This window comes from Desulfobacula sp., assembly GCF_014237455.1.
Classification (GTDB): Bacteria; Desulfobacterota; Desulfobacteria; order Desulfobacterales; family Desulfobacteraceae; genus Desulfobacula.
Genome location: NZ_JABZFL010000051.1, coordinates 57,672 through 115,342, shown reverse-complemented (window position 1 = coordinate 115,342; position 57,671 = coordinate 57,672). Strand labels below are relative to the sequence as shown.

The 57,671-nt window shown below is 39.0% G+C and carries 51 protein-coding genes (1 of these 51 only partly in view); 16 read left to right on the top strand and 35 right to left on the bottom strand.

Going from position 1 to position 57,671, the window contains the following annotated elements:
* Window positions 1–711, top strand: the 3' portion of a protein-coding gene (locus HGJ91_RS07645) for an energy-coupling factor ABC transporter ATP-binding protein (protein ID WP_291347121.1). The gene continues 21 nt to the left of window position 1, outside the view; only the last 711 of its 732 coding nucleotides appear in the window; the start codon falls outside the window, past its left edge; its stop codon occupies window positions 709–711.
* 56 nt (window positions 712–767) lie between these two features.
* Here the strand turns inward: HGJ91_RS07645 and HGJ91_RS07640 are convergent, their stop codons facing one another.
* From HGJ91_RS07640 to recJ, 5 genes are all read right to left on the bottom strand, one after another.
* A complete protein-coding gene (locus HGJ91_RS07640; RefSeq protein WP_291347120.1) occupies window positions 768–1,262 on the bottom strand; it encodes an SCP2 sterol-binding domain-containing protein in 495 nt (164 codons plus the stop codon).
* Window positions 1,263–1,289: 27 nt separating this feature from the next.
* Window positions 1,290–2,975, bottom strand: a complete 1,686-nt coding sequence (locus HGJ91_RS07635) for an AMP-binding protein (RefSeq protein ID WP_291347119.1) — start codon at window positions 2,973–2,975, stop codon at window positions 1,290–1,292.
* 74 nt (window positions 2,976–3,049) lie between these two features.
* Window positions 3,050–4,915, bottom strand: a complete 1,866-nt coding sequence (locus tag HGJ91_RS07630) for an aldehyde ferredoxin oxidoreductase family protein (protein ID WP_291347118.1) — start codon at window positions 4,913–4,915, stop codon at window positions 3,050–3,052.
* A gap of 125 nt (window positions 4,916–5,040) precedes the next feature.
* The gene (locus HGJ91_RS07625) at window positions 5,041–5,466 is read right to left on the bottom strand and encodes a hypothetical protein (RefSeq protein WP_291347117.1); all 426 of its coding nucleotides are present in this window, start codon (window positions 5,464–5,466) and stop codon (window positions 5,041–5,043) included.
* 81 nt (window positions 5,467–5,547) lie between these two features.
* Window positions 5,548–7,257, bottom strand: coding sequence for a single-stranded-DNA-specific exonuclease RecJ (gene recJ / locus HGJ91_RS07620; RefSeq protein WP_291347116.1), 1,710 nt, complete (start codon window positions 7,255–7,257; stop codon window positions 5,548–5,550).
* A 224-nt stretch (window positions 7,258–7,481) separates the two neighbouring features.
* On the opposite strand from recJ, the gene HGJ91_RS07615 reads away from it, so the two are divergent.
* From HGJ91_RS07615 to glmM, 5 genes are all read left to right on the top strand, one after another.
* Window positions 7,482–8,384, top strand: a complete 903-nt coding sequence (locus HGJ91_RS07615) for a nicotianamine synthase family protein (RefSeq protein ID WP_291347115.1) — start codon at window positions 7,482–7,484, stop codon at window positions 8,382–8,384.
* The gene (locus HGJ91_RS07610; RefSeq protein WP_291347114.1) at window positions 8,381–9,181 is read left to right on the top strand and encodes a nicotianamine synthase family protein; all 801 of its coding nucleotides are present in this window, start codon (window positions 8,381–8,383) and stop codon (window positions 9,179–9,181) included. Before HGJ91_RS07615 ends, HGJ91_RS07610 begins: the two co-directional genes overlap by 4 nt.
* Before the next feature lie 30 nt (window positions 9,182–9,211).
* Window positions 9,212–10,324 carry an alanine racemase gene (locus tag HGJ91_RS07605; protein WP_291347113.1) on the top strand — a complete coding sequence of 371 codons (1,113 nt, stop codon included), beginning with the start codon at window positions 9,212–9,214 and terminating at the stop codon, window positions 10,322–10,324.
* A gap of 78 nt (window positions 10,325–10,402) precedes the next feature.
* Window positions 10,403–11,557 (top strand): protein GlmU, encoded by a 1,155-nt coding sequence (locus tag HGJ91_RS07600; RefSeq protein WP_291347112.1) that lies wholly within the window; start codon window positions 10,403–10,405, stop codon window positions 11,555–11,557.
* Between the two features lie 25 nt (window positions 11,558–11,582).
* Window positions 11,583–12,920, top strand: a complete 1,338-nt coding sequence (gene glmM, locus HGJ91_RS07595; RefSeq protein ID WP_291347111.1) for a phosphoglucosamine mutase — start codon at window positions 11,583–11,585, stop codon at window positions 12,918–12,920.
* 88 nt (window positions 12,921–13,008) lie between these two features.
* Here the strand turns inward: glmM and HGJ91_RS07590 are convergent, their stop codons facing one another.
* The 5 genes from HGJ91_RS07590 to HGJ91_RS07570 form a co-directional block, all read right to left on the bottom strand.
* The gene (locus HGJ91_RS07590; protein ID WP_291347110.1) at window positions 13,009–13,716 is read right to left on the bottom strand and encodes a Bax inhibitor-1/YccA family protein; all 708 of its coding nucleotides are present in this window, start codon (window positions 13,714–13,716) and stop codon (window positions 13,009–13,011) included.
* A 288-nt stretch (window positions 13,717–14,004) separates the two neighbouring features.
* A complete protein-coding gene (gene prxU, locus HGJ91_RS07585; RefSeq protein WP_291347109.1) occupies window positions 14,005–14,727 on the bottom strand; it encodes a thioredoxin-dependent peroxiredoxin in 723 nt (240 codons plus the stop codon).
* 134 nt (window positions 14,728–14,861) lie between these two features.
* Window positions 14,862–15,116 (bottom strand): cupin domain-containing protein, encoded by a 255-nt coding sequence (locus HGJ91_RS07580; RefSeq protein ID WP_291347108.1) that lies wholly within the window; start codon window positions 15,114–15,116, stop codon window positions 14,862–14,864.
* Entirely contained in the window at window positions 15,100–16,053 is a 954-nt protein-coding gene (locus HGJ91_RS07575) for a hypothetical protein (RefSeq protein WP_291347107.1), read from the bottom strand. The genes HGJ91_RS07580 and HGJ91_RS07575 overlap by 17 nt, the downstream gene beginning before the upstream one ends.
* A 351-nt stretch (window positions 16,054–16,404) precedes the next feature.
* Window positions 16,405–17,253 (bottom strand): hypothetical protein, encoded by an 849-nt coding sequence (locus HGJ91_RS07570; protein ID WP_291347106.1) that lies wholly within the window; start codon window positions 17,251–17,253, stop codon window positions 16,405–16,407.
* A 364-nt stretch (window positions 17,254–17,617) separates the two neighbouring features.
* Between HGJ91_RS07570 and xseA the strand changes: the two genes are divergently transcribed.
* The 6 genes from xseA (at window position 17,618) to fusA (ending at window position 24,755) form a co-directional block, all read left to right on the top strand.
* The gene (gene xseA / locus HGJ91_RS07565; protein ID WP_291347105.1) at window positions 17,618–18,823 is read left to right on the top strand and encodes an exodeoxyribonuclease VII large subunit; all 1,206 of its coding nucleotides are present in this window, start codon (window positions 17,618–17,620) and stop codon (window positions 18,821–18,823) included.
* The gene (gene xseB, locus HGJ91_RS07560) at window positions 18,816–19,043 is read left to right on the top strand and encodes an exodeoxyribonuclease VII small subunit (protein ID WP_291347104.1); all 228 of its coding nucleotides are present in this window, start codon (window positions 18,816–18,818) and stop codon (window positions 19,041–19,043) included. Before xseA ends, xseB begins: the two co-directional genes overlap by 8 nt.
* Before the next feature lies 1 nt (window position 19,044).
* Window positions 19,045–19,950, top strand: a complete 906-nt coding sequence (locus HGJ91_RS07555) for a polyprenyl synthetase family protein (protein WP_291347103.1) — start codon at window positions 19,045–19,047, stop codon at window positions 19,948–19,950.
* Window positions 19,951–19,972: 22 nt separating this feature from the next.
* The gene (gene dxs / locus HGJ91_RS07550) at window positions 19,973–21,856 is read left to right on the top strand and encodes a 1-deoxy-D-xylulose-5-phosphate synthase (protein WP_291347102.1); all 1,884 of its coding nucleotides are present in this window, start codon (window positions 19,973–19,975) and stop codon (window positions 21,854–21,856) included.
* Window positions 21,837–22,610 carry a TlyA family RNA methyltransferase gene (locus HGJ91_RS07545; protein WP_291347101.1) on the top strand — a complete coding sequence of 258 codons (774 nt, stop codon included), beginning with the start codon at window positions 21,837–21,839 and terminating at the stop codon, window positions 22,608–22,610. Before dxs ends, HGJ91_RS07545 begins: the two co-directional genes overlap by 20 nt.
* Window positions 22,611–22,679: 69 nt before the next feature.
* Window positions 22,680–24,755: an elongation factor G gene (gene fusA / locus HGJ91_RS07540; RefSeq protein WP_291347100.1), complete on the top strand. Its 2,076-nt coding sequence runs from the start codon at window positions 22,680–22,682 to the stop codon at window positions 24,753–24,755.
* 67 nt (window positions 24,756–24,822) lie between these two features.
* Here fusA and HGJ91_RS07535 read toward each other — a convergent pair whose 3' ends face one another.
* The 5 genes from HGJ91_RS07535 to HGJ91_RS07515 form a co-directional block, all read right to left on the bottom strand.
* Window positions 24,823–25,377: a 1-acyl-sn-glycerol-3-phosphate acyltransferase gene (locus HGJ91_RS07535; RefSeq protein ID WP_291347099.1), complete on the bottom strand. Its 555-nt coding sequence runs from the start codon at window positions 25,375–25,377 to the stop codon at window positions 24,823–24,825.
* Between the two features lie 150 nt (window positions 25,378–25,527).
* Window positions 25,528–26,412 carry a diacylglycerol kinase family protein gene (locus HGJ91_RS07530; RefSeq protein WP_291347098.1) on the bottom strand — a complete coding sequence of 295 codons (885 nt, stop codon included), beginning with the start codon at window positions 26,410–26,412 and terminating at the stop codon, window positions 25,528–25,530.
* A 13-nt stretch (window positions 26,413–26,425) separates the two neighbouring features.
* Window positions 26,426–27,532 carry a spore photoproduct lyase family protein gene (locus HGJ91_RS07525; protein ID WP_291347097.1) on the bottom strand — a complete coding sequence of 369 codons (1,107 nt, stop codon included), beginning with the start codon at window positions 27,530–27,532 and terminating at the stop codon, window positions 26,426–26,428.
* Window positions 27,529–28,503, bottom strand: a complete 975-nt coding sequence (locus HGJ91_RS07520) for a ParB N-terminal domain-containing protein (RefSeq protein ID WP_291347096.1) — start codon at window positions 28,501–28,503, stop codon at window positions 27,529–27,531. Before HGJ91_RS07520 ends, HGJ91_RS07525 begins: the two co-directional genes overlap by 4 nt.
* Entirely contained in the window at window positions 28,496–29,383 is an 888-nt protein-coding gene (locus tag HGJ91_RS07515; RefSeq protein ID WP_291347095.1) for a phosphoribosylaminoimidazolesuccinocarboxamide synthase, read from the bottom strand. The genes HGJ91_RS07520 and HGJ91_RS07515 overlap by 8 nt, the downstream gene beginning before the upstream one ends.
* A gap of 233 nt (window positions 29,384–29,616) precedes the next feature.
* Between HGJ91_RS07515 and HGJ91_RS07510 the strand changes: the two genes are divergently transcribed.
* Together HGJ91_RS07510 and HGJ91_RS07505 are read left to right on the top strand one after the other, a co-directional pair.
* Window positions 29,617–30,906 carry a TolC family protein gene (locus tag HGJ91_RS07510; protein WP_291347094.1) on the top strand — a complete coding sequence of 430 codons (1,290 nt, stop codon included), beginning with the start codon at window positions 29,617–29,619 and terminating at the stop codon, window positions 30,904–30,906.
* A 110-nt stretch (window positions 30,907–31,016) separates the two neighbouring features.
* Entirely contained in the window at window positions 31,017–31,331 is a 315-nt protein-coding gene (locus HGJ91_RS07505) for a hypothetical protein (RefSeq protein ID WP_291347093.1), read from the top strand.
* 6 nt (window positions 31,332–31,337) lie between these two features.
* Here HGJ91_RS07505 and aroC read toward each other — a convergent pair whose 3' ends face one another.
* From aroC to HGJ91_RS07425, 16 genes are all read right to left on the bottom strand, one after another.
* Window positions 31,338–32,393 (bottom strand): chorismate synthase, encoded by a 1,056-nt coding sequence (gene aroC / locus HGJ91_RS07500; RefSeq protein WP_291347092.1) that lies wholly within the window; start codon window positions 32,391–32,393, stop codon window positions 31,338–31,340.
* A gap of 80 nt (window positions 32,394–32,473) precedes the next feature.
* The gene (gene aroA / locus HGJ91_RS07495) at window positions 32,474–33,730 is read right to left on the bottom strand and encodes a 3-phosphoshikimate 1-carboxyvinyltransferase (protein WP_291347091.1); all 1,257 of its coding nucleotides are present in this window, start codon (window positions 33,728–33,730) and stop codon (window positions 32,474–32,476) included.
* On the bottom strand, window positions 33,731–34,546 hold the full coding sequence (locus HGJ91_RS07490; protein WP_291347090.1) for a shikimate dehydrogenase: 816 nt from the start codon (window positions 34,544–34,546) through the stop codon (window positions 33,731–33,733). It lies immediately after the preceding gene.
* On the bottom strand, window positions 34,543–35,640 hold the full coding sequence (gene pheA, locus HGJ91_RS07485) for a prephenate dehydratase (protein ID WP_291347089.1): 1,098 nt from the start codon (window positions 35,638–35,640) through the stop codon (window positions 34,543–34,545). The genes HGJ91_RS07490 and pheA overlap by 4 nt, the downstream gene beginning before the upstream one ends.
* A 536-nt stretch (window positions 35,641–36,176) precedes the next feature.
* The gene (locus HGJ91_RS07480) at window positions 36,177–37,412 is read right to left on the bottom strand and encodes a hemolysin family protein (protein ID WP_291347219.1); all 1,236 of its coding nucleotides are present in this window, start codon (window positions 37,410–37,412) and stop codon (window positions 36,177–36,179) included.
* Between the two features lie 79 nt (window positions 37,413–37,491).
* The gene (lpxB, locus tag HGJ91_RS07475) at window positions 37,492–38,661 is read right to left on the bottom strand and encodes a lipid-A-disaccharide synthase (protein ID WP_291347088.1); all 1,170 of its coding nucleotides are present in this window, start codon (window positions 38,659–38,661) and stop codon (window positions 37,492–37,494) included.
* A gap of 14 nt (window positions 38,662–38,675) precedes the next feature.
* Window positions 38,676–39,494 (bottom strand): LpxI family protein, encoded by an 819-nt coding sequence (locus HGJ91_RS07470; protein ID WP_291347087.1) that lies wholly within the window; start codon window positions 39,492–39,494, stop codon window positions 38,676–38,678.
* Between the two features lie 22 nt (window positions 39,495–39,516).
* Window positions 39,517–40,293, bottom strand: coding sequence for an acyl-ACP--UDP-N-acetylglucosamine O-acyltransferase (gene lpxA, locus HGJ91_RS07465; protein WP_291347086.1), 777 nt, complete (start codon window positions 40,291–40,293; stop codon window positions 39,517–39,519).
* An 11-nt stretch (window positions 40,294–40,304) separates the two neighbouring features.
* Complete coding sequence (lpxD, locus tag HGJ91_RS07460; protein ID WP_291347085.1) at window positions 40,305–41,348, bottom strand: UDP-3-O-(3-hydroxymyristoyl)glucosamine N-acyltransferase; 1,044 nt, start codon at window positions 41,346–41,348, stop codon at window positions 40,305–40,307.
* 9 nt (window positions 41,349–41,357) lie between these two features.
* Window positions 41,358–41,891, bottom strand: a complete 534-nt coding sequence (locus HGJ91_RS07455; protein WP_291347084.1) for an OmpH family outer membrane protein — start codon at window positions 41,889–41,891, stop codon at window positions 41,358–41,360.
* A 25-nt stretch (window positions 41,892–41,916) separates the two neighbouring features.
* Window positions 41,917–44,571, bottom strand: a complete 2,655-nt coding sequence (gene bamA, locus HGJ91_RS07450) for an outer membrane protein assembly factor BamA (RefSeq protein WP_291347083.1) — start codon at window positions 44,569–44,571, stop codon at window positions 41,917–41,919.
* A gap of 28 nt (window positions 44,572–44,599) precedes the next feature.
* Window positions 44,600–45,289: an ABC transporter ATP-binding protein gene (locus HGJ91_RS07445; RefSeq protein ID WP_291347082.1), complete on the bottom strand. Its 690-nt coding sequence runs from the start codon at window positions 45,287–45,289 to the stop codon at window positions 44,600–44,602.
* The gene (locus HGJ91_RS07440; protein ID WP_367142585.1) at window positions 45,282–46,517 is read right to left on the bottom strand and encodes a lipoprotein-releasing ABC transporter permease subunit; all 1,236 of its coding nucleotides are present in this window, start codon (window positions 46,515–46,517) and stop codon (window positions 45,282–45,284) included. Before HGJ91_RS07440 ends, HGJ91_RS07445 begins: the two co-directional genes overlap by 8 nt.
* Window positions 46,507–47,988 (bottom strand): lysine--tRNA ligase, encoded by a 1,482-nt coding sequence (gene lysS / locus HGJ91_RS07435; protein WP_291347081.1) that lies wholly within the window; start codon window positions 47,986–47,988, stop codon window positions 46,507–46,509. The genes HGJ91_RS07440 and lysS overlap by 11 nt, the downstream gene beginning before the upstream one ends.
* A gap of 95 nt (window positions 47,989–48,083) precedes the next feature.
* Complete coding sequence (locus HGJ91_RS07430; RefSeq protein WP_291347080.1) at window positions 48,084–49,397, bottom strand: ATP-binding protein; 1,314 nt, start codon at window positions 49,395–49,397, stop codon at window positions 48,084–48,086.
* A gap of 4 nt (window positions 49,398–49,401) precedes the next feature.
* A complete protein-coding gene (locus HGJ91_RS07425) occupies window positions 49,402–50,613 on the bottom strand; it encodes a type II secretion system F family protein (RefSeq protein ID WP_291347079.1) in 1,212 nt (403 codons plus the stop codon).
* Window positions 50,614–50,748: 135 nt separating this feature from the next.
* On the opposite strand from HGJ91_RS07425, the gene HGJ91_RS07420 reads away from it, so the two are divergent.
* Together HGJ91_RS07420 and HGJ91_RS07415 are read left to right on the top strand one after the other, a co-directional pair.
* Window positions 50,749–53,424, top strand: a complete 2,676-nt coding sequence (locus HGJ91_RS07420) for a CBS domain-containing protein (RefSeq protein WP_291347078.1) — start codon at window positions 50,749–50,751, stop codon at window positions 53,422–53,424.
* Window positions 53,425–53,491: 67 nt separating this feature from the next.
* Entirely contained in the window at window positions 53,492–54,502 is a 1,011-nt protein-coding gene (locus HGJ91_RS07415) for a tryptophan--tRNA ligase (protein ID WP_291347077.1), read from the top strand.
* On the opposite strand, the gene HGJ91_RS07410 is transcribed toward HGJ91_RS07415, so the two are convergent.
* The 4 genes from HGJ91_RS07410 to HGJ91_RS07400 form a co-directional block, all read right to left on the bottom strand.
* Window positions 54,491–55,183: a pseudouridine synthase gene (locus HGJ91_RS07410; protein ID WP_291347076.1), complete on the bottom strand. Its 693-nt coding sequence runs from the start codon at window positions 55,181–55,183 to the stop codon at window positions 54,491–54,493. The genes HGJ91_RS07415 and HGJ91_RS07410 overlap by 12 nt on opposite strands.
* 2 nt (window positions 55,184–55,185) lie before the next feature.
* On the bottom strand, window positions 55,186–56,355 hold the full coding sequence (argJ, locus tag HGJ91_RS07405) for a bifunctional glutamate N-acetyltransferase/amino-acid acetyltransferase ArgJ (protein WP_291347075.1): 1,170 nt from the start codon (window positions 56,353–56,355) through the stop codon (window positions 55,186–55,188).
* A gap of 120 nt (window positions 56,356–56,475) precedes the next feature.
* Window positions 56,476–56,658 carry a carboxymuconolactone decarboxylase family protein gene (locus HGJ91_RS16515; RefSeq protein ID WP_367142586.1) on the bottom strand — a complete coding sequence of 61 codons (183 nt, stop codon included), beginning with the start codon at window positions 56,656–56,658 and terminating at the stop codon, window positions 56,476–56,478.
* Between the two features lie 30 nt (window positions 56,659–56,688).
* Entirely contained in the window at window positions 56,689–57,600 is a 912-nt protein-coding gene (locus HGJ91_RS07400; RefSeq protein WP_291347074.1) for a HEPN domain-containing protein, read from the bottom strand.
* Between the last annotated feature and the right edge of the window lie 71 nt (window positions 57,601–57,671).

The following is a 57,671-nucleotide window of genomic DNA, read 5'->3' as shown; positions in this document are numbered from 1 at the left end:
ATCAAATTAAAAGATATTTCTTATTCTTATCCGGGATCAAATACAAGGGTTTTGGATCACCTGAATCTTGAGGTCAACAAAGGAGACAGGATTGGAATGATGGCTCCCAACGGGTCCGGCAAAACCACGTTGCTGCATACGATAATGGGACTTTGCAAGCCTGAATCCGGCACCATAGAAGTGTTTGGGAAGCAGTTAAAACATGAAAAAGACTTTTTGCCGGTTCGTTCCAAAATCGGGTTATTATTTCAGGATTCTGATGATCAGTTATTCTGTCCAACCGTACTGGATGATGTGGCATTTGGACCGTTGAATCTTGGATTTTCTCCGCAGGATGCCATTGATACGGCAAGAAATACCCTTGAAAGGCTTGGAATACAAATTTTAGAACAGAGTGTGACCCACAGGTTGTCCGGCGGACAGAAACGGTTGGTCGCACTGGCTGCGGTGCTTGCCATGGAGCCCGAAGTTCTTTTGCTTGATGAGCCGACAGCAGGGCTGGATCACAAGGTTAAGGAAAAATTGATTCATATTCTCAATAGCCTTGATATTTCTTACTTTGTCATTTCACACGAATTTGATTTTGCCAAAGCTGTAACAGATAAAATATATTCCATGGAAAACGGTAAAATCTTAACCGACGATGAAATCCATATTCATCGCCATGAGCATGTTCACAAACATGGAAAACATCCCCACAATCATAAATAACGCTCAGCTATATTTCTGAATGTCAGATAATTTTAACACAGATGCCCATTTTTTTATCAGACACCCAGTTCTTTTCGAAATGATGTCATATTGGCTTTGTATTGTTCAAATTCATCTATTGAGAGTTCATCAGGAAAAACAAGCTCCACAGAGGTTAGTAAGTCAACCACATTATTGGCATGGGGCGCCACAGCAAGCACACCAATTTTGCTTCCCTTTTCAAGCTTGATTTTGCCCAACATAAAGTCTGTGATAAATTTACTTTCCTTTCTCAAGATCTTTTTCCAGGTCTGGGGAGTGCCTCCCATAAGGAATTCAGCCTCTCTTTCGCCCTCTTCTTTTGATACCAGTTCAAGCCTGATGAGTTCTCCTTGTTCAAAAAACAGGCAGAAAAACATGTCTTTTTCAATCCCCCATGCGGGCTCTGCCTTGACTCGATAAACCATTTTCCCGGAAAGTTTTTTCAGTTTTTCTTTGGCCTGGGGATTAGACCGGTAAATCCTGGCGCTTTCTTCCAGCCATTCCGGTGTGCAGTAATAAAAGGTTGTCATGATTTCTCCTTTAGCAAATAATATGGTTTATTTGATTTTCCCCTGTGATATTTTGTAGACAACCTCATCCCGCAACTTTTTTTTAAAAAGTTTTTCTGTAACTGTCATAGGAAGTTCATCCCTGAATTCTACAAATTTCGGCACGGCATAGGGGGTCAGGTGTTCACGGCAAAAATTGCGGATATCATCTTCAGTTACAGTTTCAGGATAGTCTTCATGCAGTTTGATTACCGCTGCAACTTTTTCACTTCCCGGGATGTTAGGATCAGGAACTCCAAAAGACGCTGCCATGAGCACGGCAGGGTGCTTAAATATCACTTCATCCACCTGGGTGGAATAGACCTTGTTGCCGGATACATTGATCATGTCCTTGGACCGGTCCGTCATGTGAAAATATCCATCTTTATCCATATAGGCAATGTCCCCGGTTTTCAGCCACCCGTCCTCGGTAAGACCGGACCCTGTTTCAGGCCAGTACCCTTTCATAACCTGGGGCCCTCTCACCAGAATCTCCCCGGGCTCTCCAAAGGGCATTTGCTCTCCGGTGTCCTGGTCTATGATTTTGCATTCCGTATCAGGGGCAGGTACGCCAAGCCCTGTTTTCTCCTTGAGCATGAATCCCGTAATCTTAGAAAAACCAGAAATATTAAAATGTGTTAAAGGTGCGGTTTCGGTAAGGCCATAGCCCTCAGAAACCGGGTTTCCAAGTTCAGCTTTGATAGAATCTGCCACATCTTTTGGCAGAGGAGCTGCCCCGCTCATGGGGATGGAATTGATTCTACCGACTTTTTTCTGTGCAATGCGCATGAATTGCGTGGGCACGGCACAAATCATGAATGGCCTGTATTCTTTTATGGTTTCCACAATAAGGTCAATGTCCCTGGGATCAGGTATCAAAATCAGGCGCAGTCCAAGATGTGCAGCAGACTGTGACATATACCGGCCGTAGGAGTGAAACAAAGGCACCGGTAGAAGAATTGAGGATTTACCTTTAATGCCTTTTATCAAGGGTTTCATTATCCAGGGAAGCCCCATGCGGATACAGCAAGCCCGGTTGAAATGGGTGATCATGACCCCTTTTGGCACTCCTGTGGCACCTCCGGTAAAGGCCAGTTCACACAAATTATTTTTAGGGTCTATTGTTATGTCAGGCGGTATAGCCTCACTGTCCTCAAGAAGCTGTCTGAATTCATAAACACCGTCAGGCATGTCTTCTTCTACCGGTTTCAGGTCAAACCCTTCCTTTGAAGTCACAATGACAGAGGAAAACCCGCATTTTCCCTTGAGGTTTAAAACCCTTTTTAACTGGTCTTCACGGCAGATCAGTACTTTGGCTTTCCCGCTGCCTGCTTCATGGATCAGTCCGTTATCCGTGCGCAGGATACTGGTTGGGATAACGGCCGCACCTGTTTTTAAAATCCCCCAGTCTGCAATAACTGCTTCAGGGCAGTTGGGCAGGAAAACACAGACGCCGTCTCCTTTTTTTACACCGAGACCTGCCAGGGCATTGGCAAATTTGTCTGCATAAATCTTGAGATTCTTATAGGTAATGGTGCGCCCAAGAAAAAGAATTGCTGTCTTGCCCGGATATTGTTTGGCAGCATTGTCCAAAATATTGAAAAGAGGTTCTTCAGGATAGGGGGCCAGGCTGTGGTCCAGTTTATATGGACCCAGCTTATAACTTTTTAACCAGGGTTTGTCTAAATAATTCAAAATTTCTACTCCAGTGATAGTTTTTTTAAATTAATGAAGAACAAGAGAATTCCTTCTTATACTTCTTTGCGGATCTACTTGGCAATATTTTCTTGAATGCCAAGCGTTAAAAGCTTATCAGGTCCGGGATTGCCTGTTGTCTTGTCCCAGCCCCTGAACTCATAATAGGCATCTTTCATCATTTCCAGGGTTTCCTCGTCTATGATCATGCCTTTGGCTGGTCCCTCGGGCAAGGGGTCTTTCATTAAACGACCCGGAAGGCTGTCATGGGTTCTGTCCATACCTGTTTTTGCATTGTAAAGCCTTGCCAGATTGTAAATACGCTCGCCGCAGCGGCGGAAGTCATCCACATCCATATCCCAGCCCAGGGCAGTGTTGATCAGCTCCGTATAGTCTGATGCAGGCAGCAGCATACCCATAAATTTACAGGCCCCGATTGCGTCAAATGCGGTCAAGGCATTTTCCAGATCTACAACAACCTTTGTCTCTTTGGGGTCTGCTACAAAAGGATCTTTGATCTTGCTGTCATCCACTAAAACAAAGGGAGAATCAATAAAAGTAGGGCCTTCTATAAAAGCTGTGATATGATCCCCACCTCTGTTGGCTGTCACATATCCCAGTCCGCATATCTTTGCGGCACGCGGATCATAGGCCGGCAGTTCCATGCCTTTGACGTTCATGGCAAAATGGCTTGAATTTTTTCCAAGTTTTTGAGCTGCAATGCGGGACCCTTCTGCCAGAAGGTCACCAATACCTTCTCTTTTGGCAATTTTTTTCACCAGATCAATGACAAGATCTGCATTACCAAACTCAAGTTCCAGGCCATGGGTCATTTCTTTGGTCAAAATACCCTTTTCATAGCACTCCAAAGCAAAGGCAATGGTGGAACCGGTAGAGATGGTATCAAGTCCGTTTTCATTGCAAAGATAGTTGGCCATGGTGATGGCATTCATGTCAGATACACCGCACAGGGCACCTAAAGTGTTGGCAGATTCGTATTCAGGACCTTCACCGGTTTTTCCGGCATATTTTCCTTCTTTAATCGTTGTGCCACGGCCACAGGCGATGGGGCAGGCGAAGCAGGATACGCCTTGATCCAGAACCTTGTCGGTTAATGCCTCGCTGTTGACTTTTTCAATGTCATCAAATACACCCGTCTGCCAGTTACGAGTTGGATAGCCGCCCCGTGCGTTTACCATGTCCGACACCATGTTGGTGCCAAAAGCTTCAAACCCGACCTTGAGCATGGATTCATCTAGAAAATCAATCTGGCGTCTGGCAGTTATTTTAAACCCGTCAGGATCTGCAATATCAAATTTGGTTTTTCCTGCACAAACAATAGCCTTAAGCTTTTTTGACCCCATGACGGCGCCCATACCTGTCCGGCCGACCGCACGGTGCTTGTTGTTCATAATGGCGGCATATCGTACAAGATTTTCTCCGCCAGGACCAATGGACGCAATCGTAACTTTGTGGTCACTCATCTCTTCGAGGATGTCTTCGGTTTCCGGAACGGTTTTGCCCCATAAGTTTTTGGCGGGCAACAATTTAACGTCTCCGTCCAGAATTTCAAGGTATACCGGAACGGCAGAGCTTCCTTCAATGATAAATCCGTCAAAACCGGCTCGTTTCATGGCAGGTCCAAAACTTCCCCCTGAGTTACCATGGCCCCATAGGCCTGTGAGAGGGGATTTTGCAACAACCGAGTATCGGCTGGCACTTGCTGATGATGTGCCTGTCAAAGGTCCTGTCATAAAAATCAGCTTATTATCCGGCCCGAGGGGATCTGTATCAGCAGGTACTTCTTCAAATAAATATTTTGTTGCCAGCCCGGCACCACCCAAATAATCTTTGGCCCATTGTTCTGGAATTTTTTCAATAGCTGTTGTGCGGCTGGTGAGATTAACCCTTAAGATTTTATCCATAAATCCGTATTTCATATTTTCCCCCCATTTAAATTAATCAGCCTCAATTTTATTTCTTTGAAAGATTTTTCAAGATGCTTCAGGTACGACTGAGCAATCACATTAAACTTTTCGACAAAGGAAGGATGGAATATCTTGTATCAGGATTTCGGCAGCAGATCTGAAAGTTCTTTCTGAATACAATAATAAATGTCTTCGTCACTGCCGTAAACATCAATGACGTCTCTGTGATTGATCAGTTTTTCCACAATAAATGTCATCAGGTACAGGCTTGCAATATTGGGATTTGAAATAAGCGTCCTAAAAGGGGCGACCGCAAAATCAATATCAAAATCGTCTGCTTTACAAAGCGTATCCAGGCATCTTGCAATCTGATTTTCAATACTGGATTTGGAAACAGTTTCAATTAAACCCGTTTCAATGAGTTTCATGGAGATTTTATTGCTAAAGGCATCTATGTTGTCCCGGATCGTGCCGATGATTTTGATTCTTTCCCGTTCTTTGGACGATTCGATTTTTGAAAGAAGTTTTGCTTCCCTGTTCCCGGTATAAAAAAGTTTAGCCATAAAATTATCCTTACTTATCAAAACCATAAAATATTAATCTGTATTTATATAATAAAAACAGGGTATTTTTCAAGCTAAAAATTAAAAATCTTCAATAATAATCTGTGCCGCATTTGTTTTAAATTTATTAATTTTAAGCTTAAATGCAATTTTAGAATAATAATCAGGCAGATTATCCAGATCATTTATATTAAAATGAAACGCCTCAACCTGATGCCGGGAAATGGAGGAGGCTTTTTCAAGAACCATTTTCCTGTGGTTATTTCCAATAATATAAGAAGAGATTACCCGGATGTCTTCACAGATAAATACCGGTTCAGGGTTTGCCACACCAAAAGGCCTTAGCCGGTCCAGTTCTTTGGCCAGGGTGTAATTGATATCTTCTAAGTCAAGAATAGCATCAATGGCCAGGGTTTTTTGAAAATCTTTTTCAGAATAAGCGTCTTCCATATGCCGGTTCAAATTTTGACAAAGCGCCGGCAAATTACCTTTTTTCACCGTCATCCCCGCCGCCCTGGCATGGCCCCCGAATCTTTCAAGCAGTGTCTCGCTTTCCATGAGTGCCTGATAGATATTAATATGATTAATACTTCGACCGGAACCAATGGCATGCTCACCGCTGCTTCCCAGTAAAATAACAGGGCAAAAATATTTTTTTGACAGCTTTGATGCCACAATCCCTAAAACACTCGGGTTCCATTGATCATCCCATAAGAACAGGAGTTTTCTGTCTAACAGGGTGGGGTTTTTGACCAGGCGGTGTTCAATATCAACTACAATTTCCCGCTCAATTTTTTGTCGCTTTGTGTTTAACTGGTCCAGAAGAGATGCTGTTTTTTCGGCATTGACAATATCCGGGCTGGTCAGTTGTGTAACACAGATTCTGGCATGGGAAATCCTGCCGGCAGCATTGATCTTTGGGACAATTTTAAATGAAATGTCATCTGAATCAATTTTTCGGGAATCAATTCTTGATGTTTCGGCAAGCGTTTTTATTCCAAGCCTTGTCCCCTGTCTGATTTTTTTAAGTCCTGCAATACAAAGCACACGATTCTCATTGATCAACGGAACCATATCTCCGATGGTTCCAATGGTAAAAAGATCCAGATAGTCCACGAGATTGGGTTCAATGATGTCGCCCCAAAAAATTTTTTCTCTGAAAAATTTTCTTAAGCCCATAACAAGAAAAAAGGCAACGCCCACACCGGCAAGAAAGTTTAAACCGGATGGACAGTCTTCTCTTTTGGGGTCAACCACAGCCACAGCAGAGGGCAGGGTGGCAGAAGGCTCATGATGATCGGTGATGATAACATCGATATCTTCAAGATTGGCGTCCCTGACGGCTTCATGACTGCTCACACCGCAGTCAACCGTAATAATTAAATCAATATCCTGGTCCACTGCCATTTGAATATGATCCGGCTGGAGGCTGTAGCCCTCTTTGATCCGATGGGGAATATACCATGAAACATTTGCGCCTGAATATTCAAGAAAATCACTGAGAAGTGCTGTGGAAGTGACACCATCTGCGTCAAAATCTCCAAAAATAAGTATTTTTTCCTGGTGTTTAACCGCGGTAAAAATCCGATCCACAGCCTTGTCCATATTCTTTAAAAGGAAAGGATCGGTCAGATTTTGAAAGTTTGGATTTAAGAAAAAAATGGCATCCTCTACCGTGGAAATGCCTCTGGCTGAAAGCAGCACAGCCAAAAGAGGATGGCAGTCCAGTCCTTTGGTTAACAGGTCGACGGTTGCCCGGTCCGGGTCAAAATATTTCAGTATTGTATCCATTAATTCAGAAAGAATTTATATAAGCAAACCTTCAGAAAGTCAATTTGCAATTGACCTGAGATTAATAAATCCCTATGGAGAAAACAACCGGTCAGCTTTTATAGCTTATGCCAATAAGTGAATGGAGCATGGTAATTCACAGTTAATTGTTATATTCTCTTTAAACGGGGTCATTCTTTTGCTTTTTATTTGGTTTACTCATTAAACAGGAGCAAAAATTTGTCATGCATGACATTAATTTTACACATGAGCATGAAATTGAGAAACATGATTTTTTAGGATGCTGCCTGAATTGCAGACAAAGCCTGGAAATTGTAAAACCCCTGATTCTGGGCTTTTCCAAAGATATCAAAATCTATTCGATAGACGCCCTTACAGCACTTGATCCAGAGGAGTTGTACCAAAAATTTCAGATCATTGATGACCTGGCTCACCTGAATGTAGGTGACGGCCTGGCCGGGATGATTCTGGATGATCCGACAATCCGACACGAACTTCCCGTGATCAGATCCTGCTATACAACATTTTTCGATATTCATGAAAGGCACCTGGCAAAGCAATTGCTGAATGCAAAAAATCCCTGGGTGGTATTTGAATCATTTCCCCTGTACCCGAGATATAAAACGCTGATAAAAAATCAGATGGCAAAGATGAATTTTTCTGATGACAGTGTTCTGGCATTTATAGGATGCGGCCCGGTACCCATGACTCTAATCCTGCTGAGCAGGCTGTATAAGGTCAGGACCATTGGAATTGATATCATGCCTGACAGCGTATCACTTGCCAGGAGGGTGGTTGCCTGCCTGGGCCTTGAGGATTATATTACCATTATTCAGGGAGATGAGACCCGGCTCAGGGAACTGGAGTGGGATTCTATTCTTGTTGCCGCACTGGCAGAGCCAAAGATTCGGATTTTTAAAAACCTGCGCACCATTATAAAAAAGGCGGGGCTCCGGCAAGAAGGGAATAACAGTATACCCCTTATCTACCGGACATACACGGGAATGCGCGCTGTCCTCTATAAACCTGTTCAGCCGGATGATATTAACGGGTTTAAAATAATCACGGAGATCCCCCCAACCCAGCGGGTCAACAATACAACTATTATTGCACGGCTTATTGAATGAAGCGTTCATTTAAAAACGAATTCATGAATATTTATTCAGCCATCCGCCATCTGCCGGATGATGAAATATTCAACACACCCGAACCTGTTTTGCGTCCCCATCTTGAGAAACTTAATCGTCTTGGAGCTATGGACATTGACGATAATGAAGCCCAGGATCTGCTGTGTTCTCCAGATTTCAAGCCGGTTATAAAAAAAATTTCCCACATGAAAAGAACCTATGGTTTGAGAATGGAGATCAAGAGCGCGCATTCGATTGTTTCGAGCCCTGATCCCTGGAAAGCAATAAAGGACTTTGCCTTCTTTCCAAACTATGTTGAACTGGCCCACATGGAATATAAGGGCGGAAACCTTAAATCAGAAAATCGTGTTGTATTTCTTGGAAGCGGACCTCTGCCTTTAAGTCTTATCTGTCTTTGCTCACAATACGGTGTTAAAGGGATCGGCATTGAACGTATACCGGAATATGCAAAACTTTCAACAAGACTCATTAAAACCCTTGAATTAACCGAACATATTCGTATTATTCAGGGAAACCATTTTTTGCTGCCTCTTGACCCAAAGTGCCACCTTGTCATGATCGGAGCTGATGCACATCCCAAGAATGAAATCTTCACTCATCTTGCAGGATCACTTCCAGAGGGGACAAGGGTTTCCTATCGAATTTATGAAAAGGGACTGCGAAGACTTATGGATGACAGGTCTGTTTTTGATCTTCCCCATAAATTCAGGGAATACATGCGCATACGCCCGAAGCCTCCGGTAAATAATACGTCTGTTTTTCTGGTAAAGGAGTAATTTTTTAAACTTCAGGCTAAGGGAGCTGTCATGGAAAAAAATATACTTAATATCACAAGCCGGATTCCAACCCCATTTCTTGTCGTGGAAAAAAATATTATAAAAGAAAATATAGCCCGCATCCACGACTATGCAAACCGTTACGGATTCGCTGTCAGACCACACATCAAAACCCACAAGTCCCTTTATATAGCCCGTATGCAGCTTGACTCAGGTGCAAAGGGCATTGCCTGTGCAAAAGCAGGTGAAGCCGAAATCATGGCAGAAATCAATGATGTGGATATTACTGTTGCCTATCCTGTTGTAGGAAACGCCCGGGCAGAATCCCTTGCAAAACTCTCCCTGAAACATAATGTGAGAGTTGCTGTGGATTCTCAATATATAATGGATCAGCTTGCTTTTGCAGCAGCTGATTATAATACTGTTATAGGCATTCTGGTCATGTTTGATGCCGGACTTCACCGCTGCGGCTTTGTCGGGCCCGAACAGATTATAAAACTTGCACAATATGCAAAAAACCTTGAAACATTGCGATACGACGGCATTCAGATGTATCTTGGGCATCTCTACGGAGAGAGCGCCCGTAATGTGCAAAATTTTGAACAGATCAACCAGATGTGGGTTCCTGTATATGATGCACTCTGCTCTGCCGGCCTTAAGCCTGAAATCGTATCATCAGGCTCAACACCCTCCCTGGAAAACACACACCTTATCCCCCATATTAATGAAATCAGGGTGGGAACAGCTGTTTATAATGATTACTTTATTCAAAAGTTTGACCACTGCACTTTGGAAGAGTGTGCAGCACGCGTGGTTGCAACCGTTGTCTCCAACACAACGCCGGGCCGGGTTATTATTGACGCCGGATCCAAGGCTCTTTCCGCTAAGCAGCTGTTACGCTTTAAAAACCTTGAGATGGGATATGTGGTTGAACATCCTCATGCCGTGATAACCCGACTGCATGAAGAACACGGATGGATTGATGTCAGCGCCTGCAGTTCTCCGCCAAAGGTGGGACAACGCCTGAGCATTGTCCCGGTAAATGTGAGCCTCTGCGTTAATCTGTATGATCACTTCTATCTGATCTCTTCCGGCGGGACTCTGCATAAAGAGCGGATTGATGCGCGAGGATGCCTTGTCTGAATTTTCATGTTTGGTTAAATCACACTTCCGGAGAAAATACCTTGACAATTCAACCCATTGACAATTATTTATAATTTCATGAAAAACAATATTGTTAAGACACTCATAAAAAAAGGGATAAAAATTCCCAATCCCGAATCCGTCTATATCTCAGAGGATGTCAATCCGGACAGAATCTCAAGTGAAAATGTTATTATTTATGGCGGTTGTAAGATCATCGGAGAAAACTGCCTGATTATGAGAAATTCTCAAATCGGATATGAAGCACCGGTGACACTTGAGAACACATTTGTCGGCGAAAATACAAAATTAAAAGGGGGCTTTTTTAAGGGCGCTGTTTTTGCCGGTGACAATTCGGTTGGCTCCGGAGCACACGTAAGAGAAGGCACTATATTTGAAGAAGAAGCAAATGCAGCCCATACGGTGGGTCTCAAGCAGACCATTCTGTTTCCATTTGTAACCCTGGGCAGCCTGGTTAATTTTTGCGATTGTTTTATGGCAGGCGGAACAAGCCGTAAAAATCACTCTGAAGTCGGGTCTTCTTTTGTCCATTTTAATTATACGCCCAATCAGGACAAGGCCACGCCTTCCATGCTGGGGGATGTCCATCAGGGTGTCATGCTGAATTCAGATCCGATCTTTTTAGGAGGGCAGGGTGGGCTTGTCGGGCCCGTCAGGATAGGATATGGCTGTATCACAGCAGCCGGTTCCATTATCAGAAAAAATGAATTAAAAAACAACCAGCTTATACTTGGCGGCAGTTTTAAGGATGGTTCCGTTCCAAAACGCTTTTACGTTATTAAAAATGGGACCCATATTTTTAATAACAATATCTATTACATTGCAGGGCTTATTGCCTTAAGATTCTGGTATAAGCACATCCGTTCGCTTTTTGTTTATGATAATTTTTCCAGAGGCCTGATCAAGGGCATGCAGGATAATTTAGATCGCTGTATTGAAGAAAGAATTCAGCGGTTAAAGTTTTTTTGTGAAAAATCAAATCTATCAATGGACAAGTTCAAGCTGGCTGATGAAATTTTTAAAACCAAATGTGAAAACAATCAGTTAAATAAAGAGGGCGAAACATTTATTCAAATTATTAAAAAAAAAATAGATCGGGTAGAAAAAAAATATATAAAGGTCGTTCAGAGCCTGGAACCGGATGAGTGTGAAAAAGGCAGTCAGTGGTTGTTTCATATTGAACAGGGAATGATTGAAAAATTAATCATCTGAATTAATAATCTGGCAGGACTAAAAAATGGGAAAACTTTTTGGGACAGATGGGATCAGGGGAGTTGCCAACCAATACCCCATAACCTGTGAAATTGCGTTGAAAACAGGACAGGCGGTTGGCGTTTTCACCAAAGAGAACGGTTATCAAACGGTGATTATTGGAAAAGATACGCGGATTTCAGGAGATATGCTGGAGTCTGCCCTTGCGGCAGGTGTTTCATCAACAGGTATAGATGTCCTGCTGGCCGGTGTCATACCAACACCGGGTGTGGCATATCTGTGTTCTACTGTTAAAGGTGCGGGCGCGGGAATTGTCATATCCGCCTCCCATAACCCATATCAGGATAACGGAATTAAGATTTTTAAGCATGGGGGAGAAAAACTATCAGACGAACAGGAAAATAAAATTGAGGATTATATCCTTAACAGCAATATTGTTCCACGGGGAAATGTTGGAAAAATGGCTGTAATTTCAGATAGTTTGGAAAGGTACTCCGGTTTTTTGTTAGCGAAGTTTCCTTTTAAGAAACTTGATAAAAAATTAAAACTGATGATTGACAGCTCAAACGGGGCTGCGTCAAAAATCGCCCATATGGTTTTTAATGATAAATTGTTTGATGCCCGATTTATATATGATTCTCCTGATGGAAAGAATATTAATGATGATTGCGGGTCTCAGCACACACAGGAACTGCAACGGCTGGTGGTCAAAGAAAAGGCAGACATTGGGCTTGCATTTGATGGAGATGCTGACAGATTCATCGCTGTGGATGAAAACGGTACCGAAATTACAGGGGACAGGGTGCTTGCAGTTTGCGCAAAGTTTGCAAAAGAGCGGGGAATTCTGAATAAAAACATAGTTGTAAGCACAATCATGAGCAATATTGGTTTGGGTAAGACGCTTGACAGTCTTGGGATTGGCCATATTAAATCTAATGTCGGGGATCGCAAGGTCCTTGAGGAGATGAAGCGATCCGGTGCTGTCATTGGTGGCGAGGATTCTGGTCATATGATTTTTTTAAACGACCATACAACCGGGGACGGGATGCTTTCAGCATTAAAACTGCTTGAGGTAATGATGGAAACAGGCCGATCATTATCCAGTCTTGCTTCCGTCATGACGGTCTATCCCCAGGTACTCATGAATGTGAAAATGGATAAATCCCGCCCGGATTTCATGAAAATCAAGCCAATTGCAGATACAATTAAAACCGTTGAAAAAAAGCTGGGAGATGCGGGCAGGGTATTGATCCGCTATTCAGGCACCCAGCCCTTGCTTCGGGTAATGGTGGAAGGACCGGATCAGAGTCAGGTTGAAAAATACTGCCAGGATATATGCAAAAGCATTAAAGAAAATATTTAAATAATCGTGGTGCCGCCGCCACGCCATAAACAAAACGGGTATCTATAAAAGATACCCGTTTGCATTCTCAGTTATTGGTGAGGGGAAATTAATCTCTGCTGCCGCCAAAAATATAAAGCATCATGATAAACAGATTAATAAAGTCAAGATACAGGGTAAGCGCTCCCATTAATGCGCCTTTTCGAATCATTGCCCCTGATGCACTATTAGGGATTGTGGCTGACATGGTTTTCAATTTTTGGGTGTCGTAGGCGGTAAGGCCGATAAACACAACCACACCAATATAAGAAATGATCATTTGCATGGCTGAGCTTTGCATAAATATGTTGACAACAGAGGCTATAACAATTCCGATTAAGCCCATAAACATAAATCCGCCAAGAGATGTCAGATCTTTTTTGGTGACCATTCCATAAACACTGCAGGCAAGAAACGTTACAGCGCAAATCATAAATGTAGAGACAATAGACGTGGCAGTGTAACGAAGAAAAATAAAAGATAAGGTTATGCCATTTAAAATGGAGTAGATGGTAAACAGGGCAGTCGCAGTCGCAGCTTTAATTTTTTGTATTCTCGCACTTAGAAAAAAGACAAACCCAAGCTCTGCAAAAATCAATATCATGATTAAGCCGGGAGTTCCGTATAGGATTTGAAGCGCGGTTTCATTATGAGATACGTAATATGCCGTAAAGCCTGTAAGGGACAGCGCAATGAACATCCAATTGTATACGCTTCTAATAAAAGAATTTGTTTTTACCAGGACAGCGCTTTGTGAAACTGAAGAGTATGGATCCATTTTTGTTCCTCCAAAAAATTATTATTTGAGCTGTAATATAACACGGAAGGGGGAGATTTCAAGATTATAATTTGGTTAAGTGCCGAAATAAGGCCTGTTTTGGTTAATTTTATAAAAGTTTACATAATATATATTATCAGACCTTATGGAAATGTCACAAATCTCAAACAAAAATTTTATTCTTACTTAAGCAATGTTCACTGGCGGCGGGTATTTTTTTATGCTGACACAAAAAACCATAAATCGCATCGGCTTTTTGTGTCAGCTGAATTCTGTTATTATTTTTATTTAGTCAAATGCCATTTTGGTTTTCCATTCTTTCCAAACATTACCGACCAGTTCCGGTCCGGGGTTAAGCGTCATCTTGCCCGGTCTCCAGCCCGATGGTGTGGCTTGTGTTCCTTTTGACTCTCTTACAAGCTGAAAAGCCTGAACCTGCCGGAAGCTTTCATTAACATTTCTTCCGACCGGTGGTGTTAAGACTTCGTACCCTTGAATAACTCCATCCGGATCAATAATAAATCTTCCGCGGGTCTCAACACCTGCATCTTCATCATAAACACCATAGGCCTTTCCCACTCTGCCGCCGGCGTCAGACAGCATGGCAAAAGGAACGCCCCCGTCTACCATTTTGGACAGCTCATGATCATTCCACATTTTGTGTACAAACATGCTGTCAATACTCATGGATAAAATTTCTACTCCAAGTTTCTGAAATTCAGGATATTTTTCAGCAACTGCTGAAATTTCCGTTGCTCAGACAAATGTAAAATCACCCGGGTAAAAACACAGGAGAACCCATTTCCCAAGGTTTTCTGATAACTTTACATTAATGAAGCTGCCGTTCTGATAGCCTGGCGCAGTAAAATCCGGCGCTTTTTTGCCAACTTGTATCATATTCATGATCTCCTTTTTTTCATTGTCTTTTTCAGGTGTTTGTTCAGGAACTGTTTCTTCTCCTACCGGACCACCGGTGGGTCGAGCACACCCCGCCTTTAATTCTTCTGCCATACGCCCTCCTTATTCTTTGCCGGTTAATTCATTCTTAAATTGTTAAAATCTCAGTGACAGGCAGCTGAGCCCCCCATCAATTTTACGAAACTCTGATGTATCAATAATAATTGTTTCATATCCGGCAGATTCAATTATATTCTTTCGAGAGTACTAATGGTTTTATCTGAATCAGCGCTTCCAGTATTGACCGTGCTTTGCGGCTCAAACAGTAGTACATGAACCTCATTTTCAGCAACAGGCATGTGCTCCACCCCTTTTGGAATGATGTAAAACTCACCCTCATTTAACTCAATATTCTCGTTTCGCAGCTTGATTGTGAGATGGCCTTTTATTACCATAAAAAATTCATTTTCATTTTTGTGCTGTTTTTTATAATTTTCGTTCAAGTTTTTCTATTAAATGTTTATCATTTGCCCAAGAGAAAGCTCTTTTATATTCAGTTTCATCAAATTCATCATCCTTGCTATATCCACGACCATAAATACCAAATCCTTTTCCATATTGCATTTCTTCATAGGATTTTAAAATTAACCGAATCTTTTCGTTTAGAATTAAATAGTCATATGCAATTTTAACAATGTCACGTGTTTTTATAAAAGAAATAATATAGCGATGGATAACACGATTTCTTAAATCATATAAATTATTAAGTTCCTTGAAGGTTTCATCATCAAGGATTTTCATTTTCTGAGCCTTTTTGTAAATTTTTCTTTCATTAATTCCCCATTCATCATCTCCCTGGAAAATATATTTTACTTCAATGTTGTTGGTTTTTTTTTCTAATTGTTTTTTTAAAATTATCGAAGACCTTAAAAATGCATCAATTTGATTTGCTAAAATTACAATTACTTCGATATATGATTCTGATTCCAATGCATTATTTAATAAATCATATGAGGCAGTTAATGAAGATAAAAAATTATCATGTTTATCAAGTTGCCTTGCCAACTCCCTATCAGTTTGTGGTATAACTCGAAAACTATCTAGTGCTAATTTTACTTTTTCTATCTGCTCTTGAATTTTTTTGTCATCTCTAAGCTTTGCAGAGTAGATGTATTTTGCCATGCAAAGCAAATCGTCAACCTGTGCATGAAATAGTAATACATCAAATTCCTTATCATCCATTCTTGATGCTAACCATTTTACTTTTGAGTTATTTTTTTGAATCGGAAAATTTGGGTTAGGCCCCTTTTCTGACAATGGATAACAGCTTAATTGAAAACAACCTAAAGAGTCTTCATATGGCTCAAAACTATACGGTGATTTTTCTTCTATATCTTCATAAACAACATTTTTATACTGCCATTCAATCGGAATATTCACGATAAAGTTTCCATTTGGTTCAGTCCAATGTTTCATAGTATCAGAGTCTGTGTCGGTCTTGTCCTAAATAGCATACAACGTTTGTGTATATTCATTGTTCTTATACCGCTAAATTGGTGGAATAAACACAATTGTTTATATTTTTTTCATTTACCATTTTATTTTGCTTTTCTACACATAACAGCCGCCGATAATCTGGCCGCGGAGCGGTCAGATTATCGTAAAGCTGAGTGGCTGGGCAACGATAAGCGAAAAACTATGATAAAGGTAAAAACTACCGGTCAAATGCTGCCTTGCAAAAGCGGCACGGCTTTGCCCAGTCCATCTCAAGCGCCTGGTTGGACAATATTTTTATTCAGCTATATTCTTATTTTCACCTTTTTTTAACTGAACCAGTTGGTTACTCAAAAGTTGGTTTTCATCTTCCAATACCTTAGCCCTGCTTTTTAATTCCTGATTCGTTTTGATTAAGTTAAAGGGATCATTCGCAGAAAGAAAAAATGCAGATAAAACAATTGCAAGAAAAATAGCAAGGATTTGAATGAAAAGAATTAATCTATTATTTCTTAGAGTGGTTTTATTACTAAGAAAATTTAAAAACTGAGATTTCATATTCATGGTTTGTCTATGCCATTCATGAACCGTTTCTGAGGTGGCTTTGCAAACAGATGAGATATTTTGAATGCTGATCTGAAAGGGCTCGGTGGTCAAATAGAATTGATGGGGAATGTCTGCTATAGTTTGGCCGGTCCTTTTGTCAAGAATGTGTGGATATGCCTCAATCTTGAACAGAAACAGTTTATTTTTAACCTCTAATAACGACGAGCACAAAAGGTTCACTTCATTAAGAAAAAGGCCCAATCTTCTAACATCTTCAATGTTTTCATATTTTTTAAGAATTCTATTTATATCGTCAATATTTTCAATTTGCGCTTGATTTTTTACTGTATCGAAAAACCTTTCGGACAAACATTGAGCATCAACTTCTGATGATGAAGACAGCCCCTTTGGATTAATTATTGAATTGAGATTTTCTTTGAATAATCTTGAGTCTCTCTGGTTTTCACAAATTCTAATAATGTCAGAGAAATATTGATTTAATACGCCTAATCTTGATTTCAATTCAGGGATCAATTGACCTCTTTCATAGTCTGTAAGATGCATTCTGTCCTGAAGAATCGCTTTATAACGTTTCTTCATATGATACTTTTTTAATTTGGATATCAAATTTCTCATTTTCTGTTTGTCCAACTATCGTATTAAGCAGAAAAAATTCTGCATATTAACCTTATATATTTTCTTTATAATATGATATTAAGTCACCTAATACAGTTTTTAAAACGATTTGTTAAAAATAAAGCACTGTTGAATTTTTCAAAATTTACAAACTATAGTGAACTAGAGTGAATCCCAATGTCAAGACAAATCCTGTCCATTTTTAAACGATAGTTTTGGATAAGTTATCCCGGTATATTTTTTACAAGAATTTTATTGTGAAAACAGCGCCGTTGTTTTATATTAAATGTTTTGGTTATATTAAAATTGGCTTTACAGATAAATGAGAATGGCAGAAAAAAACACAGGACATATTTATACAGTTTCTAAACTAACAAGAGAAATTAAATCTCTTTTGGAAGACACCTTTCCTTTTATATGGGTGACCGGAGAAATTTCCAACTACTCTGTTCCTAGTTCCGGCCATTCTTATTTTACATTAAAAGATCAGCAGGCCGCCATCAGTGCCGTCATGTTCAAAAACCAAAAGCGCAACCTGAAATTTGAACCTGAAAACGGTATGAGTATTATGGGTCTGGCACGACTTTCCCTGTATGAACCCAGGGGATCTTATCAGATCATTTTCGAACACCTGGAACCAAAAGGCACAGGGTCCATGCAGATTGCCTTTGAACAGCTTAAAAAAAAATTGTCCGGCCAGGGGTTTTTTGACGAGAAATACAAAAAGCCGATTCCGTTTTTACCGTCTCACATCAGCATTATTACGTCTGGTACCGGTGCTGCTGTCAGAGATATTATTATTGTTGCCCAGAGACGGTTTTCAAACTGTCCGCTTGAAATTATTCCGGTTAAAGTCCAGGGAATAAGATCGGAAAATGAAATCTGTGACGCCATAAACCTTGTCAATCAATCTCAAAAATCTGACGTGATCATACTGGCACGCGGCGGCGGGTCTCTGGAAGACCTGGCCGCATTTAATTCAGAAATTGTTGCCACTGCGATTTTTGACTCTCACATACCGATTATCACGGGTGTGGGCCATGAAACCGATTATACCATTGCAGATTTTGTTGCTGATTTAAGAGCCCCTACCCCTTCTGCTGCCGCAGAACTGGCACTTCCGGATAAAAAAAATCTGGTTCAAGGGATTTTAAATCTACAGAAAAATCTGAATACATCATTGAACAAAAAAGTGGTTCTGCTCAACCAGGCCGTTTCTTATTTGATTTCAAGATTAAAAAGCCCCGGGGCAATGGTTCATGATTACAGATTCAGGCTTGAAGATGATGAAACAAGATTAACCAACATGATGAAGCATTATTTGCAATTGATAAAAATTAATCATTCAAAACTTGATGCTAAGCTTCAGGCGTTAAATCCAGAATCGATTTTAAAAAGAGGATACAGTATTTCAAGATTTGTTTTAGATAAAAAAGTGATTATAGATTCAAGTGATGTAAAAAAGAATGATCAAATAGAAGTGATTCTTTCTAAAGGACGACTGGTTACAAGGGTGGAAAAAACAAATGGCTAAGAAAAAAACGTTTGAAGCAGCTTTAAAAGAGCTTGAGAAAATCGTAACGGAAATGGAATCAGGAGAACTTTGTCTTGAAGATGCCGTCAAAAAATATGAATCCGGCATGAAGCAGTCAAAATATTGTCTTGATCTTTTAGATAAAACCGAAAAAAAAATAACGATGCTGACAAAAGACCGTGATGGTAATCTAAAAGAAGAACCCTTTAAAGATCAATAATATGGATTTTAATCTGAAGCAATACCTGACGGAAAAACAGGAACTGGTTAACCGGTTTTTGAACCTTATTCTTCAGCAGTTTAATCAAAAGCATGAACTGGTTATGGCGATGGACCATTCTCTTATGGCCGGGGGAAAAAGACTGCGCCCTGTTCTGTCAATGGCTGCGGCCCAGGCCTGCGGGAAGGATTTTTTAATCGCCCTGCCCGCCTGCTGTGCCATTGAAATGATCCATACCTATTCTTTGATTCATGATGATTTGCCTGCCATGGATAATGATGACTTAAGACGCGGACTGCCGACCTGCCACAAAAAATTTTGTGAGGCTACTGCCATTCTGGCCGGAGATGCCTTATTAACCCACGCGTTTAATATTATGTCTCAGCCGGAACAAGTCTTTAAACTATACCCGGATAGTCAGACAAGGATTAAATTGATTTCGAAAATTTCACAGGCTGCGGGTATTCAGGGCATGGTTGAGGGACAGATGCTTGATATGCAGTCTTTTCAACCAAAACAAAAAAATGACTTAGACCATTTAAATAAGATACATGCACTTAAAACCGGCAAAATGATCACCGTCAGTGTTGAAGCAGGAGCCTTAAGTGCGGGGGCTGATCCGGAAACGATTGAAAAATTAATTGTTTATGCCGATAAAATCGGCCTGGCATTTCAGGTTGTGGATGATATCTTGAATATTGAAGGTGATCCGGAAATAATGGGAAAGGCTGCAGGATCTGATGCATTAAATGAGAAAATGACGTTTCCGGCAGTTATCGGTCTTGACGAATCAAAAAAATATGCAGAAAAACTCATTGATGATGCCATTGAGGCAATTTCGAATTTTGATGAAGCCGCAACTCCTTTAAGAGCAATTGCCGGCTATATTATTAACAGAAACCACTAACAGAGATTGAGATTAAAAAATTTTGAGCCTTCTTGAACACATAAAAACATCTAAAGATATTAAACAGCTTTCCAGACCCGAATTAAAGCTTCTGGCTGGTGAAATCCGTAAAAGAATTATTGATGTGGTATCAAAAAACGGCGGACATCTCGCCTCAAGCCTGGGGGCTGTGGAGTTGACACTGGCAATCCACACTGTCTTTGATCTGCCAAAGGATACATTGATATGGGATGTCGGGCATCAATCTTATGCCCATAAGTTGATTACCGGAAGAAATGACACTTTTGACAGCCTTCGTCAGTATAAAGGGTTATCCGGATTTTCAAAAATTAAAGAGAGCCCCTATGACGGATTTACAGTGGGACATTCCTCGACCTCTATTTCTGCCGGGCTTGGGATCTGTTATGCCAAATATTTAAATAAAGATGTGTCTGATGTTATTTCAGTTATCGGAGATGGTTCTTTAACAGCCGGCCTGGCCTATGAAGGATTGAATCAGACTGGGGATTCAAAACGCAACCTTATTGTTATTTTAAATGATAATGACATGTCCATCTCGCCGAATGTGGGCGCCCTGTCTTCGTTTTTAAGCCGGACCTTTTCAGCCAGATCTCTTCAATCCATGAGAAGTCAGTTTGGTGCATTTTTAAAATCTTTGCCCAAAATCGGTGATGATATGTACAATATTGCCAAACGGTCTGAAGAGTCCTTTAAAACCTTTGTTACACCGGGCATGTTGTTTGAAGCCTTTAATTTTGATTACTTCGGGCCCATTGACGGACATAATTTAGACCATTTAATCGATATTCTCAAAAATATCAAAAACCCTAAAGATCCGGTTCTTTTACATGTTACAACCGTAAAAGGAAAAGGATATGAACCGGCTGAAAAGAATCCAATCTATTTTCATGGTGTGGATTCGTTTGCAGTTGAGACAGGCAAAAGCAAAAAAATATCCAACGGGATTCCAAGCTATACCCAGGTGTTTGGTTCTCAAATGGTCAAACTTGCCAAAACCAATAAAAAAATAGTTGCCGTGACGGCTGCCATGCCCGAGGGCACCGGCCTGGTCGAATTTTCCCAACACTATCCGGACAGGTTTTTCGATGTGGGCATTGCAGAACAGCACGCAGTTACATTTTCAGCAGGACTTGCATCCAAAGGCTTAAAACCGGTTGTTGCCATTTATTCCACTTTTCTGCAGAGAGCCTTTGATCAGATTCTTCATGATGTCTGTATTGATGCGCATCCGGTTGTATTTGCCATTGACCGGGGGGGTATTGTTGGCAAAGACGGTCCCACCCATCACGGTCTTTTTGATTATTCATACCTTCGCTGCATGCCAAACATGACAATTATGGCACCCAGTAATGAGAATGAACTGGCAAGAATGCTTTCAACAGCCGTTAAACATGATGGTCCTGTTGCCATAAGATATCCAAGGGGTATAGGACTTGGTGTTCAAATTGAGGCGCATCCGCGATCATTGAAAATGGGGAAAGGCGAAGTGATATGTGATGGTCATGATCTGTTAATTATTGCCATTGGCAAATCAGTTTGTGAAGCTTTAAAAGCCTGCGAACAACTGAAAGACCATGATATCAGTGTAACTATAATTAATGCCAGGTTTGTTAAACCCCTTGATGCTGAACTGATCTGTGAATATGTATTGAAAATCAGGAAAACCATTATCGTTGAAGACCATGTTCTTGATGGAGGATTTGGCTCTGCTGTTCTGGAAATGCTGTCAGACAAAGGAATGACAGGCTTTCCGATAAAAAGGATCGGCATTAAAAATGAATTTGTCGAGCATGGACCACAGGATGTTTTAAGACGAGACTATGGAATAGACCATACCGCTATTGTAACTACAGCATTAAAATTACATGACAAGACTATTGAATAAAGGGTTAAAAAATAAAATCAGACTGGATCACTTTGTTGTTGACAAGGGCCTGGTTAAATCCAGGAGTCGGGTAAAAGCTCTCATCATGGCAGGCAAAGTACTTGTGAATGATATTCCTGTGGACAAACCCGGAACCTTGATTGCGAATGATGCAAAGATCATTGTAAAACAGGACGACAATCCATTTGTCAGCCGGGGGGGCTTAAAGCTTGAAAAGGCGTTAAAAACGATACCTGTATCAGTGAAAGGGTTGATCTGCCTTGATATTGGTGCTTCAACCGGTGGTTTTACCGATTGCCTGCTTCAGTACGGGGCAGGCAAAGTATATGCAGTGGATGTGGGATATGGGCAGTTTGACTGGTCTTTAAGACAAGACTCACGGGTAACGGTTATTGAAAGGACCAATATCCGGCATATGCCCTATGAAGTAATCAATGAAAAAGTGGATGTGGTTGTAGCAGATACCTCTTTTATCTCTTTAAAGACAGTTATCCCTTCTGCTGAAAAATTCATGAGAGATGATACACAGGTTTTAGCATTAATCAAACCTCAATTTGAGGCAGGAAAAAAGAACATTGGCAAGGGGGGTGTTGTAAAGGATCCTGAAATTAGAAAAATGGTGATAGAAGAGTTAAAAAAATTTTTTAAGGAGAAAGGATACCGGATAAACCAGGTGGTCCCCTCCCCTATTTGCGGCCCGAAAGGAAATATTGAGTATATTATATCCTTAACTTTTAAAGAAAATTTAAAATAACACTATTAATTTTATTTAAATTTGATTATTTAAATATAACTTTTTATTAATTGTTTATGAGGAGCAGTAATGAGCGAAGAAATTAAAACCATGAGAAATGTGGCTCTGGCTGGCCATGGAGGTGCGGGCAAGACAACTCTTGCTGAGGCTATGCTTTTTAAGGCTGGAGTTACCAACCGTCTTGGAAGGGTCGAAGAAGGCAATACCGTCATGGATTTTCAGCCTGAAGAAACCAGGAAACAGCAGAGTATTAATACATCCTTTATTAAGTATACGCATAATAAACATACAATTACTTTGATGGACACTCCTGGCGATCAGAATTTTTTCTCTGCTTCTAAAACATGCTTTCCTGTTGCAGACTGCCTGGCATTTGTAATTGACGGGGTTGGCGGACCTTCTGCCATGACCGAAGAAGCTGCAGCCAGTGCATTGGAATATAATTTGCCCGGTTTTGTTATTGTGAATAAGCTGGATCGGGAAAGATCGGATTTCTCAACCTGTATCGAGGCTTGCAAAACAGCACTTAAAAAAAAGATCGTTCCCATTTTTTATCCCATTGGTTCTGAAAATGATTTTACAGGGTTTGTGGATATTATTTCAGGTCAGGCCTATGAATATGATGCAGAAGGAACATCAACCCAGGTTGATGTTCCTTCTGACATGTCAGATGATATTGAAATGGCAAAAGAAGAATTTATCGAGGATGTAGCTGAACTTGATGATGAGCTTCTTGAAAAATATCTGGAAGGTGAAGAAATCACCGAAGATGAACTCAAGGCAACATTCAGACAAGGGATCCAAGATGCCCAGTTTTATCCTGCCATTTGTTGTTCCGCCACAAAAATGATCGGCATTGATACGGTTTCTGATATTATCAATGATTATATGCCGTCTCCCCTTGACAGAGGAGACTGGACAGCAAAAGATGCTAAGGGTGAGGATGTTATTATTTCTCCCGATCCTGATGCCCAATTCTGCGGCTTTGTTTTCAACACCATTGTTGATCCCTATGCAGGAAGACTTTCTCTGTTTAGAGTCATTTCAGGAAGTCTTGGAAAAGAAGGCAATGTTGTTAATACAACAAAGGACACAAAAGAAAGATTTTCACAACTTCTTGAAATTGCGGGTAAGGAACAAAACACCATAACCAGTGCGCTTCCGGGATCTATTGTTGCCGTGGCAAAACTCAAGAGCACTTTGACCGGTGATACCCTGACAGGCGGAAAAGATATTCAGATTTCCGCACCCCAGCCCTTGCCGCCTGTTATCTCCTTTGCTATTTCACCCAAGTCAAAAAATGATGAAGATAAAATCCACGAAGCCGTCAGAAAAATTCTTGAAGAAGACACAGGACTTCAGCTTCAAAGGAATGAAGAAACCAAACAGACCATCCTTTCCGGCAGAGGTCTTGTTCATATAGAAGTGACGGCTGAAAAAATTCAGAGAAAATTTAATGTGGGCATGAGCATTGAAACACCAAAGGTGGCCTATCGGGAAACCTTTAAGAAAAAAATTCGTGTTCAGGGCAAGCATAAAAAACAGTCTGGCGGGCATGGTCAGTATGGTGACTGCTGGATTGTTCTCGAACCCCTTCCCAACGGCAGAGGATTTGAGTTTGTAGATAAAATTGTCGGCGGGGTTATCCCTAAAAATTATATTCCGGCGGTTGAAGCTGGTATCAGAGAAACGTCTAAAACAGGTATACTTGCAGGGTTTCCCTGTGTTGATTTCAGAACAACCCTTGATTTTGGATCCTATCATTCTGTTGATTCTTCTGAAATGGCGTTTAAAATGGCGGGAACCCTTGCCTTTAAGAATGCGGCAAAAGATGCAAAAGCGACCCTGCTTGAACCGATTATGAAGATTTCCGTGAAAGTTCCGGATGATAGTACGGGTGATATTATGGGTGACCTTAATTCCAGACGCGGCAGGGTTCTTGGAATGGATTCCGAAGACGATAAACAGATCATCAATGCCCTGGTTCCCATGGCTGAAATCCTTAGATATGCGCCGGATTTAAGTTCTATGACAGCTGGCAGAGGAACCTTTACCCTGGAATTTGAACAATATGATGTCGTTCCGGGTGATCTGGCACAAAAAGTTATTGACAGGGTAACCGCTGAGAAAGAAGAGAATAAGTAAACAAGCTTATACCATAACTGATGAACCAAACCCGGGCAGTTAAGAAACAGTTCTTAACTGCCCGGGTTTATTGTTGGCTTAATTTTGAGATAGTATCAAAAAGTTTTTGTCTTGTCTCCTCTACGGATAAATCTTTAAACGTATCGTAAGGAATCGGTTTTCCAATATTTACTGTCACTTTTCCCGGCCTTAAAATCAAGCTTGCTTTCCGATGATAATTAAACAAACCAGTTGTTGCAAACGGCAAAATATCAGCAGTGGCATCTTTGGCCAAATGAAACGGTCCTTTTTTAAAGGGTGCTATCTCTCCTGTAAGCGTTCTGTGTCCTTCAGGCAATATGCCGATATTCATCCCGGACAAAAGCGTCTTCTTTGCCATTTCAAGGCTTAAAATGGCATTTTCAAGGTTGTTTCTTTCTATGGGGATGCACCCCCATTTCCGGATCAGATATCCCCAGACAGGCAAGGAAAAATGATAGGCAGCTTCCACTCCGATGAAACACAGAGGAATGGCTGCCGGAATGACGAAAATATCAAAAAGACTCTGGTGATTTCCCATGATCAGGTAAGCTTGATCAGGACGAATATGTTCCCTGCCGGTCACAACAAGCTTTATTCCCATCAATCTGATTAAAATATTAAATAGAAATCTGGCAATGGTGAAGGTGGTTTTTTGAGGTAACAAAAACAGACAGAAAACAAGAATAACAAATGAAAATAAAAAAAAGATCCCGCCAATAATCCATAAATATATTGAAACTATCTTTTTCAACTAAAGATACCGTATCATTTTATGGTGTACATTTATAGTTGTTGGCGTGATACCGAATAATTCACCATCCGGCAACAAGGTTTTAGCCGGCCATGTTTTGATTGTGGCTTTTCTAGCCTTGAAAGAGCTTACCAAAGGATGTTCGATATGAGTTCCCTTAAAGATTTTTGGCAAGGTTGCCAAAAGGCTTGTCCTGGACAATTTGCCTGCAATAATAATATCCATGTAACCGTCATCAAGTTTGGCATCAGGCGCCATCATCATATTTCCGCCGGTATAGCGTGAATTACAAAACTCAACAAAACAGTTTTCTCCAGATATCATTTTCCCGTCAATTTCAAGCTCCATGTAATGAAAATTAAGTTTTACAGTCCTGTAAAAAACACCGATAATGTAAGAAAAATCCCCAAAGCATTTAAATTTCTGAGCTGTTTCTGCCACATCCGTGACAAATCCCAACCCGGTCAGATTTACAAAATAAAACTTTTTTGGGGCCTGTGTAAAAGAGCAGACATCTATCCATCTTGGATTGTTTTCAACAATCGATCTGATGCCATCCTCATAATGATGAATATTTAAATCTTTGGCAAAGGAGTTCCCTGAACCAATAGGAATGATACCAAGGGGGGGAAGGTTTTTGGATTTAAAATTAGTTAAAAGACCGTTTAAGACAGAAAAGTTGGTTCCATCGCCGCCAATGGAAACGATGGCATCATAGTCTTTTGTTTTAAGCTCGGAGGTAATTTTGAGAATATGTCCATGGTAAACAGAAAGATAGGTATGAAAGTCAATACGGTTTAAAGAAAGTTTTTTTTCAATCAAAGGCAGCAGTTTCCCGCTTTTTTTACCACCTGCGTAAGGATTGACGATTAAGGCAACTTTCATAAACTCCTTTTGTTTACAAAAAATGAGGATTTAAGCTGCAGTGTGTTACCGCACTTTTATCTAAATAATGTCCAAGCTCCCCTTCTTTTTTTGGGAAAAACCCCATACATTTTTCCCAGACTTCTTCGTCTTCCATGCAAAAATATACCAGCAGATTCGGGGCATATTCTTTTATGCATGAAATAATTTGTTTGTAAAGTTTTATTCTCAATGGTTTGAAATATCTCATCTTATTATCAAGTCCAAGGATAAACTCTCCGTAACAGATGGTTGAATCGTTGAATCGTTTTTCAATGATCTGTTTTAACTTTGGCATGAACCGAAACGTACCGATACTGATCCATACGATACTTTCGCTCCGGACATGTTCGAAAATCTGTTTTATCACTTTCTTGTATTGATTCTCGCAGTCCGGATAAATCACCAGGGGATCAAAATGAAACGCAAGTTTATATCCCTTTGATTCGACACGTCTGGCTGCTTCAAGACGGGCTTTAAGCGACGCTGTGCCCTTTTCTTCGGAACGGATAATATCCAATGTGTTCAATGACCAGGCAATAACGGTTTTGCCGTTGTGATCAAGGGGAAGTAAGGAGTCTATATTAACGGTTTTGGTTTTGAGTTCCAAAAGACAATTATTCTGCCTTGCAAATGTTTCAACAAGAAATTTTGGCTGAAGACTGATTTTTTCCCAGATAAGAGAGTCTGTGTATTCTCCGGTTCCGATTCTGAATATTTTATTTTGGGTGAATATTTTTTCAAGATTGTGACCAAGCGTTTCAAGTCCTGCAAAATATTGCAGAACAGGGGGGTGAAAATAGGCCTGAAGAATGCAATACGAGCAATCCATAGTACAAAATGTACCGGTATGAAGAATGGTATAATCACAACAGGTATAATAACTGGTTCCAGGGCATGCCTTGATGACAGCTCCCTTGTTCTGCGTAATATAGAGTGTCTTTTTGGCTTTTGAGACAGGATCATCAGCAGTATTAATGACATCATAGACTGTTTTTGAATCTTCTACCCATTGGGGATCTGTTTTAAGCCTGGAAATCAAATAGTCAGTTTCAAAATCCCGTGGTACTGCTTTATCAATAAAAAGAGTATCGATTTTCATGGGTTGAAAATTTCTTTTAGTTCTTTGTTCCCTATAACAGCGTGAAGGTTCTGAACACTGGCCTCAAACTCGCTGTAATTTTTGGCGGTAAAGGAGATGGAGACGTTTTGGCTCTCAAGGTTTTGTGGTGGTAAAAATTTGATGTTGTTTCCAAGCTTTATAGATGTAATTTTTTCCCGGGTCATTTGACGCGTCTTGAAAATGGTTGGAAACCGCTGTTCAAAGAGCCAGGCTCGTAACTCTTTGGTTTTTAATCCCGGCTCCTTGTTTTCATCAAAGAGAATATCTTGAATATTTTGATTCTTAAAAAAACGTTCCGGTTTAATGGCATCTCTGGCTGTAATTTCCATTATATGCAGTATGATTTCAAGCTGTTTGTTATTGGATGCTTTAATTTTTGAAAAAATATTTAAAAAGACCTTTATGATCTCTTTTTCGTAAGATGCTATTCTTTTAGCAGACTTGAAAGATAGATTGCCGTGATGGATTAATTCCAAAGCTGGATCCGGCAGCGCACCAATAGCCAATAAATCCTCTACAAATCGAACATTAAGCTCTATGTTAAAGATGGCAGAAGATTTTTTTGCGATCTGTTTTTTATCCAAAAATTGAGAAAGACGTCTGGTACTTATGATAAGTTCAGAATGAGTTAACGGTCTTTTAAAAGCAAGAGCAGTTATGGACATTATAAGACAAGAACAGTCTGTTGCATCCGGTTTTGTTTCATATACAAGTATCTTTGTTTCGTTATTGTGGGCCCGATTATTATAGATTAGAGCCCTGACCCTGTTGAACCCTGAAACAATAATAAACTTATTGGCTAAAGGCCTGACAATCGGAGGGATAACCAGGCCTGTTTCCTTAATTGAGTGTGCAAGAAAGGTTATATCCTCTTCTAAAAATGAAATTTTATATCGCTGGTCTGTCAGATCAATATCCAACATATTTATTTTGCACAAAAAATCAGACATTTTCACCAGTCAAACGTGTGAAAATATCTTTATATGTTTTTGACGTCGTATCAATCACTTCCTGGGGCAATTTGGGGCCCGGATGTTTTTTATCCCATCCGGAATCAATGAGCCAGTCCCTGACATATTGCTTATCAAAGCTGTTTTGCCCTCTTCCGGGCTCATAGTCGTTCAAAGGCCAGAACCTGGAGGAGTCCGGGGTAAGAATTTCATCAATAAGGATAATCTCCCCGTCTAAAATCCCAAATTCAAATTTGGTATCGGCAATAATAATTCCTTTGGACAGGGCATATTCAGCCCCTTTTTTGTATATTTCAAGGCTTAAGTTTTTAAGTTTTTCCGCTTTTTCACTGCCAACCAACTTAACGGCTTCATCAAAACTGATATTAATATCATGATCGCCAATTTCGGCTTTGGTAGACGGTGTAAAAAGCGGTTGTGCAAGTTTGTCAGATTCTTTTAAACCTTCCGGTAATTTGATCCCGCAGACATGACCTTCTTTTTGATAGGAGCTCCAGCCAGAACCGGTTATATACCCCCTTACAATGCATTCAACCGGAAGCGGTTCGGCTTTTTTTACCAGCATGCTACGTTTATCCAAAGCAGCTGAATGCGGTTTGAAATCTTTTGGGTACTCATTTACATTGGTCGTAATAATATGATTTTTTACAATGGTTTCCATTTGTTTGAACCAGAATACGGAAATCTGGTTTAAAACTTTTCCCTTGTCAGGAATAATATCCGGCAGGACAACATCAAAGGCGGAAAGCCTGTCAGTGGTAACCATCAACAGGGCGTCTCCCGTGTCAAAAATATCCCTGACTTTACCCTGTCTGACCAGGGACAGATCATCAAATTGAGTCTTTGGAATGGATACCATCTCAATCTCCTTATTTTATAATAATTAGTTATACAATTTTTGGTGTTTAATATCACAAAATAGAATATTTATCCATTGTTGCAATAAAAAGACTGAATTTAAAGGAATAACAGCGTCAATGATGAACACTGTTTTACAATAATTTAAATTTTAATATTTTGTAAACTTGACGGCGATCGTAAAATGATAATATTGTGGATTAAATTTTGATTTTCAATAAACGAGGTTCCAAAATGAAAAAAACACCGATTCAATTGTTTTTCATCCCCTTTATTATTTTTTTCAGCCAGATTCCTGCAGTTTGTCAAACAACGTATTCTCTCTATGATTTAACACAACTTGCCTATAAGCATAGTGAGACCATTAAGATTGCCCAAGACGATGTATATATCGCTCAACAGGACAAGGCCAGAGCATTATCTGTCTTAATACCAAGAGGCACAGCCTATGGTACCATGAAGGAATATAAAGATGCTGATATCGCTGCTCCCGATACCCTGACACTGGGGATTAAATTAACACAGTCATTTACGCTTAATGGAAAAGAGTTGATTGCTCTGGATGTTACAACAAGAACCATTGAAGGCAAAGAATTTTCCCTTGAAACCATCCGTTCCCAGTACCTATTGCAGGTGGCCCAGGCCTATTACAACATATTAAGTGCTCAAAGATATCTTGAAATTTCCCAATCAGATGTAAACCGTCTTACCACTCACAGAGATGCCGTAAAGGAAAAACTAAGTGTTGGAAATGTAACCAAAACTGATTTATACAGAGCTGAAGCAGAGCTGTCTAAATCTTTGACAGATCTGGTAAGGGCGGAAAACAGGGTATTGAAAAGCAAGGCGGGATTGCATAATCTTGTCGAGATTGAGGATGATTTTAATATCCAGAAAGAAGATATTTCAGGTATTGAAAATTATCAGTCTAGTCTGGAAGATATTCAGACGTATGCGTTGAAAAACAGGACAGAAATAAAAGAAGCAAAAAAGAATCTTGAAATCGCCGAAAAAACCATTAAATTTGAAAAAAGCGATTATTGGCCCACACTTTCCCTTGAAGCGGGATACAAAGAGGTTGATATTAAGTATAATTCCAGTTCAATGGACACGGAAGACGTTTATTTCACAGGAGAACTTGTCTTTGCCTTCTATGATGGGGGGTTGCGACGAGCCGAGATCAGGCAGGCTCTTGCGGGCCAGAGAAAGGCAAAAAATGCTTTAACTCTGCAAGAAAAAACGATCATTCTGGATTCAAAAATTTCTTTTCTGGATTATAAAACTGCACAAAGTGCATTATTGAATTTACAGGACGAATTGAAATTTGCACAGGAGAACTACAATGCGGTTCAAATGCAGTTCAAATACGGTATGGCGGACAGTATTGATATGATGGATGCAAACACTTTACTGGTTACTGCTCAGAGAAGAATTTTAGATGCTAAATACATCTACTACCTTTCTGTACTTAAGATTCTGTACACCAAGGGTGATTTAATTTCATTTCTTTTTAATCAAGCATAGTGAATCTGTAATGTTTCGGGTACCCAAGGCTTGACTTAAACACATTGATAAAATATTCTTAGACTGTGACATTTAATGTTGATATGAATGCGTTTTGAAAGGAGAATCACATGTATGAAATAATTGCAAACCCGGAAGACTATCAGATTGATCATCTCATCAACGGAACTGGTAATGCAAATATTGATATTTCCAAGGAAGAAAGAGATAAATGGACGGGTGAAATTGTAAATTTCAGCGAAAAACTGTTCGAGTTTGCAAAAAAATCCAAGGAACTTGCAAAACTTTTTTCCGGTCCGGAAAAAATTTCCGCAACCCCTGCTTCATTAAAAACTTTAAAAATTCAATTATTTATGATTAATGATGCCTTAACCACGGCAATTGAAATTGCTGATCGACTTGAATCTGATATTATAAAAAAATAAACCCTGTCAGGCTAAGGATTTTTGACGTAATAAATGATCTGTGAGTACAATTGCCATCATGGCCTCGCAGACCTTGTTAATCCTTGGGATGGCACAGATATCATGACGCCCTTCAGTAGAAATCTGGGCTGCATTACCATTTTCATCAATGGTCTGCTGTGGTTTTAGAATAGATGGGATGGGCTTGACATGAGTCCTTGCGATGATGTCATCCCCATTTGAAATCCCTGCCAGAATGCCCCCAGAATGGTTGGTTTGAAAGCCATCCGGTAAAATCTGATCATTGTTCTCAAAGCCTGTCATTTGCGAGGCACCTGTTCCTGCACCGATTTCAACGGCTTTGACAGCCCCAATACTCATTAAAGCCTTGGCAATATCAGCATCAAGTTTATCAAAAACAGGCTCTCCTAAACCCGCAGGTACATTGGATGCCATAATTTCAACGATACCCCCCAAAGAGTCCCCTTCTTTTTTAACAGCTTTGATTCTTTTTTCCATCTTTTGTGCAGCTTCCAGATCAGGGCATTGTAAAACATTTTTATTTTTTTCAGATAAATTATCAATATGAATTGCTCTGATACTACCAAGCTCCAGTGTATAACTTTTTATTGTGATATTGTATTGATCAAGTACCAGTTGCGCAACTGCACCTGCTGCAACCCTTGCGGCAGTCTCCCTTGCAGAGGCCCTTCCTCCGCCCCTGTAATCCCGGATGCCGTATTTGGCCTGATAGGTGTAATCACCATGACCCGGTCTGAAAAGGGAGGCTATCTGTTTATAAGAGTCTGATTTTGCATCCTGATTTTCTATCATGATCATAATGGGAGTCCCTGTGGTCTGTCCATTAAATATACCCGATAAAATAACAGGATGGTCTGGTTCTTTTCTTTTTGTACTGGATACCCCTTGGCCCGGCTTTCTTTTATCAAGAGCAGTTTGTATGATATTTTCGTTAATTGTAAGACCCGGAGGACACCCTTGAATCACAACACCTGTTCCTTTACCGTGTGATTCTCCAAAGGTAGTGATATTAAATGCTTTTCCAAAGCTGCTGCCTGACATTAAGATAACCTCCTGTCAATACTGTTAACGATTTCTAGAATAATTGATTCAGAAAGAGAAATATTTTCATAAAATTCTCACTACAAAGCATTAAAAATCTGCCAAAAATTTGGGAAAGATTTTTCAACACATGTTTCATTTTCAATTTCCATACCTCGGGCCATAAGACCGGGAATGGAAAATGCCATGGCAATTCTATGATCATTAAACGTTTCTATTCTTGCTCCCTTTGGTTCACCACCTGTAATTTCCAGATAATCCTCCCCTTGCTTTACCTCTATACCCATTTTCATCAGTTGTGAAGAGACAGCATCAATCCGGTCGCACTCTTTTTCACGTAAATGCTTAATATTGGTTATTCTGGTTTTTCCTTTAGCAAAACTTGCTACAACAGCAATGGCAGGAACGGCATCAGGGGTATCAGACATATCCACATCCACTCCATTAAGACAGGACCCGCAAACACCGATTTGGCTGTCTTCAACTTTAAGAGTGCAACCCATCTGTTCCAAAATTTTAACCTGTTTTAGATCCCCCTGTAAAGAGTTTTTGCTGATATTTTTAACTGATATCATTTTTCCTGTAACCGCACCGATAGCCCAGAAATAGCCGGCATTGGAAAGATCGGGTTCAACATAAAACTCTCCCGGGATATAGGATTGCTTTCCTGTGACTCTGTAATGGGTGGTATCAATTTGATGGGCTTTAACGTTAAATTTTTTCATAATATCAATAGTCAAGTCAATATAGGGAGATGATACAGGTGGCCCTTTAAGGCTGATATCAAGGCCGTCTTTCATCAATGCCCCCATCATTAAAAGGGAAGATAAATACTGACTGCTTTTGGAGCAGTCAATTTTAACTGCCCCCCCTTCCCTGCTGTTTCCCTTGATATGAACAGGCGGTGTACCTGTATTGCTTTCTGATTTTGCATGAATCCCCAACATGGTTAGTGCGTCAAGTAACTCTTTCATCGGGCGTTCGCGCATTCGCTTGTCCCCTGTAAGAGTGTAGCGGGTGTTTCCAAGAGCTGCGATTCCGGCCAGAAGCCGCATGGAGGTGCCTGAATTGCCGAGATAAATATCTTTATCACAGGATTGAGGCTTTGTACCAAAGCCGGACACCCTGAAATGATGGTCTTTTATTTTGTCAATTTTTGCTCCCATATGTTTAAGGGCATCAATGGTCAGTAGAATATCATCACTTTGAAGAAGATTTTCAATGCTTGAGGTTCCATTGGAAAGGGATGCACAAATCATCATGCGGTGGGAAATACTTTTTGACCCTGGAATCACAACCGATTGAGCTTCAATTTTTTTTGGAATGATTTGTCTCAACTAATTATCTCCATTTATCATTGTTTGTCGCATCAGTTCTATATCAGGCGATATACCGGTCCATAATTTAAATTGAGCCGCACCCTGATAAAGGAACATGGATAGTCCGTCAATGGTTGTACACCCTTTTTTTTGTGCCTCAGACAGCAGTTTTGTTCTCAACGGATTATAAACAATATCCATAACGACCATCTGCGAATTCATCTGGTTGGAAGGAAAAGCCGACTTTTCAACATCAGGGCTCATGCCAAGGGGTGTCGTGTTGATAATAATATCTGCGGTTATATCATCCATTTTATCGGTTTCACTCATTGGAATAAAATCAGCCTTATACTTTAGAGCCAGGCTTTCCCCTCTTTCTTTATTCCGGTTGATAATGACAAGATTCCCCTTTCTTTTGTGTAACCCATAGGCAACTGCCCGGGCTGCCCCGCCAGCGCCTATGATGCAGACCCTTTTATCTTTGATACCAATTGGTTTTAAGGGAGAAATGGCAGCCTTATAATCAGTGTTATACCCAAGTAGTTTTCCATCCTTGTTCACAACAGTGTTTACTGCGCCAATGTTCAACGCGTCTTCATCAATCCAGTCAAGGTGATTCATTATAGATTCTTTAAATGGGATTGTAACAGATGCACCCTTAATGTTTAGTGTTTTCATTGCTGTGATGCCTTTTGAAATTTTATCAATTTCAAAGGCAAGGTAAACTGCATTAATTCGATGCTGTCGAAAACAGGCGTTGTGAATTGCAGGGCTTTTGGAATGCCTGACAGGGTTTCCAAAAATGCAGTAAAGTTGTGTATTAGAATCAATCATACTTCCTCTTTAACATAAACCGGATAAGATCCAAGCACTTTCAGCAACAGGGAATATTTTTTGATTTCTTTAATGGTGTGAGAAACAAGCTTGTCCAGCTTGTGCCCTTCAATATCAAGAAAAAAATAATAACTCCAGTCGTGATGCCGTGTGGGTCTGGATTCAAGCTTCAACATATTCAGTCCCGCCTTGTTAACAGGTTCAAGCGTTTTAAACAAGGCGCCCGGCACATGGGAAGTCGCAAACATGATAGATGTTTTATCATTTCCCGTCTGTTCCGGCATATCTTTACCAATGATAAGAAATCTTGTGATATTTCCTGAATAATCTTCTATTTTTGATTCCACAGTCTGCAATCCATAAATATGAGCGGCCTGTCTGCTTGCAATGGCGGCTATTCTTTTGTCTCCAGCGGCCAGGAGCGCAGCTTTGGATGTACTGCTGGTTTCAAATATCTCAGCATGGGCAAACTTTTTATTCATCCAGGTTTTGCATTGAGCCAGCGCCTGGGGGTGGGAGTAAATTTTTCCAACCTGTTCTGGTTCACCTGTTATGGACAACAAATCATGGGAAACAGGTTCATAGTGCTCAGCACAAATATGCAAATCAAAATCAGCAAACAAATCAAGTGTGTGGTTTACGGCACCTTCGATTGAATTTTCAACAGGAACTACCCCGAAATGACTCCCTTTTTTCTCTACTTCCCTGAAAATTTCATATAGATTCGGCTGTTCGACAAATTTCCCTGAATGCTTAAAATGAGCCAGTGCCGCGATATGCGTATAGCTTGCTTCAGGACCCAGAAAAGATATGGTTTTCGGTTTTTGGATTTCCCTGGTAGCTGTAATGATGACATTGAAAATATATTTTAATAATTCTTTATCAGCAGGACCTTGATTTATTTTGGACAGTTTTTCAATTACTTTTCGTTCCCGGGATCGATCAAGTATCTGCCCGCCTTTTTTCTTTTTAATTTTCCCAACCTTTTGACCAATTTCAAGCCGTTGATTAATCAAACTCAAAAGATCAGCATCAATGCTGTCTATTTGCTCCCTTAACCCACTTAAATCATTTTCAGCTCGTTTTTCATTCATCACTGCTATATACACCGTTTTAATTAATAAAAAAACCACATCAGGTGTTTCATCTGCTGCGGTTTTGATTGGTTTTTAAACATGTTGAAACGATAATCTCACCACAGACTATGAAGTATTTTAAAAAAATACCAAAAAAATGTAAAAAATTTGTCTACAGTTACCATATTATTGTTTCCTTATCTAAGCTTAAGACATAAAAAATTATACTCAGGGTATGGATATGTCAAGAGAATTATTAATAAATTCCAGTATATGGGGAGAAAGCATTATCCTTAGATAGGTTTTGGGATTTGAATTTTACCGAGGAGGCCGGGGAGTGGTTTGTAGGGAATTGTTGATTGGCCTTCTGTACAGGGTCTTGACGCAGTGGAGCGTTAAGACCGGCAAAGTGTCTGAGCGACAGCGAGTTTTTGCGGGTCAGCGCAACGGAATTTAGAAGCTGTAAGAGGTTCAATCGGATTCATCGCAATTCACTCCCCGGTCGGGTTACAATCAAAAATACCATATAATACTCCCAAACAAAAAAAATAAATTTATTCTTTTTTAAGAATAAAGCTTTTTATTCTGTTGCCATCCATATCTTTAACTGTTGCCACCCACTTATCCATGTTAATAGAGTCACCCGGTTTTGGAATTCGGCCTATCTGATCGAGAAAAAATCCTGAAAATGTATCATATGTATTTGATTCCGGAATTTCAATTTCAAGTTCTTTGTTTAAATCATCAATATCAATCTTTCCTGTGATCAGCCATTTATTCCCTTTAAGTTTTACAAAATCAGGGACCAGACTATCGGTTTCATCAACAATCTCACCTATAATTTCTTCAACAACGTCTTCAAGAGTTACAATGCCGGATACACCACCATGCTCATCCACAATAACTGCGATATGATTTTTTTTCTGTTTAAAGTCCTGCAACAGGGAATCAAGCTTTTGGGATTCAGGAATAAAATATGGTTTTTTCATGATTTGTTTTACGTCCAATGGCGTATCAGAATCAGATGAACAGGCTTTTTGATAACTTGCAAATAAATTTTTTACATGCAAAATTCCAATAATATTATCAATACTGCCTTCCATAACCGGAATCCTGGAATATCCTGTTTTAATAATTTTTTCAATATCCATATCCCGTGATACGTCTATCACAAACATATCTGCCCTGGGAGTCATGATTTCAGAGCACGAGGTGTCGTCAAATTCAAAAATATTGGTAATAAATTCTTTTTCTTCTTCTTTGATCTCCCCTTCTTCTTCAACCACTTCAACCATCGTCATCAGTTCATCTTCCGTTACAGTTTCATGGGAAGTATCAATAGTCCCGTGCAGTTTAGGTATAAAATTCAATATATAAATCAACGGGAACAATAATTTCGACAGCCAGAGAAGCGGATAAATCACAATCCTGGCCACAAGAATATTATTATGATTGGCAAATGATTTTGGAAAGATCTCACCAAAAACAAGAATAAGCATTGTCATCGTACCGGTTGCGATACCAACGGCATTGGATTTAAAATATGAGATGGCAATGGATGTGGCAATGGCCGAAGCACCAATGTTTACAAGATTATTTCCAATCAGGATAGTCGTTAAAAGTGTATGAGAATCCTCTTTCATCTTCAAAATCAAAAGTCCTGTTTTAGAACCGTCTTTGGCAATATGAAGCGCCTTGACTTTGCTAATTGAAAAAAGAGCCGTTTCAGAGGAAGAAAAAAAACCGGATAAAAAAAGGCATATAATAAGTACAATCAATTCAAAAGTCATCAAAGCAGAATATAATCCTTTGTTTGTTATCTATGTATGAAATCACTCTAATAGTATTTAAGCTGGTTTGTCAAATTTATTATCGCAGGGATGATTCCCTTAGAAGACCGATAGCAATATTGGCAGTCCTTTTTGAGGCCCCTTCGGTTCCCAGTAATTTTCTGACCATTTGCAATTGATTCTCAAAAACCACTAAGTGATCAAGCATGTCCAAAGCTTTTTTACTTATTTTTTCAGGGGTTGCATCGTCTTGGAGTAGTTCAGGCATGATTTCTTTGTTCACGATTAAATTTGCCAATCCAGCATATTTTATTTTTACAAACAGTTTTGCTAACCGATAACTGATTGTGGACATTCTATATATGATGATGGTCGGGACACAGCAAAGCGCAGCTTCAAGAGTGACGGTGCCGGAAGCTGCAATAACAAGATCCGATTTCAAGAAAATATCCTTAACCGGTCCATTATTGATTTGAAACAATGATTTTTCTTTAATTTTGTTTAGAATAATTTTTATGGTTTCCTTATGTGTTGAAGACGCTTGAGATATAATAAAAGAGACCCGTCGATTTTTTTTATGAATAAGATCAGCCGCTTTTATCATTATGCTAAGCAGATTTTTTATCTCAGCCTTTCTGGATCCTGGAAGCAGGCCTATGATCACACGATCTTTATGTTTTGATAATAAATGATTTGATCGAAAAAATGGTTTTGATATGTTTTCAGGATATTCATCTGTTAATGGACTGCCCACATAAGTGGATCGAATATCAGCCTTTTTATATATTTTTTCTTCAAAAGGAAGGATTAACGCTGCGTGATCAACATATTTCTTTATTTTCTTAAGTCTTGATTTTTTCCACGCCCATACTTTTGGTGTTATATAATATAAAATTTTTATCTTGTAATGATTTTTGGCAAACTGGGCAGCTTTTAAATTGAATCCCGGATAATCCACAAGTATAATTAAATCCGGTGTGTCAACCTTCAGTTTTTCCTTGAACAAATCAAAGGCTCTTTTTATCTGTCTAAATTGCATCAGGACTTCAGTAATACCCATTGCAGAGAGTTTTGCAATGTTGTAGAAAAGGTCTACATCCTGATTTTCAAGATGTGTTCCACCTATACCTGAAAAATAAATACTGGTGTTTAATTGTCTGATTTCTTTAACAAGATTTCCTGCATGCAGATCACCGGAGAGTTCTCCTGTAAGAATCATAATATGTCTGGATTTAGCGGGAAGATTCATTTTGCGTGTGACCTTCAGGGTATTTCATTGTCTGTATAACCAAGAATGGATATATTATATTTATTTGCGAGTGTTATCATTTCCTCCCGGTCAAATGAAATGGATTTTTCTGCTTCAAGCACAAGAATTGTAACTCCGGACTCATGCATACTCTCAATAGTTTGGCAACCAGAGGAAGGTAGATCAAACCTTAGATCCTGAGATGGCTTGGAAAGTTTTACAACAACAGCACCATTATGATGAGACAGAAGACCGCCTCTTTTAATGGTCATATCTGTTCCCTCTATTGCTTCAACGGCGAGAACCGTTCCGTTACTGATGACAATACATTGTCCGATATCAAGTTTTCCGATTTTTTTTGCTATCTTCCAGCCCAAAAAAATATCTTTTTTTTCAACTTTATCCGGCTTTCTTTTTGTCCAGCACCCCTTAGGGCTGATCAATTCAGGGAGAAGAAAGGTGGAAGGCAGAATCCTTATCCCCTCTTTTAAGAGCAGATCAGCAAATGAAGTTAATACAGAATCATCATGGGTTTTGGCTGTCTTTGCAATAAACGAGAGAGCTTTAAAGTCAGGGCGGATATCTTTGAAAATATTTGTTTTTTTGATACTGCCCAGCATAACTGCCTGAGTAATATGGTGTTGCTTGAAATATTTGATCAGTTTGGTGACCTGTCCAAGGTAGATCCATTTTAAATCTTCAACATAATCCCCAAGCGTTTTATCCGTTTCAGAGGTAAACCCTACAGCAAAGACTTTATACTCTTTCTTTACAGCCTTTTTTGAAAAAAGAATGGGGAATTGTCCGCCACCGGCTATAAGTCCTATTCTCATTTTTTTATGCGCGACCTCCAGGTTATCTAGTAACACCCCTGTCGGATTCGACAATAAATTTAATAAAATTTTTCACTTCAGGGATTTGTTCAACTTCAGCTCTAACACGTTCTGTTGCCTGCTTAACCGTTAATCCGATTCGAAAAACAATTCTATACGCTTTTTTAAGTTGCTGAAGAGTTGATTTTGAAAATTTATGCCGTTTCAAGCCCACATTATTCAAACCATGGAGACTCGCCCGATCTCCGGAGGCAATCACATATGGTGGTATGTCCTTTACCACAGCAGATTTCCCACCGATATAAGCAAAATCTCCAATTTGAACGAATTGATGGATGGCAACCAGGCCACCCACCGTGACATTATCACCAATTATAATATGACCGCCAAGAGTGGAATTATTCGCAAGAATAACCTGTTTCCCGGTTTTACAATCATGGGCGATGTGTGTATAGGCCATTAAATAATTTTCTTCCCCTAATTCAGTAAGACCGCCACCAAATTCCGTTCCCCGGTTAATCGTCACAAATTCCCGGATAATTGATCCTCTGCCGATCTTTAAATATGTTTTTTCGCCATGGAATTTAAGATCCTGAGGTGCGCCGCCAATAGAGGCATATTGAAAAATCTGGCAGTCGGTTCCTATGTTTACATATTGTTCAATGGTGGTATAGGGACCAATAGTGGTGCCGGAACCAATGCAAACATCTGATTTAACAATGACATAGGGGCCTATCGTAACATTGGTATCTATTTCAGCTAAAGGATCAATAATTGCCGTGGGATGAATCTGAATCATTTTTACTCCGTTTATTCATTTTTATTTTCTAAATCTTTTAATCTTTTTTCAAAAGAAAAAAGACTTTTTCTCATTTCCGGTAACCGGGATATGATACTTACAACCTTACGCCAACGAACATGCGGCATATGCGGCATCCCTGATACAATTTCATTTTCAGGAACATTACTGCGAACACCTGCACAAGGACCGACAATAGAACCGTCACCAATTTTTATATGTCCTGTAATACTGGCATTTCCGGCTATAATAACATTTTTACCGATTTTAGTACTTCCTGCAATCCCAACCTGGGCCACAATCAACGTATTCTCCCCAATCTTGACATTGTGTGCAATGTGAATAAGATTGTCTGTTTTGACGCCATTTCCGATAACAGTCATGCCCAGCGTTCCTCTGTCGATGGTATTGCAGGCACCGATTTCGACATGATCTCCAATGTGGACATATCCGGTATGTACAATCTTTTCATGCTTGTCAAAATTCTGAGTAAAACCGAAACCATCCGAACCAATGACGGTTCCGGAATGGATAATAACATTTTTCCCGAGCCTGGTTTTTTCTATTATAGTGACATTGGGTTTAATTAACGTATTGTCACCTATAAAGACATCATCTCCGATATAAACGCCTGGCATAAGATGAACATTGTTTCCGATTTGGACATTATCGCCCATAAATACATTTGATCCAATGATGGAATTTTTTCCAACCTTTACATGATGTCCTATGTCTGCACTGTGATGAATACCGGGCTTTGTTATTTTTTCCGGATGAAATATCGATACTAATTTAAAAAAAGACAGTTTGGGATTATCGGTTTTCAATAAAATAGTATTCCCGGAATCATGGTCATCAAAAACAAAAGTGGCCGGGACGATAACTGCCCCTGCCCTTGTTTGTTGGAGATGAGTTAAATATTTTGTTTCACATGCAAATGTAATATCATGGGGTTCTGAGTCATCAAAAGAGGAAACTCCCTTTACAATAAACGAAGGATCACCAGCGATTTCAGCCTGGATAATTTTTGCAATTTCATTTACGGACAGTTTCATAAAAAAAACTTAGTTGGTTTTAGAAGTTTTTAAATTATATTTTTTAATAATTTGATCGGTAATATCCAGTTGATCAAGATGATAAATAACGCCTGCGGTCTTTTTTTCAAGAAGAATCGAATACCCTTCGTTCTTTCCAATTTCATTTGCAATTTCAAAGACAGCTTTTTGAATTTGATTTAAAAGCTTAACCTCTAATTGTTTAAACCCTCTGGATAAATCATCTTGCATTTTTTTAAAATCATTCACCCGGATCCTGAACTCACGTTGTTTTTCCTGTTGTTTTTCGGGACTCAGAACGAGAGCTTCTCTGTCAAATGATTTTTTCATTTCATCCAATTGTGCTTTTTCAGTCTTTAATTTTTCTTGAAACTCATTGCCTTTCTCACTAAGTTGTTTCTGAGTCATTTTCCCGGCACTTGATTCCCTCAAAATTTTTTGAAAATCAACTACTCCAATTTTACCTGCATCTGCGCAAAAACCTCCCGGAATAAATCCAAAGAAAAATATTGTTATACTTAAAATAACGAATATTTTTTTCATTAAAACCTCCAACATTTTTTAAAGTTTAGAAAGAAGCACCAACAGAAAATTCAAATTGTCCATCACCACGTTCTTTCACATTTTTCCCATCAATGACCCAGGCATATTCAATCCTTAAGGGTCCTACTGGTGAATTCCATCTTATCCCGGTACCAAAACTTGAAAATTGATCACCCAGATCAATATCCTCACTGGTTCTATAAACATCCCCGCGGTCATAAAAGAACACACCTATAATCTTATATTTTTCTGAGAGTGGAAAAGTCATTTCCGCATTAAATTGGATATATTTTTCGCCCCCCCTGTCTTTGATATCTCCATCCTGATTACCATTAATATCATATTTATCAAAACCTCTGATTGAATTCATACCTCCCAGATAAAATCTGATGTAATCAATATCGATGTCATCACTGCTTCGATCATCCAGGTATCCGGCTTCTGCATGCAGCGCACCGGTGAATTTCCAGAAAAGAGGAAAATATACACCTGTTTCAACAAGATATTTTGTGTAATCAATCTCACCGCCTAAAAATTCTCCAGCATATTCTATTGAAAATTTATGTTTTGCTCCTTCAGTTGGTGTGAAAATATCATTTCTGGAATCATATTGAATATAGGGTTTTATACTGCTTGTCAGAAAAGAACCGGATGTCATATTGGTGAAATCGGTTTGAACATTAGTTATCTCAAAATCTTCTATATTATATTGGATTCCAATCCCTGTATAGTCGAAAAGCTTATAACCCACCCTTAACGTCAATCCAAGGGCTTCTTTATCATAATAATCATACTCTTTATCTTCTTTATAGAGTTGGATTCCACCGGAAACAGCTGTATCCATAATATAGGGTTCATAAAAACCAATATTATAGAGAACCTCTTCTTGTGATATTATCGCAGAAATCTTTCCTGTTTGTCCTTTTCCAAACAAATTCCTTTCCTGAACAGATACCATACCAAAGCCTCCATCTTCACTGCTGACGCCACCCCCAATAGAAAAGCTGCCTGTTTCTTTTTCAACAACCCGGACATCTAAATCCATTTTATTTTCATCGGAAGTTTTAACTGGCTTGACATCGATCTCAGCAAAATAATCCAAGCGGTTCAAGTTCTTAAAGCTTAATTGAATATTTTCCTTGCTGTAGAGATCCTGTTCAGCAATTTTAATCTCTCTTCTGATAACCTTATCACGAGTTTTTAAATTACCGCTGATATTAATCCTGTTAAAATAAACAGGCTCGCCCTTATTGATTGAATATGTGATATTCATCATTTTTTCTTCATCGTTTTTATTAACCATGGGAGCGACATTAACATTAGCAAACCCCCTGCTGGAATAAATATCAGAGATGGACAAAATATCTTTTCTGATAAATTCTCTATTATATAATTTTGTTTCTTTGGATTGAATTATCTCTAAAATTTCTTCTTTGGGCAGAATCAGATCGCCAGTAATATCAATTTTTTTAATTTTGTATTGAGCACCCTCGTCAATTTTAAAACGAATTGAAATAAATTCTTCGCCAATATCAACAATAGGATCTGATACTTTTGTATCGATAAACCCGTTGTTTTTATATAAAGATTCAATTCTTATCACATCGTTTTTAACTTCGATTTCATTGAGATCTCCTGAAGAGGTGAAAAAAGAGAGAAACCCTTTTTCGGAAGTCTCCATGGCTTTTTTAATTTTTTTATCAGAAAAGTGTTTGTTCCCTTCAAAAATAATTTTTTCGACCTTTACTTTTTCTCCTTCTTCGATATTAAAAACAATATCTGCCTGGGAATGGTCAAGAGGGATTATTTCATAGGTTACGGAACAATTGTGATAGTTTTTTACCGTATACATTAAACGCATTCGATTAATGTCTGAGTTGAGTTTGTGAATATTTAGAATCGCACCGGTTCTCGTATCAACAATATCAGCAAGCTCTTCGTCTTCATAAACAGTATTTTTTTTAAATTTTACTTTCCTGACAGTCGATTTTTCAATAATTTCGAAAATTACTTTAACGCCATTATCAAGGGATTCTTTTTTAACAATAACATTGTCAAAGTAGCCCATCTCATAAATTTTCTTCAAATCTTTAGAAATATTGTCAGGCTTAATAATATCACCGGCCTGAGTGTCGATAATTCTCATAATTGCATCAGTTTCAACTCTTTTGTTCCCGGTAACGGCAATATCTATTATTATTTTCTTATGAAAGAGTTCTCCGATTATTTCTTTGCTAAGTTGGGAAATAGTTGAAAAAAGATTCTCAAAATTATTTGCATCAGCATAAAAAGATGTGGAGTTTTCTTTTTCATAAATATTAATAAGCCTTGAGTCGATACTAATACTTTCACCTGCAACAAACAAAGATCCTGTCAAAATATAATCGACACCTGATTCAATCCCGAATTTTCGAAATTGAGAAAAATCCCATTCCTCAGTGTTCTGCCAGACTTCCAAAAGAATTACTTTAGCACCTTCCTGCTCAAGTTTTTCAGAAATCATTAAAGGAATCCTGTTTTTTATCTGCTGGTTGGGTTGCTTAGCATCAAGGGAAAAAGGGATGATAGCAACTTTAATATCCGTCTGTTTAATCTCTGCCTGGGCAAACAGATCACCACTGAACAATAAACTCAATAAAATAATAAAGATACAAGCTTTTCTTAAAATAGATTTATTCATAATGTTATCCCTAATTCTCATAACCAAATTAAACAGGAAGGATTTCCCCATTCATTATTGTAACATTTCTTTTCATTATACGAGCCAGTTCATTATTATGAGTAACCACAATAACAGTCATACCGAGCTCTTTGTTCAGTTCATCGATTAATGCATGTACACTTTTGCTGTTTTTTTGATCAAGGTTTCCCGTTGGCTCATCTGCCAGAAGGATATCCGGTTCCATGACCAAAGCTCTTGCCAGGGCCACCCGCTGCTGTTCCCCTCCCGAGAGATCTTCTACCCGATGAGAAAGTCTTGACGAAAGCCCTACTCTTTCAAGCATATTTGAGGCACTTCTTTCAACCCTTTTTTTATTTTTATGAGCAATTAAACCCGGCATTAGAACATTCTCTAATGCTGAAAAACCTTTAAGTAAATAATGAAACTGAAATACAAAACCAATTTTTAAATTTCTAAAGTGGGCGAGTTTCTCATCATTATACAGGGACAAATCGTCTTTTTTGAAAAAAATTTTTCCTGAATCCGGCTTGTCAAGTGTACCGATAAGATTCAGCAATGTTGACTTTCCGATACCGGACGAGCCAACGACAGCAATGGTTTCACCTTTATAGATATTAAAGGAGGTATTATTCAAAATTTCAATTTTTGATGTTTTTAAATAAAAACATTTTGAAACAGATTGAAGCGACATCATCGGTATCAGTGAATTATCCATATCTTAATGCCTCAACAGGATCCATTTTTGACGCCTTATATGAAGGGTAAAGCGTCGAAAAAAAACAAATAATAATGGCACTAACCGCTATGATCAAAACATCAAAACATTCAAGTTGCACAGGAAGTGTAGAAAATGGATAAGCGTCCGGCAACTGGATAAAGTCATATTTCTTTAGAATAAAACAAATGCCCACACCTGAAATCGTACCGATAAATGTACCCGAAAGCCCAATGATCATACCTTTAAGAATAAATATCCTTCTAATCGTCTTGTTTGTCGCTCCCATTGCTTTTAACACGGCAATTTCTTTGGTCTTTTCCATCACCATCATAATTAACGCACTGGCAATATTAAAGGCGGCTACAAGAATGATCAGAGTCAAAATGATAAACATAGCCGTTTTTTCAAGTTTTAATGCAGAAAAAAGACTTTTATTGACTTCCATCCAGTCTCGCAAATAAAATGGGTTGCTTAATATGTCTGAAAGACTATTTTTAACCGGTTTAACATTAAACACATCGTCAATCCAGATTCCAATGGCAGAAATTTTATCTTTAACACCGGAAAGTCGCTGCGCTTCCTTTAAGTTAACATAGGCAAGTGCACTGTCATATTCGTACATGCCCGAGTCGAATGTATCAGTTACAACAAACCGTTTCATTGATGGGATATGGCCCATGGGAGAAATAAATCCATGGGGTGACATAAGAATCACCTTGTCTCCCTTTATTACTCCAACAGAGTTTGCAAGTTCTTGGCCTAAAATGATTCCGGGAAGATCCCCGTTTTTCGTTCCTTTGCAAAGTACTTTTTTTAATTGTTCAGTATTGAATCCTTTAACAAGGCTAAACCCTTTTTCAGGATCGATTCCTCGAATCATAACACCGGAAAAAGAGTGACTTGACCGGATCATAGCCTGGGCAAATAAAATCGGTGAAGCGCCTCTAATTTGTTCCCTTTGATCGAGCTCCGTTAAAATGTGAGAATACGTGTCAAACTTACCTGAGTAATTCATAATAAGTATATGCGGTTCAAGCCCGAGAATTCTTTTTCTAAAATCAGTTTCTGCACCACTCATGACGGCAATTACCACCACCAAAGCCATAACACCAACGGCAACACCTGCCACGGAAAGAAAGGTGATCAGGGAAATAAACCCTTCTTTTCTCTTTGCTTTAAGGTATTTGCCGGCTATGAATAATTCAAGGGCCATTTTAGCAGACATTCTTTTTCATATGGGGGAAAAGAATGACCTCCCGAATTGACGGGGAATCAGTCAGCAGCATGACAAACCGATCAATACCAATGCCTTCTCCTGCTGTGGGCGGCATACCGTATTCAAGAGCCTCCACATATTCGGAATCCATGATATGGGCTTCCGAATTTCCCTCATCCCTTTGTTGGGCCTGCATTAAAAATCGGTTATGCTGATCTTCAGGGTCATTGATTTCAGAAAATCCATTGGCAATTTCCCTGCCGGCAATAAATAATTCAAACCGGTCTGTTAACTCAGGATTACCATCACTCTTTCTGGATAAGGGAGATACTTCTATAGGGTAGCCGGTAATGAATGTAGGCTGGATTAACTTCGGTTCAACCAAAATATCAAAAAGTTTGGTTAATACTTTGCCATGACGGTCTTTTTTCGTAATTTGTATGTTGTTTTTCTGTGCAAAATTGAGCAGCGATTCAGTATCATCTAATATTGCCGGATCAACCCCACCGATTTTCACAAGAGATTCTATCATGGGAATACGCTGCCATCCTTTTTTAAAATCAATGGTCTGTCCCTGGTATTCGATAGCTGTTGATCCCGAAATTTCTTTTACAATGGATTCAAACATCTCTTCAGTTAAATCCATAAGATTTTCATAGTCAGCGTAGGCCTGATAAAATTCAACCATTGTAAACTCAGGATTGTGTCGAGTTGAAATCCCTTCGTTTCTGAAATTGCGGTTAATTTCAAACACTTTTTCAAACCCGCCCACGACCAGCCTTTTCAGGTATAATTCCGGGGCAATTCTTAAAAAGAGCTCCATTCCCAGCGCATTGTGCCAGGTTTTAAAAGGTGTCGCTTCAGCACCCCCGGCTAAAGGCTGCATCATGGGTGTTTCAACCTCCATGAACCCCTTTTCTTCAAAAAAACGTCTCATGGAAGCTACAATCTTACTTCTTTTTATAAAAATCTGCCTTGTATCCTCGTTCATTATAAGATCAAGATAACGCCGGCGATACCTTTTTTCCGGATCTTTTAGCCCGTGAAATTTTTCAGGAAGTGGCCTTACTGCCTTTGATAAAAGCCTGAACTCTTTTGCCAGAAGTGTCCACTCTCCGGTTCTTGTTTGAAACAAGGGGCCTTTAACTCCTATAAAATCACCGATATCAAGCTTTTTAAAAAGAGAATATGTCTCGTCGCCCAATCTATTTTTTTGCAAATAGGCCTGTAGTTGATCAGAACCGTCTTTAAACCTGATAAAAGATGATTTTCCCATTTTATTGACGGCCATCATTCTTCCGGCCACATAGAACTCATCACCTTTTTCCCCTAACGAATCAGGTCTCTTGCCGATAATTTTTTTAAGTTCTTTTATAGAACATGATGGTTTAAAATCATTTGGATAGAGATTAATCCCGTTCTCTTTCAATTCATTGATTTTTTCTTTTCTAACTTGTATCAGTTTGCTTTCTTTATCCATAAACCACATACCCTCATATTTTTACCGCATCCTGCAGATCGTTTAATTTTAATTTTGATAAAACAAGAATAAATAGCCTAGTTTACATAAAATTGTCAAGATTTTGTTACTTGCCTTTTGACGGGGGTACTATTTAAAAGAATAGTAAAAATCGTACCCTTTCCACGCGTTGATTCAAAATCAATCATACCATTATAGGTATCAATCAATCTATGAATAATAGAGAGACCAAGGCCGGTCCCATCAGGTTTGGTTGTGTAAAAGGGGTCAAAAATATGAGTGAAATCTTTCTGAGTGATCCCGATACCGGTGTCTTTTACGGTTAAATAAACGCGGTTGTTTCTTGATGGTTTGAGGTAAATTTTGATTTCTCCCCGATTTTTTATGGATTGAGTGGCATTTTTTAATAAATTCCATAGAATTTGGGTGAAATGCGCTGGATCGATAAATATACAAATCTCTTTATCCAAATTCATAGTGAAGTTGATTTGTTTATTCCGTTCAGGGTCATTTAAAAAAAGCTCAACCGTCTCTTCAATGGCGTCCGCTATCTTCATTTCAACAGCATTGTCCGTGCGGGGTTTTGCAAACAGTCTGATATCGTCAACGATATTTTTAAGTCGATTTGTTTCTCGTAAAATAATTTGCATCAGCTTGTCTTCATAAGAGCCTGGTTTTGCATCTTCCCTGAGCAGTTGAATAGAGCCGGATAAAGACGCTAACGGATTTTTAATTTCATGGGCTATGCCGGATATCATTTCATCCATGACAGCCATTTTTTCAACCCGTTTCAAGTGTTCCTGGGTTATTTTTAAATCCTGCTTAGCACCTTTTAACTGAAGCGCCAGAATGCCGCTGAGGATTGCTACAGCAAAACACGCAATAGTGACAATGATGATTCTGTAAATGATATGGCTCTCATTTATCGTACTGGAAAGATAAAACTGCCCCATAAACGGTGTGATGACTTTATAGTACTCAAGCTCTATTAAAATGCCATATTGAATACATGAAATTGCGGCAATGATCAGACTGCCCTTTTGAAGCAGCAGCATGGAAGTATAAATAATAACAACCAGGTAAAGAAAATTAAAAGGACTGTCATAACTACCCGTAACAAAAACAATAGCCGTTACAATAAATGTATCAGCAATGGTTTGGAAATATGCAAGAATCAGGGGGTTTTTAAATTTATTCAACCAAATCAAATAAACAATTGAAAGAATCAAAATACATGCAACGATGTTATACAAGGGTAGAAATGGCTGTGAAAAAAAGGATAAATTTTCCCTTAAAGAAAAAATAAGGCAGGATACGATCAAAATGATGGCAAAAACAACCCTTGACAGAACAATCCATTTGATCTGAATTGAAAAATCCGGGCTGTCTTGGAAATAATAGTTTTTCATGTCTCTATGAAATAGCACCTGCCATTTTAAAAACGGGCAGATACATGGCAATGACAAGGCCTCCGATTACAACACCAAGGAAAACAAGCATAAAAGGCTCTATCATACTAGTCAGGTTTTTAACAGCCTGGTCCACCTCATCATCATAAAAATCAGCAATTTTTTCCATCATGGTATCCAATGCACCAGTTGATTCTCCCACAGCGATCATGGAGCAGACCATGGAAGGGAAAACGCCGCTTTCAAGCAAAGGATCAGCCATTGACCTTCCTTCAGCAATCCCGACTTTGACATCCTGAATGGCAAATTCTATAATTTTATTTCCAGCTGTTTTTGCTACAATATCAAGTACCTCAAGAATTGACACACCACTTGAGAGCATTGTGCTGGTCGTTCGTGTAAATTTGGCCACAGCCACTTTCCTGATCAGGATACCGATGACAGGAAGTCTTAAAAACATGTTATCCATGAAAATACGACCTTTTTGGGTCATATAGGTTCGCTTGATAAGAAACGAAGCTGCAACTATCCCTCCAATGATATAAGCTATATTGCCAATGGCAAACTCGCTCATGGCAATGACAATTAGCGTCGGTGCCGGTAAAGTTGAACCAAAGTCAGCAAACATTTCTGAAAAGACGGGTATGACAAAAACCAGAATAACACCAACGACAAGAGCAGCGACAATAAGGGTAATAATCGGATATGTCATGGCCCCCTTGACCTGTCGCTTCAGTTTGGCCATTTTTTCCATATATGCAGAAAGTCGTTTTAAGATGATATCGAGGATACCGCCTGACTCTCCGGCTGCAACCATGTTGACGAACAGCTCGTTAAACACTTTTGGAAATTTTTTTAAAGAGTCGGCAAAAGTTTCACCGGATTCAACAGATTCTTTTATTTTTTTCAGATTTTTTTTAAACGTCGGGTTTTCCTGCTGCGCTTGAAGGACATCAAGGCATTGAAGAAGCGGTAATCCGGCATCAATCATTGTGGAAAACTGTCTGGAAAAGATGATGACGTCACGCTCTTTGACTTTAGGCTGAAGAAATTTTATGTTTTTAAAAATATCTTTTGGTTTTTTTCTGATTTTGGTAGGCGTTATTTTTCTTCTTAGGAGACTCTGTTTTACCTGTTCAGGAGTCTCTGCCTCCATTTCTCCCTTGATTTTTCTTCCTCGGGGATTTTTTCCCTTCCATTCGAAAATAGTAGGCATTCTTAATCCTCTTTATAATTTTTCAAACTAAGTTAGTTTTTATAAAATTTAAATATACTAAAGCCAGATCAATTGTAAATTTTATACGGATATACTATATAAATTTTATCGATTGATTACAACAGGAGTTATTTTTTGAAAAAAAAAAATAAAATCATTAAAGCAGATACGGTTATTACCAGTCATATTAATGCGGATTTTGATGCGATCGCATCAATGCTGGCTGCCCAGAAATTATATCCCGGTTCGGTTATTATTTTCCCCGGATCACAGGAAAAAAATTTACGGGATTTTTTTATCAGTTCCACAAGTTACCTGTTTAACATGGCAGATCCGGGTTACATAGACTTTTCTCAAACATCGAGACTCGTGATTGTTGACACAAGACAAAAAAGCAGATTGACTCAGGTATCTCAGTTACTCAACAAAAAAAATATTAAAATAGATATTTATGATCATCATCCGGCCATGGAGGGCGATGTAACAGGTTCTTTTGAAATCATCCGGCAAACCGGCGCAACCATAACCATATTAAGCTCCCTGTTACAGGAAAAAAAGATTATTCCCAGCCCTGAAGAGGCAACGATCATGGCTTTGGGAATATATGAGGACACAGGATTGTTTACCTATTCCTCCACAACAATGGAAGATCTTGAACAGGCGGCTTTTCTTTTGTCCTGTGGTGCCAATTTGAATACCATAGTCAGTTTTGTGGTTAAGGAAATTAAATCCGAACAGGTCACATGGTTGAATGAATTATTAAATGAAATGACTGTCCATAAAATAAATGGTGTTGATATCCATATGTCCGTCATTTCTTCTCCCACATATATTACGGATCTGGCGACAATTGTTCAGAAAGTTGTCAGAATGGAAAATCTTGATATTTTTTTTGCTATAGTTTTAATGGACAATAAAATCAATATCATTGCAAGAAACAGGATCCCAGAGGTTGATGCGGGCAAGATACTTTCGAGATTCGGCGGCGGCGGTCATTCTTATGCAGCCTCTGCCAAAGTTGATAATCAAACCCTCGCACAGGTTGAAATAATGCTCATTGAACAGCTTCAAAAAGAAGTAAAGAGTATTCAGATCGCAAAACATCTGATGACGTCACCTGCCATCAATATTGAACCCCACGTTACCTGTAAAACGGCCGGCAATATGATGACTCGATATAATATCAATACATTATTGATTGTTGATAAAAAAAAGAACTCCTATGAAGGATATATTACACGACAGATAATAGAAAAAACATTGCATCACAAGCTGTCCCATCTTCCGGTAAAAGAATATATGAACTCCGAGGTCAGCTATATTTCTTCTGACGCTGAAGTCTCCCAAATTGAAAATATTATTATTGAAGGGAAGCACAGAATTCTGCCGGTTATCGATGATGGATGGATTAGGGGCGTCATTACCCGAACCGATCTGTTAAATTATTTAGTTGCGCATAACAAAGCACTCAAAAGGAATGAAACTGAACTGGGTATTAAAAAAAATGTCAAGAAAAGACAGGTTGAAAACATTCTTTACCAGCGACTTGATAACCGCATAAAAAAACTTCTTCAAAATATCGGTAAAACAGGCAATGAACTGGGGTTTAATATGTTTGTTGTCGGAGGATTTGTAAGGGATCTGTTGCTGAACAGACAAATCGAAGACATCGATATTGTTGTTGAAGGGAACGGTATTGAATTTGCCAAGATCTATGCAAAAAAAGAAGGCTGCAGGATCAATACCTATAAAAAATTTGGTACGGCAGTTATTATTTTCCCTGATAATTTTAAAATTGATGTGGCCTCTGCCAGGTTAGAATATTATAAAACACCGGCAGCGTTGCCTATTGTTGAGAAAAGCTCCATCAAGCTTGACCTTGCACGAAGGGATTTCACCATCAATACTCTGGCGATCAGTCTTAATCCTGATAATTTTGGAACTATGATAGACTATTTTGGTGCCAACAGAGATCTGAAAGACAAAACAATAAGAATCATTCATAATTTAAGCTTTGTTGAAGACCCCACACGTATTTTCAGAGCCATTAAATTTTCAAACCGGTTTGGGTTCAAAATTGGAAAAGTCACATCAAATTTAATTCATAATGCAATTAAAATAGATTGTTTTAAAAGTTTAAGCGGTCTTAGGGTATTATCCGAACTAAAACAAATCTTTGAAGAGGAGAACCCCATCCCTGCAATTAAAACAATGGAGATATACGGCCTTGAAAAGGTTCTTCATAAAAACCTGACGTTTATCCCAAATACATATCAATTGCTTGAGTCAGTCAATAAAATACTATCCTGGCATGATCTCTTATATGTTGATGAGCAATATCCAAGATGGTCAGTTTACCTTATGGCCCTTTTGAACCGTTGTTCTTATAAAGTCTGCGAACAAATCTGCGACAGGCTTAAGGTGCCCTTGAAAGAACGTAGCATTCTTTTGGAAAAGAGATATAAAGCTGAGAAACAACTTCATTTAATAGAGAACTCATTAAATCATACCAAACAGGATCTGTACTGGGCGCTCATTAATTTTAAGACCGAATACATTTTATATATGATGGCCCTGGCAAAAGAGGAAGAAATAAGAAAAGCCATCTCAAATTTTTATACACATCAAAAAAGTATAAGGCCTTATATTAAGGGTAGAGATTTATTAAAAATCGGCTTACCACCCGGCCCTGTTTTTAGTATAGTACTCAACCAGGTCTTAAACGCCAAACTGGATGGGCAGTTGAAAACAAAAAAAGAAGAAGTCAAGTTTGCCACCCAGTATGCTAAGAAAAACAAACTTATTGATTAAATCATGACTTTTTGTTACTCCCCCTTTATTTAATGTTTAAAAACAATCGATTTCAGGAATAGTGAACATGAAAAATGCAGATTTTTTAACCGGAATCACCACCAGTGGAACCCCTCATCTCGGTAATTATGTCGGTGCCATACGACCGGCAGTTGAAACCAGTAAAAATAAAGAATTAATATCCTATTATTTTCTTGCTGATTATCATTCTTTAATCAAAAATCACGACCCGAAGCTTAGAAAACAATCCGCACTTGAAATTGCAGCATCCTGGATTGCCCTGGGGCTGGACTATGACAACTGTGTGTTTTACCGGCAATCGGATATTCCCGAAATACCGGAATTGACCTGGATCCTCACCTGCCTTACTGCCAAAGGATTGATGAACAGGGCTCATGCTTATAAAGCGACAGTGGCGGAGAATGAAGAACAAGGACACAAGGAGTCTGACAAAGGAATCACCATGGGACTTTTTTCATATCCGGTTCTCATGGCTGCAGATATCCTGATGTTTAACGCCAGAAAAGTGCCTGTTGGCAAAGATCAGGTCCAGCATCTTGAAATGACCAGAGATATAGCAGCAAGATTTAATCATGTTTATAAAAAATTGTTTGTTCTTCCCGAAGTTGTTGTGGATGAGACTTCTGCTGTTCTTGCAGGTCTTGATGGCCGTAAGATGAGTAAAAGTTATCATAATTATATTCCTCTGTTTGATACACAAAAACGTCTTAGAAAACTGATTATGAAGATAAAAACCAATTCTCTGGGGCCGGATGAACCCAAGGATCCGGAAACCTGCACACTGTTTTCAATTTATAAGGCATTTGCATCTCGATCGGAAACAAAAAAAATGGCAGACCGTTACCGGCAGGGTATTGCATGGGGAATCATGAAACAGGAGCTCTTTGAATATATTGATGAAATATTGAAAGCACCCAGAAAGCGATATGAAGAGCTGATTAAAAATCCGTCTGATATTGATGAAGTGCTTAAAAAGGGGGCAATGAAAGCAAGAGAGTTTTCCGTCCCCTTTCTTGAAAAAATAAGAAAAACCATCGGGATTCAATCACTGGGTTAATTGTTTGATTTCTTTAGAGGTCAAATAACGCCATTTCCCTTCTTTTAAATTTTCAAGGTTGATATTTGCCATTCTGATTCTTTTTAAAACATCAACCTTGTTTCCGGTTTTCCCAACCATTTTTCGAATCTGGCGGTTTCTTCCCTGTTTTAAAATAATATTGAATTTATTTTTTGAAATGCGTTTCACGTTTGCTTTTCTGGTTTTAACTTTGTCAATAACCATACCCTGTGCCATATTCTTTAATGCAGTTTCAGATATGGGATGAATCGTCGTCACAATATACTCTTTTTCATGATTAAAAGAAGGATGGGATAATTTATTATGCAGATCTCCATCATTGATCAACAGCACCAGTCCTTTGGAATTTTTATCAAGCCGACCCACAGGATATACCCGTTCATCAATATCGATCAGATCAAGAATAATTTTTGTTTTTTGCTGTGAACAGGAAGTGACATATCCTTCCGGTTTGTTCAAGGCAATGTATATTTTGGGTGATTTCTGTTTTAAAATAACCGGTTGGCCATTAAAAAAAACCTTGTCTTTTTCAGGATCAATTTTTGTTCCAAATTCTGTGACAATCTGATGGTTTACTTTTACCCGGCCGTTTAAGATATGCTCTTCCGCTTTTCTCCTGGAACAAATCCCGGCATGGGCCAGATACTTTTGAAGCCGCATGTTTAAGACCTGTATTCAGCATTAATTTTCACATAATCTTCGCTGAAGTCACAAAATAAAAAACTGTCTGTCTCTTTCCCAAGATTCAAATCAAGTGTGATGGTGATTTCTTTCTTTTTCATGATTTGTGCCGTCTTTTTTTCAGGTTCGACTCCCAGCCATTTGCCTTTTAAAACCAAAGGCTGATCATCAAAAAAAAGATCCATCTTCTCCGGAACAACATGGGCTCCAGACCTGCCAGCTGCAGCTATGATTCTTCCCCAGTTGGGATCTTCTCCGTAAACAGCCGTTTTAACCAAATTGGAATGGGCAATGGTTTCAGATGCTTTGAATGCATCCTGCTTTGATTGAGCCCCTTTAACAATAATCTGAATAAGTTTGGTGGCGCCCTCCCCGTCTTTGACCACCATTTTAGCAAGTTCTAAACAGACGTTGTCAAGCAGGGTTTGAAATATTTTTTTAGGCCCAACATTAGTTATTTCCACTCCTGAAGTACCGCTTGCAAGTGCTAAAAGCGTATCATTGGTGCTGGTATCACCATCAACCGTAATCCGGTTAAAGGATTTTTCATTGGCTGCGCTTAAAGAAGTCTTTAACGCCTGATCTAAAATTTTTACATCCGTACAAATGAACGCCAGCATGGTTGCCATATCTGGTCGGATCATGCCGGATCCTTTTGCAATTCCCATAATTGAAAATTTCTTGTCACCTATTGTACCGCTTTTTTTCACAATTTTAGAGTTTTTATCAGTGGTAAGAATAGCAGTTGCAAAATCCTCCACATAATCGGCAGAAAGATGGGTGACGATATCTGGAATACCCGTCTCAAATTTATCCATGGGAAGATTAGCACCAATCACACCCGTTGAAGATACTAAAACAAGATCTTCAGAAATACCAAGAGAATCGGCAACCATTTTTGAGCAGGCAATGGCATCTTCAATCCCCTTGTCTCCGGTAAAGCAATTGGCATTACCGCTGTTAACAAGAACCGCCTGGCATAATCCCTTTTTAATTTTTTCTTTTCCAAGAACCAGCGGTGCTGCAACGACTTTGTTCCGTGTAAAAAGGGCCGCTGCAACAGCAGGAGTTTCACAATATATAAGCCCCAGATCTTTTCGACCATTCTTTTTAATCCCGGCCTCAATACCGGCAAATTTGAATCCTTTCATTACCCTCACTCCTAAAAAATAAATTGAAAGGCCATTATACGTTGCCCTTTGAGCTGTGTAAATGATTTAACTTAAACTTGTAATGTTATTGTTGGACATAACTGACAGGGTATGTAAAAATTATTCGATTTCAAGCATATCTATTATTGCGATTGCTTTTCTTGCCCATGGATAGGTTACAGAGCCACCAACAACAACTGCAATTTTAATAGCCTCAACGATTTCATCTTTAAAACAGCCCTGCTCTTTGCAATTTTGTATGTGGTATGCAATACATTCTTCACATTTAGAAAAAATAGAAATTGATAGTCCGGTTAATTGTTATGACATTTTTCACCTTTTGAGTTCTAAATTTAGACAAGATGAAAATATTTCTCTTATCATTGAAGAGACACTTATAGAAAGTTCTTCTATATTGTCATCTGACTTCCCATCATGTACAAGAGAAGATCTAACCCCATAAGCTTTATCGAACAACTTTTTGTTATTAACTTCTTTTGTATTTTTTAATACAACATCCATTATTGCTTGCCGCACAGACTCTATACTCATTTCTCTCTTGATTCTCCCAATGAGTGAATTGCGAACATTTTTAGGAATGTTATCTTCATTTTGTATTGCTTTAATTAGTTCATCAATTCTTTCTTTTACATGATCAGTGTATTCTTTGTAATTTTTCTGTAAAGAGAGGGCCTCTAATGATGTGATTAAAGAAATGAATTTTGCCCGATTAGTTATTTCAAGCTGCGATGCTGAAAAAATTTCCATAGATAACAATAATCTTTTTCTGTCTATCTCTGATTTATATTCAGAAAAGAAAGATTCTTTAATATCGTTTATTATATCAATAGCTTTTTCTGTTTGAGTAGAATGGGCAAAGCCAAACATTCCATTAGATGGCCCTTTTGTCCTATCATAAACGGTAAAAGGTAATGATTTATGGTAAATTAATCTTATTGGGAAATTCTTTGAGATCGAATGCCATAGAAAGGATTCCGCTAACCGTACCCCTGCCTTTTCTGCCTCACAGGCAGTTTTAAAACCTGTTAGTTTAACATCCCATACCTTGAAACCAGGATAAGTAATTTCGGTAAATTTTGATGCATTAAATTTGTTTTCTACAAATTGTAAGGAAAGATTTTCTCCTAATATGAAATCCATTTGGTCTAATTCAAATTGGATTGTCCCATTTAAAAATATTGTAATGTAGGCCCCATAAGGAAAATCGTTTGGATTTGTTTCCATTACATTCACTTGGCGAGTAATTTCTTTTTAGCTCTCTTTATTATTTCCTAATCATAACGGCGGCTGTTAAG

Coding starts and splice junctions, on each gene's coding strand:
- HGJ91_RS07640 (WP_291347120.1), bottom strand. CDS start 1,262: ATGACAACCTTTTATTACTGCACACCGGAATGGCTGGAAGAAAGCGCC.
- HGJ91_RS07630 (WP_291347118.1), bottom strand. CDS start 4,915: ATGAAATACGGATTTATGGATAAAATCTTAAGGGTTAATCTCACCAGC.
- HGJ91_RS07625 (WP_291347117.1), bottom strand. CDS start 5,466: ATGGCTAAACTTTTTTATACCGGGAACAGGGAAGCAAAACTTCTTTCA.
- recJ (WP_291347116.1), bottom strand. CDS start 7,257: ATGGATACAATACTGAAATATTTTGACCCGGACCGGGCAACCGTCGAC.
- HGJ91_RS07615 (WP_291347115.1), top strand. CDS start 7,482: ATGCATGACATTAATTTTACACATGAGCATGAAATTGAGAAACATGAT.
- HGJ91_RS07610 (WP_291347114.1), top strand. CDS start 8,381: ATGAAGCGTTCATTTAAAAACGAATTCATGAATATTTATTCAGCCATC.
- HGJ91_RS07605 (WP_291347113.1), top strand. CDS start 9,212: ATGGAAAAAAATATACTTAATATCACAAGCCGGATTCCAACCCCATTT.
- HGJ91_RS07600 (WP_291347112.1), top strand. CDS start 10,403: ATGAAAAACAATATTGTTAAGACACTCATAAAAAAAGGGATAAAAATT.
- glmM (WP_291347111.1), top strand. CDS start 11,583: ATGGGAAAACTTTTTGGGACAGATGGGATCAGGGGAGTTGCCAACCAA.
- HGJ91_RS07590 (WP_291347110.1), bottom strand. CDS start 13,716: ATGGATCCATACTCTTCAGTTTCACAAAGCGCTGTCCTGGTAAAAACA.
- HGJ91_RS07570 (WP_291347106.1), bottom strand. CDS start 17,253: ATGAAGAAACGTTATAAAGCGATTCTTCAGGACAGAATGCATCTTACA.
- xseA (WP_291347105.1), top strand. CDS start 17,618: ATGGCAGAAAAAAACACAGGACATATTTATACAGTTTCTAAACTAACA.
- xseB (WP_291347104.1), top strand. CDS start 18,816: ATGGCTAAGAAAAAAACGTTTGAAGCAGCTTTAAAAGAGCTTGAGAAA.
- HGJ91_RS07555 (WP_291347103.1), top strand. CDS start 19,045: ATGGATTTTAATCTGAAGCAATACCTGACGGAAAAACAGGAACTGGTT.
- HGJ91_RS07545 (WP_291347101.1), top strand. CDS start 21,837: ATGACAAGACTATTGAATAAAGGGTTAAAAAATAAAATCAGACTGGAT.
- fusA (WP_291347100.1), top strand. CDS start 22,680: ATGAGCGAAGAAATTAAAACCATGAGAAATGTGGCTCTGGCTGGCCAT.
- HGJ91_RS07535 (WP_291347099.1), bottom strand. CDS start 25,377: ATGGGAATAAAGCTTGTTGTGACCGGCAGGGAACATATTCGTCCTGAT.
- HGJ91_RS07530 (WP_291347098.1), bottom strand. CDS start 26,412: ATGAAAGTTGCCTTAATCGTCAATCCTTACGCAGGTGGTAAAAAAAGC.
- HGJ91_RS07525 (WP_291347097.1), bottom strand. CDS start 27,532: ATGAAAATCGATACTCTTTTTATTGATAAAGCAGTACCACGGGATTTT.
- HGJ91_RS07520 (WP_291347096.1), bottom strand. CDS start 28,503: ATGTCTGATTTTTTGTGCAAAATAAATATGTTGGATATTGATCTGACA.
- HGJ91_RS07515 (WP_291347095.1), bottom strand. CDS start 29,383: ATGGTATCCATTCCAAAGACTCAATTTGATGATCTGTCCCTGGTCAGA.
- HGJ91_RS07510 (WP_291347094.1), top strand. CDS start 29,617: ATGAAAAAAACACCGATTCAATTGTTTTTCATCCCCTTTATTATTTTT.
- HGJ91_RS07505 (WP_291347093.1), top strand. CDS start 31,017: ATGTATGAAATAATTGCAAACCCGGAAGACTATCAGATTGATCATCTC.
- aroC (WP_291347092.1), bottom strand. CDS start 32,393: ATGTCAGGCAGCAGCTTTGGAAAAGCATTTAATATCACTACCTTTGGA.
- HGJ91_RS07490 (WP_291347090.1), bottom strand. CDS start 34,546: ATGATTGATTCTAATACACAACTTTACTGCATTTTTGGAAACCCTGTC.
- pheA (WP_291347089.1), bottom strand. CDS start 35,640: ATGAATGAAAAACGAGCTGAAAATGATTTAAGTGGGTTAAGGGAGCAA.
- HGJ91_RS07480 (WP_291347219.1), bottom strand. CDS start 37,412: ATGACTTTTGAATTGATTGTACTTATTATATGCCTTTTTTTATCCGGT.
- lpxB (WP_291347088.1), bottom strand. CDS start 38,661: ATGAATCTTCCCGCTAAATCCAGACATATTATGATTCTTACAGGAGAA.
- HGJ91_RS07470 (WP_291347087.1), bottom strand. CDS start 39,494: ATGAGAATAGGACTTATAGCCGGTGGCGGACAATTCCCCATTCTTTTT.
- lpxA (WP_291347086.1), bottom strand. CDS start 40,293: ATGATTCAGATTCATCCCACGGCAATTATTGATCCTTTAGCTGAAATA.
- lpxD (WP_291347085.1), bottom strand. CDS start 41,348: ATGAAACTGTCCGTAAATGAAATTGCAAAAATTATCCAGGCTGAAATC.
- HGJ91_RS07455 (WP_291347084.1), bottom strand. CDS start 41,891: ATGAAAAAAATATTCGTTATTTTAAGTATAACAATATTTTTCTTTGGA.
- bamA (WP_291347083.1), bottom strand. CDS start 44,571: ATGAATAAATCTATTTTAAGAAAAGCTTGTATCTTTATTATTTTATTG.
- HGJ91_RS07445 (WP_291347082.1), bottom strand. CDS start 45,289: ATGGATAATTCACTGATACCGATGATGTCGCTTCAATCTGTTTCAAAA.
- HGJ91_RS07440 (WP_367142585.1), bottom strand. CDS start 46,517: ATGTCTGCTAAAATGGCCCTTGAATTATTCATAGCCGGCAAATACCTT.
- lysS (WP_291347081.1), bottom strand. CDS start 47,988: ATGGATAAAGAAAGCAAACTGATACAAGTTAGAAAAGAAAAAATCAAT.
- HGJ91_RS07430 (WP_291347080.1), bottom strand. CDS start 49,397: ATGAAAAACTATTATTTCCAAGACAGCCCGGATTTTTCAATTCAGATC.
- HGJ91_RS07425 (WP_291347079.1), bottom strand. CDS start 50,613: ATGCCTACTATTTTCGAATGGAAGGGAAAAAATCCCCGAGGAAGAAAA.
- HGJ91_RS07415 (WP_291347077.1), top strand. CDS start 53,492: ATGAAAAATGCAGATTTTTTAACCGGAATCACCACCAGTGGAACCCCT.
- HGJ91_RS07410 (WP_291347076.1), bottom strand. CDS start 55,183: ATGCGGCTTCAAAAGTATCTGGCCCATGCCGGGATTTGTTCCAGGAGA.
- argJ (WP_291347075.1), bottom strand. CDS start 56,355: ATGAAAGGATTCAAATTTGCCGGTATTGAGGCCGGGATTAAAAAGAAT.
- HGJ91_RS07400 (WP_291347074.1), bottom strand. CDS start 57,600: ATGGAAACAAATCCAAACGATTTTCCTTATGGGGCCTACATTACAATA.